Here is a 57,671-nt window from a genome sequence, read left to right on the forward strand (position 1 = left end):
TTTCTTTTGCTCTAAAATCGACTTCGCTTTCTCTTTCGCCTGTTCATCTAAGTTAGCAAACATGTCTCCACGCTTACCTTTCTCCGGCATTTTTACGCCTAACTTTGTTAATTCCTCTTTTGCTTGTTCTCGTGTTAATTTTCCAGACTTTTCTTGCTCTAAAATCGACTTCGCTTTTTCTTTCGCCTGTTCATCTAATCCCGCAAACATTTCTTTACGTTTTTCTTTTTCTGGAAGCTTTACACCTAGCTCCTGTAACTGTTTCTTTGTATCGTCCATAATCGTTTTTACTTTTTGTTTTGTAGCGGCATCTGAATCTTTTTTCGCTGTTTTTGTCGCTTGCTCAGCTGTTGGAGTATTTGTTGCCGCGAATGCCGGAACACCGACTCCTCCAATGATTCCGAATGATAAAGCACCTGCAATCGCTAAATAACCAACTGTTTTCTTCTTCATAGGAAATTTCCTCCTTCATATTTCTAAAGCATGTACACTTTCGTATACAACGCCAATAGTAATATTGGTTTCTTAAAATTTCCTTAACGATTCAAATAAAAAACACCGCTCGTAATGAGCGGTGTTTCTCTATGCTTTTTGTAATTGTAACTCTTCACGTTCCATTATTTTTCTTAATACAATTGTTTGTGTCATTGTAAATAAGTTACCTGTTATCCAGTACAACACAAGTCCTGATGGCGCCGCAAACCCCATAAATAGAATCATTGCTGGCATCATAATTTGCTGCATCTTTAGCATCTGTACTTGTTCTCCAGGTGTAATATTCGATTGGAAAACTTTCATCTGAATAAATGTCGTTAACGCTGCAATAATCGGTAATATATGATATGGATCTGCATGTCCTAGGTTCACCCATAAAAACGAAGATGTGCGAATCTCTTCCGTTCTGCTAATCGCATAATACAAAGCAGAGAAAATCGGCATTTGTATAAAAATTGGCCAGCAACCAGCAAGTGGATTCCAACCGCCTGATTTCATTAGTTCTGACATTTCTTTTTGATACTGCTTTTGTTTTTCAAGGTCTTTGCTTACATCACCGTATTTTTTCTTTAGCTTCTGCAATTCAGGTTGCATTTTCTTCATTTTCGCTTGGCTGCGATATTGCGAAACAGCTAATGGAATCATGGCTGAACGAATAACGAGCGTCATAATAATGATAGCAACCCCGAAGCTAGCTCCCGGTATATGATGAGCAACAAATTGAATCATATACGAGATTGGATATACGAAATAATGGTTCCATATTCCCGTACTATGTGAATCAATTGTGCCTGCATTACTGCAGCCAGATAAAACAAAAACAAGTACTACTGATAAACTAATGAGCGCAGCTCGGTATGATTTTAACATGTTCATTCCTCCAATGTTTCGTAATTATTTAGCGAAACATTGGTGTATACGGACCAACCTCATCATTCTCTTCACTTGATTCTTGTCTGCGTACGGAACGAATCATTCCATATTTATAAAAAATTGAAAATAGCGGTACATTTCCCGCACTATCTTCACATGTATCAACTAACACAAAAGCTCTTTGTCTACCGCTTGATGCTTGTTGACGCACAAAGCGAGAAACATTAGTAAGGAAGAAAACTTCTAATAAACAAAGTGCTGTCGTTACAAACGATATATATAGAATTGCATCCTGCAATAAAAATTCCATCGCTTCACATCCTTAATAAGGTCATTTTAGCACATCGGGCAAATATTCTCTATTTCCTTTTATTTTCAAAAAAAGTATTTTGCATATTTTCTCAAGAAAACAATAATTAAGAAACGTTGTATTCGCTTTCTTTAGCATATTCACACACATCAATGAATAGGCTTGATTTATTAGAAATTTATAAAATTTTTGCATTATAATAAAACTATTGCCAGTTTTTGAAAAAACCTTTATTCTCTTCTTGTAATCAAAAATGAATATGGAGATGAAACATACTATGGGTCAACTAGGAGACGCCGATTACGTTCCCGACACCGCCTTTTTATCCTTCCCAGCAGCTAAAACATTTCACTTAGAATTTATGATACAGTTGGTTGTTATTTTTATAGCTTCTATTTTGTATGCAATTTCTATGAATATGTTTTTTATCCCGCATAATATGATTAGCGGTGGATTCGCTGGTGTAGGGATGATTATCGGTTATTTAATGCACTACAATATCGGTGCACTTATCTTTTTACTAAACATTCCTCTTCTTATTTTAAGTCACTTTTACTTAGGAAAGAAGACAACCTTTTTAACAGCGTACTTTGTAGCTGTATCATCGTTAGCGATGAACATTATCCCGGTACACCAAGTTTCAGACGATATTTTACTTTCTTCTGTATTCGGTGGTGTTATCTGCGGAGCAGCTTCAGGAATTATATTCCGATTTGCTTCTTCAACAGGTGGTTTTGATGTTGTTGGATTGATTGTAGCGAAATACCGAGATGTTTCAATTGGAGCAATCATATTTGTATTCAACTTAATCTTACTTGTAGCAGCAGGTTTTATTTTCGGATGGGATATTACACTTTATACGTTAATTAGTCGATTTGTAGTCAGCAAAGTTATCGACGCTGTGCATACGAAACATATTAAATTAACGATAATGACTATTACAGAAAAAGGCGAGGAAATAAAAAGCGCACTACTACATCACGGCATACGCGGGGTGACAATGGTAGACGCTGTCGGCGGCTATACAAACCATAAGAAAAAAATGATTTACACTGTCGTGACTCGCTATGAGTTAGGCGAAATGAAACGTATTATCCGTCAAGTGGATAACAAAGCATTTATGAACATTACTGAAACAGTTGAAATTGTCGGCCGTTTCAAACGCATATAAAACCGGTTAATAAATTAAAGGGCATAACATATTATATATGACTAATATGTTATGCCCTTTGTTATTCAACTAACGTACCTTTTAGCATAATAAAATCACTAAGTTTATTACTACAAATCGGAGGATAGCATTCCATATACAATACTATCTGTCCATTCCTCTTTATTCCAAAAATCTTGTATGAAATGGGCTTCCTTTCTCATGCCTATTCGTTCACACAATTTTTGTGAAGCTGTATTACGTGCATCAAGATTAGCCTGTATACGATGTACATTACATTCATTAAATAATTTCAATACCAAACTACTTACTGCTTCTGTTGCCAAACCTCTCCCAGCTACTTCATTTGCAAAACTATAACCAATCTCAACAGTGTCTTTCATATTTGTGTACCATACTGATAAATCACCAACTACTTTAGTTTTGTATATAACTGCCAAACTTAATATTGTTTCTTTAGTAAGTACATTATTTGCTAGCTTCTTATTAAATCTTTTCTGCATGTCTTCATGAGTCCACTTATTATGTAATAGGAACTTACATGTATCATCACTATTATAAATAGCAAATACATCCTGTAAATCAGTACTCTTAAAAGGTCTAATTATTAATCTTTCTGTTGTGAACTCCAAGTTAGCTCTCCTCCCTTACATTCATGCTATAAAACATTTTTTATAGTATTTAAGCCTCATTCTTAGATCTCACCTTGATTACATATTTCATCATAATAAATTAAAATCCTTCTTCCACTAAACTGCACCGTTAATTGTATTTCCTTACGCTTTTTATTTTTTACACTTATTACAAAATCAGATAATTCTATTATTATGTCCCTAAATGTGTTATAATGAAAGCAGACTCACAAAAAAAGAGTATATAGACTTGGAAGTTTCTCTTATTTTACAAGCAAAAAGAAACGAGCAGTCGGGTATATTTCAGACACCATACACGTAACGGTTTAAATAACCGATCATCTTAGTTACTCTTCAATGATCTTTTTATAAAAAGATACGTACAATTAAAACTCACTTCAATATACTATACCTACCTTTTTGACTTCCAAATCATCTTATTACATAGGGAGATGAACATATGAATCAATATATACGATATACAATAGCTGTCCTGTTTGCTATTATCGGCGGAGCAATCTGCTTCTGGACAAACACTCAGCTTGGAGAGAATATCATCTTTAACGGAATCGAAACACTTGTAAGCGCTTCAATTCTAGGTGGATACATTTACTTCCTCTTCAATCCAGAAGAAAATGCTCAAAAAACAATGTTATTAACAATGATTGGAATCGTTGGTGGATGTATTTCCTACTCAATGACAAACTATACATTACCACTTCAATTAAGCTCAGCTTTCTTCCACGGTCTATGGACTTGGTTCATTGCATTCTGCCTAGCAGACGTATTCAACCTATTACAAGACACTGAAGAAGATAGCGGTCGTCAAATTGAAAGTAACTCTTAAGCTGGAAGATACTCTTCCAGCTTTTTATATTGTTTTGCATATCCCCGCATCACGATAAAAAGAAGTTACCCTCACGGCAACTTCTTTTCCACATACCCCACTTCGTATTCACTAAAATATATCAACGATTTTTCAAATATATCGATCATTTCTCCACTTATATCAACGATTTTTTCATTATATCGACGGTTCAACACAAGATATCGATTTAACGACAACCTTCGACACTCGAAACGCACCACATACCCTATCCCCCAAGCAACTTACTGCCGAACTCTACGATTAAAAAGATAATTAATAGGATCGCGAGTATCTTTAATGCTACATATGCCACTTTAAAAACAACATAAATGAGCAAGACTATCAAAATAATTGATAAAATTTCCATATCTACTTCCTCCAAGCTTTGCTCTTCTTATCTCATTTTACTCGCCCCGGGCTATTTATGGAACGGCATAAGATGACATATAAAAAAGAGGATACCTCACCCATCGTAAGATACCCTCACCTTCAACTGCTCAAACCATTCTCTTTCTAATTGTAAATATCCCATCTCACTCTTCTCGGCGCTCTCCAATTCTTTATCAGCTTTCTTCATATAAGTATGGGAAGCTTCTAGATCATTCTCTAAATATTTGATAATTCCTTGTGTACGGTAATATCCACTTAGGTCCATTTTTGTAATAGCCTTTGCATGTTCCTTTGCTTCTTGCAAAGAAAGACTATCCATCTGATAAAGGGCTTTATATAAAAGATACCAACTATGAAAACTACTAACGAAAAACTTATTTTCTTTCGTTACAGGTAGTTGAACAATTCGTTCTATATACGGTATCGCTCTTTCCATTCCCTCTTGATCTGCACGAGCAAAAAAGACAAGCATAAGTCTACTCATTATCTCTCTTATCCCTTTATTCTCTTTTATTTTCTCCTCACTCAATTCTACTAATCTTTCATCCCAATCTTTCGGTCTTTTATAACTAAATAACTCACTCGATATTTGAATCTCATATAAATGATTTCTAGCTCTTTCATCATCTTTAATTAAAATAAGAAATTGCATCCCATCACTCATAAGCGTTCCTTTTATCGGCACAATTGTAACCGCAAAGATTGCAAAATGGAAAAAGGAAAAATATAAAAGATATTGATAATAACTCACCATGTATATGTAACCGGAAGTAATACCAAACAGTAAACTCGTAATTGGTCCACCTAAAGTGAGCCACGCCCATTTTTTCGAAAGATTCGGTGTCTCTATAGAAGTTGGTACTAGTGTTGCAACGCCTCCAAAGTACGCCCATAATTTATTTTCTCGAATGCGTAATTTTCCCTTTTCTTTTTGAATAGTAATGGGTCCTACTGTCATAAATTTAAATGTTAAACCACCTATTACACCAAATACTACATGTCCTAGCTCATGAATGGCTAACACTAACAATGAAATTCCAACTATTGCCCATAGGTTCAAAATTACTTCTAATTTCCCAGTTCGGATTACTCCGTATAAAATGGACAGAATTAACGCCACTGTCATTGAGCCAGCTGGCCTTCTTAAAATATCCACCTTTTTCTCCCCTTAATAAATCATTTTCCTCTGCATTTCGTACATGAACTTCCCGAGATGCAATATCCAAATAAATGAGATTAGGCCAATTAATACAAAATCGATATTACTAGCAGCTGTATATATAACGGCAGCCCACCATACATATGCCAATATTGTATTCGTAAATTCATATGCTTTATATCCAGCCTCATGCACAATGTGCTTTAATCCTTCATCTGCATTTTTCGTCCACATTTTCATAGATTCCATATACGTTACACCTTGTTCAGGATATAGCTTATTATAACGATTTTTTGTTATGAGTCCGATAATTACTACTGTAGTTAAACAAGCAATAGAAGCTACTAAATTCCACACCGCAAATGAAACATCTGTATCCTGCAACAGTGCACGTCTACATGTAATAACTGCATATACAAACCATGCCTGCGTAACTATATCACCTACACGTAAATATATACTTATAATGCCTAATTTTCTGCCTTGTACGCTCTCTTCTTCATCGCGTGCCTCTGCTAACATACGTGTATTCTTCCAAGTATAGTACATCATTAAAATTCCAAAAATAGTACATATACCTATAAATGTATTGGATGATAATTTTCTCGGTTCATCCGAGAGTAAATTTAAAGCTATATAAGACGTTAAAAATCCTCCTATCATACTTAATGCTATTTTCCCCACAGAATCAAATTGTTTTTTTCGCTTACTCTTCATCGTCCTCTTCCCCCTCTACTAACGTAAATATTTCCTCCACCGGTACATTGAAAATTTGTGCGATTTTTAACGACAATACGATAGATGGTGCATAATCCCCACGCTCAATTAAACTAATCGTTTGCCGTGATGATCCAATCGCTTTCCCTAAATCCCCTTGTGATAAACGATGCTTTGCTCGCAATTCCCTCACTCGATTTTGAAGCTTCATGTCTTCCCTCTTTTTCATTTATTTAATTAAAATTGTAAATAATATCCTTATATTTGTCAATTATAATTGTCATTACGACTATAATAATTGACAAAATACTTATTTCTTATCCTGTATCAAATTCCTATAAAGAATGTAAAATGTGCATTAAACATAGTCTTAAAAATAAAATAAAAAAGGCAGTGCTTTTGCACTACCTTCCTAAATTCTGACATAGAATGGATTTCATATTAACTTGCGTTTTGTAGTAATACTCGTTTTAACTGCTTACGGAAACGAATACCCAACGTAACCGCTACAATCACAATAACTCCAAAAATGATTTTACCGATATGACCTTCTAGCACTCCAAAGATATCATGTAGGTTTCCACCTAACCAGTAACCACCGATTAAGAAGAATGATACCCAAAATAGAGCGCCTGAATAAATTGTAATGGCAAAACGACGGAATGGTAAATTAATAATTCCTGCAAAGTATCCTGTGAAATGACGTACACCAGGAATAAAGAAACCAATAAAAATTAGGAAGTACCCATACTTATCAAACCACATTCTCGTTAAGTCAATTTTTCTTTGTGTTAAAAATACGTATTTCCCATACTTTTGAATGAAAGGCATACCTAATTTATTTCCTAAAAAGTATTGAATCGTCATTCCTACACTTGTCCCAATAAAGGATAGAATGATTAAAATCGGTAAACTTAAATCACCCTTATGTGCTAAAAATCCCGCATATGCTAATGTTGGCTCTCCCGGAAACGGAAGTGCAATATATTCTAACAGCAAACCGACAAGTACAACATAATACCCGTATTGCTGAAATAATTCATGAATCCATTCCATGTCATCTCTCCTTTCAATCACGTACAACTTCTTACTATTATTGTATAAAAAAATTGTCGAAATAACTATCACAATAGCTTACATTTTTATTACATTTTTGTAAGGGTCACACTAATGATTTTCGTTCTTTATTAAATAGTAAAAATCATTTTTCAATTCGAAATAGCGAAAAGACGCATTAATAACATGCAGATTTTATCCATTTTTTAGCACTAAAAAAGCTCTCTTATTTTGTTCTCAATAAAAAACCATCACAAACTCATGCTAACTTCATATTAGCTTCATATACGTATTGTAAGATTATATCGGAATTTGTTGAAAAATTTAACCAATATATGACTAAGCATTAATTTGAATAAATATAAGTCGTTTTTCGAAATTGAAAAAAGGGTGAATACGAAATGGAAGCATATAAAATGCACGATTTTATTAATACAAATGTTGAATCTCATCAAAATGAAACCGTTTTTAATTTACAAATATGTGAAACAAGTGAATTTGACGTAAGTTTAACAAAATCTACAACACTATCTTTTATCGTTTCAAAAAAGAATATTAAAATTGTCACGAAAAAATGGATTAATTCAAATCAAGAAAGCATGATTGGCAAAAGCTACATCATTCCAACAAAAGCTTTTCACTATTTCTTACCAATCATTTCTGAAAATGAAGATGAGCTCAATATTCAAGTTCAAAGTTTTGGACTACGTGGTGAGCTTTTATTAAATGAAAGATTACTTATTGATAACAACAAACACAACAGCAAAATCACTACATTCTTTGAAACATTAGATGAAAATGTAAATAAAGCATTACGAGGATTACAACTTCATTGTATGTAAGACTATTACGATAGTAAAAGGAGAATAACAATGAAAAAATTATTATTAAGCGCACTATTATCATTAGGATTTTTAACTCTTCCATTCGCTAGTGCAGAGGCAGCTACAACGAAAGATCAATTAATCGTAGACACTCAGTTAAATAAAATGGATTATTATCAGGATGGAAAATTTATAAAAAGTTTTACTGTCGCTACTGGAAAAGCTGCAACACCTACACCTAAAGGCACTTTTCAAATCGTAAATAAAATTAAAAACCGCCCTTATTATACAGGCAAAATTAAAGGCGGCGATCCACGTAATCCACTTGGTGACCGTTGGCTCGGATTAAATATGGCAGGAACTTACGGAACAACTTATGCGATTCACGGAACTAACAATAATCAAGCAATCGGCAAATGGACAACACTTGGTTGTATTCGTATGTATAACAATGATATACACTGGTTATTTGAGCGCGTTCAGCAGCAAGCTACTGTCACTGTAAAATAGCCTAAAAACAAGATTTATGTGTAGCCAAGAATTTTATGTCTTGGCTTATTTTATTTATTCATTTACAGTAGCAAAACAACTGTATTTACATATATAATAGGAATAGATTTGATTAGTTAATATCTAAACATTGATAAACGTAGATATTAAAATTATACAGTTATAATGTTTTATAAATTTTATAATACATACTATAATAGAACTACTGTAATTCTGAACTATTCAGTAACACTAAACTATTCCCCTTGCTACCTTCATGATTATTTTATAGCGGGGGCTTATTATATGTATAAACAATCTGAGTCACTCGAAAAATGATGAATTCGAATATTGCAGTAAAAAGCGTTATTTAGGAGGTGTTACTATGACGCATATACTGGTGATTGAAGACAACCCAGATATACAAGAACTTATTCGTGAATTTCTAATGGCACAAAACTTTACAGTTGATGTAGTTGGTGCTGGAACAGAAGGTATTCTTCTTTTCCAAAAAAATTCATACGATCTTGTCCTCCTCGATGTAATGTTACCAGATATAGATGGCTATAGTATTTGTAAAATTATGCGAGGACAATCTGATGTACCAATCATTATGTTAACAGGCTTACATAATGAAGAAAGTGAAATTAAAGGATTTGAGTTAGGTATTGATGACTATATTACGAAACCGTTCCATTACACTGTATTTATTAAGCGTGTAGAGGCTGTATTAAGAAGGGCAGCAACGAAGGAAGCAGAAGCTGCAACTATACTACAATTCCATGAATTGATGTTAAACTCTACAGCATATGCAGCTTATGTTCATGGTAATCAAATTGAATTGACAACAAAAGAATTTGAAATTATTTATACTTTACTGCAAAATCGAGGAAAAGTATTATCAAGAAGTGATTTGTTGAATAAGGTATGGGGCTATGAACATTATGGTGATGTAAGAGTTATAGATACACATATTAAAAACTTAAGAAAAAAATTAGGAATTCCTTATATTAAAACGGTGAAAGGCATTGGCTACAAAATCGAATCGTAGCAAAGACAACATCACCAAAAATATTTTCATCAAAACCTTATTATTTTGTATTCTTTTATCACTTTGCCTTTATCAAATTATTTACTTTCTAGCTTCAAACTACGATAAAGAACGTTTTACGAAAGAAAATGGAACGCCGACTACAGAACAGGCCGATTCAGATAAGCAAAACGACGGAAGTAAAACGAAGCAAAATAAAGCTGTGTCAGAGGAGAGCATTTCTAATTTCCAATCTTCTATTATAGATTATAAATCTCTTTCTACAGCTATCAATCACCTTTTGCAGCCTAGCCAAACTGTAAAGGCAAAAGAACATACACAAAATCTTTCGGGGAAAAATAGCACTTCTAATCCGCCTACAGAAGCAGAAAAGAAAGCCGCTAATAATGATGCCTTACATACACAAAATGCAGCAAGTAAAACAAATGATACAAATGATAATCCAAAGTTAGCAGATGCGTTGCAGCAATTAGCTCCACATATTGGCGCGACAATGCTTGCATTATCACTACTTGGATCTTTAATTTATACAAAACTAATTGCCAAACCTTTTCAATATATGAGCGATGCTTTAAAAGATATTATGAATCTTGATTTCTCAGATAAAAAGCTACTTAACAAAAATGCAGATCAAACAGATTTTAATTTGCAAGTAGCTGCTTCACAAGTACCAAATATTGTGAAGAATTTACATGAAAGCAATCAAGATTTAAGAAACGAGCTCAAGAAGGAACAACAATTAGAACAATCTCGTAAAGAATTTATGTCTATGGTGTCCCATGAATTAAAAACACCAATCGCAGCCGTTATGGGACAACTAGATGGCATGATTCACGGAATTGGAGCTTATAAAGATAGAGATAAGTATTTGAAACGTTCCTACGAGATGATGCAAGACATTAACATATTAACGGAAAAAATGTCGGAATTATCCAAAATACAAAACCCTCAATTTAAACCGAATTTAGAAGTCATTTCTTTATCTAATATTATTGAGGATGTTATGAAGAAAGTAGATTACTTTGTATCTGTAAAACAATTAAATGTACAATCTAATATTAAACACGACGTACAAATTTTAGCTGATCCTAAATTTATTCAAACTGCTATTTTTAACATTATTTCAAATGCAATTCATTATACAATTGACCATCAGCACGTATATATAAAGCTTTATGAAAAACCAAATGGTTATGCATTAGAAGTATTAAATACAGGTTCACAAATTGATGAAGATAAACTTGCTCATTTATTTGAGCCTTTTTATCGCGCAAACCCTGATAAACATGGTTTAGTACAAGGTAGTGGTCTTGGATTATATATCGTGAAACAAATATTAGATAAACATCAGTTTCCTTACGGGATACAAAACACAGCTCAAGGTGTAAAATGCTCCATTGTATTCCCAAAAGCAATGTAACATTCACTATAATTACATACCCCAAACTCATACTTCATGTGTGAGTGGCGGAATTTTGTAGAGTGTCTTACTCTGTTTCGTTCGCCCGTTATCCTTATTTGGATAGCGGGCGTTTTTTATTACTTAAAAGGAGGATTTTTTATGGAAAAGTTTAAATATTCAGTGCTCGTTTTATTCGGTGCTTGCAGCTACGGCATACTTTCAACTATTTTCAAACTCGGATTCATAAATGGATTTTCAGCACATCAACTACTAGGGGGACAATATGTCTTCGGATGGATTGGACTATTTCTACTCGTTCTTTTCTTTTCACGTCATAAAGTAACAAAAAAACAATTTTTTTCATTACTAACCGTCGGAACAACAATGAGTATGACTGGGATTTTTTACGCTATTTCTGTAGAAGAACTACCCGCATCTATCGCTGTCGTCCTACTCTTTCAGTTCACTTGGATTGGTGTCATTATCGAAGCAATTGCAAATCGAACATTTCCAAGCCGCGATAAGATCATATCTATCCTTATTTTATTTGCTGGTACATTGTTTGCAGGTGGTGTATTTGAAGGCCTCGGACAAAGTTTTTCTACGAAAGGGATTATCTTTGGGCTATTAGCTGCTGTCTCTTTTTCATTCTATGTTTTTGCGAGCGGGCGCGTCGCTACGGATGTTCCGCCTTATACGAAAAGCTTTCTTATGACAACAAGTGCTACTCTTATCGTATGCCTATTCTTTCCGCCAACCTTTTTAATAGACGGTGCTTTGCAAGCTGGCCTATGGAAATATGCTTTCTTCCTCGGATTATTCGGCGTTGTTGTACCTGTCATTTGTTTTTCAATCGGTGTACCAAAGGTTGGAACAGGGCTTGGTACAATATTAGGTGCAGCTGAATTACCAACTGCTATTATTGCTTCTATTACACTTGTACATGAAGTCGTAACGTTCATGCAGTGGATTGGAATTATTTTTATATTGGTTGGAATTTTCACTCCTCAGCTGCTTACGGCTAGGAAAGAAAGGAAACACAATCGCGTGCACAGCGCTTGAAAAAATACAGAATTTATATAAAAGATATAACTGCAACTAAAATAAGTAAATTTATCTGGAGGTATAAATGACTATTTTAAGCATCGTATTTTTTGCTATTATGTGTATCTTCTTCCTAATAAGATATATGAAAGAAAAGAAATTTTACGATTTACTTCTCGTTCCCGTTTGTATATATGCAGGAGCAGTGAAAACTCCTTTCGTAGAGTACTTAAACTTTAATACTACATTTAAAATAACGTATGATATTGCAGCTATTATTCTTGTAATCCTTGCTGTACTTTTCTTTTTGAAAGATAAGAAAGAGAACCATACTGCATAACAAAAGACCTTTCATTTACTTGAAAGGTCTTTTTCTCTATCTCATTTTACCGCTCCATACAGCTTCTCTATCTCATGCTCAATTTGTTTTACATCGATTCGCTCAAATAATGGCTGTACGCTATCAATTCTACTTGGCAACGTATTTTGCGGTTCCCAATTTCGTTTCACAATCGACAATGTGTTTCGAACTCTTTCACTTGAAAATGGTAAAAATGGCTCAAGGAGATGGGCAAAATTAGCGATAAGATACACACAGTTATAAATCGTTTCTTCACATGAAACTGGATCATCTTCTCTTTGTTTCCAAGGCTGCTTTTCATCAAAATATTTATTTGCAAAACGTACTGTATCAAATATTGTTTCTAGCGCCACCTTAAATTTAGTTTGCTCAATCGCCTCTCCTACCTGTTTATATAATCCTTCTACTTTATCTTTCAGCTCTACTTCAATACTTCCTTTCGGCACGATACCACCATAATATTTTTCAATAAACTTTAATGTCCGGTTCACAAAGTTCCCGTATGCACCTAATAATTCACTATTATGACTGTAAATAAATTCCCGCCATGAAAAATCAGTATCGCGATTTTCTGGTGCGTTGACGGTTAAAAAGTAACGAATAGAATCTGGATCATAGCGTTCTAATATGTCAGGCACCCATACTGCCCAGTTTTTACTTGTAGATAATTTTCTTTTTTCAACTGTTAAATATTCATTCGAAACGATATGACGCGGGATTGCTTCCTCCCCTATTCCAAGTAATACCGCTGGCCAAATGACGGAATGAAACGGAATATTATCCTTTCCGTGTACATAATATGTTTTCGCTTCGCTATCCCAAAACTCTTGATCATCTTTCCCTGTTTCTTCAACCCAATGTTTACTCGCTGAATAATAGCCTGTCACTGCTTCAATCCATACGTAAATTTTCTTATCTTCATACCCTTCTACTGGAATTGGTACCCCAATTGGTAAATCACGTGATACGGCCCTATCTAGTAATCCTTCCTTTACATACCTCTCTGTTAGTTGAATCGCATTGTCGCGCCATGTCCCTGTTTGTTTGGCAATTTCTACAGTCCTTTTAATTTGCTGCTGAAATGTATGCAATGCAAAATAGAAATGCTCTGTTTCCTCTACAGATGGCGTACTACCACATAACTTACATTTCTTTTCTAACAAATCGAGAGGATCTAAAATAGCTGAACACGCATCGCATTGATCTCCTCTTGCTGCTTCATGGCAATGTGGACATATTCCTTCTACATAACGATCCGGTAAAAACTGCGTACACGTTTCACAATACGCTTGTTCCACTGTTTTTTTATAAATATGTCCTTCTTCTAATAAACGTAAAAAAACATTTTGAACCGTTTCATGATGGTGCTCACTATCTGTACGTGTATAGCAATCATAAGTAAAACCAAGGCTACGAAAACATCGTTCAAACTCTTCATGATACTTATCAGCAATTTCCTTCGCTGTCACACCTTCTTGTTTTGCTCTAATTGCAATCGGTGTTCCATTACAATCACTCCCTGAAACATACAGCACATTCTCACCTTTTGCCCTGTAATAACGCGCTAAAATATCTCCAGGTAACAAACTCGCAATATGGCCAAGGTGTAACGAACCATTTGCATACGGCCAAGCACCTCCAATAAAAATACTCATCTTACATTCCTCCTTTTAAATATAAAAAGCCCCGCCCTTATCTTAAAAAAGATAAGGGCGGGGCTGTATAAACAGTCGCGGTACCACCTTATTTCGCCAATTACTCACATAATTAGCCTTAACAAGTACGGAGCTATATGCTCTTATACTGTGGTTTTGATAACGAGTACCAACTCTCGTCGCCGCCTACTATTATCATTTGATAAGTTCAGGACGAAGCTCAAAGGCCATTGTTCAAATGAATATTCTTGCTTCTTCTCAGCTACCGAAGCTCTCTGGAAAGAATGTGTTCATCCTACTTTTCCTTTTCAACGCTTTTACGTATAAAAAGTATTGTACGACTTAATCACAGAAAAATCAAACTTTTATTCAGAAAGAAAAGGAAATCCCATCCCCCTGCCGAATAACTATACGTTCACAAAAGGAGTGATAACATTGAACCAAAAACAACTAAGCACTATAAATGCAAAAAGCTGGAATACAGCTGCTTATGAAGCTTGGACGAATCGCCACGGGGCACCAGCTGATTATGCGAAAAAAATCATGAAAGATCCCACGCGCGAAGTAGCACATTATTTACCTTACATACAATCTCCAAAAGGAAAATGTATTATTAATTTACTCGGCTCAAAAGGAAATAAAGCTGTCGCACTCGCTCTTTTAGGAGCTGACGTAACAGTTGTTGATATTTCAGCAAGTAATGCAAAATATGCAAATGAACTTGCGGAAGCCGCAGGCGTCTCTATTCATTACATCGTTTCTGATGTACTAGATGTAAATCTCTCCAAATCATTTGATATCGTATTACTGGAACTTGGTGTACTTCATTACTTTCTAGATTTAAAACCACTTTTTACAACAATCTCTCAACTACTAAAGCCCGGTGGAATACTTATCCTTCGCGATTACCATCCAATATACACAAAGCTATTAGGAGTAGACCATCCATCATTTCGAGCAAGTGGAAATTATTTCGATGAAGAATTAATTGAAGATGATGTTGCTTATAGCATCCTTCTTACAGAAGCACAGAAAGAATCGCTACCTAAAACAACCATCCGTCGCTGGACGTTAGGAGAAATTATTACAACACTCGCGGAAGAACATTTTAAAATTGAAAAACTAGTTGAAGAACACGGACCTCATCAAAGATGGCTCTTCCCTTCTGCTGCACCGGAAGGAATCGAAGAACGTATCCCTGGTCTATATACAATAATTGCGACAGCATGCAAAAAAGGATCCCTTCACGGATAGGATCCTTTTTGCATGCTCACGCATATAAGTTGAGGTTGGAGATTACCATAATTCTGTAGAATAGGACACAAGATATTTCAACATTTCGTCTCTGACTTACGTCGTCAAAAAGGGGTATGACCAACATAACGAAGAGTAATGTTTCAGTTGATACTGATAATCGTTATCAACTAATTAGAAGTATACATGATGTCATTTCAAATTTCAATAGCATTTCTAATATTTATTTATGAATTTTATGATATGCAAATGTATACATTTTAAGAACTTTTTCTAATACCAATCTGACTCCTTCCATTATCTGCTATAATTTTCATTGAACAGATTAATAACTTCATAATAATGTTTTTATTAATTTTGTTTTAAATATCTATAAATCATAATAAACAGTTTAAATGAGGGTAGGGGTAACGATGAAATATGTTAGTATTCGAAAAAAACTACTGTTCACACTCTTAAGCATTTCTTCTTTATTTAGCATTGCTCTTATTGTTATTCTTTCATTCGCCATGAATCAAGCAAGTGAAATCGAAACGTTAAAAAATGATGTATCAAAAAGAGCGACGATTTTAAAAGAACGTGGCGATTGGTTCCAAGCACAAGTTGCTGGTTTACAAGAATATTTACTATCACATGATCAAAAAGGATTAGATAAGTTCAACCGAGAAGGGAAAAAATTAGCTGATACTAGAGAGAAAGTAACAAGTGACAAGAAGCTCCCAGAAGGAATGAAAGAAGCTATTTTAATGGGGGGAAAATGGCGTAGCGTCATAGATAATGAGGTACTACCTCTTGCTCGTGAAGGAAAATGGGACGAAGCATCCAAAATTGCTTTAGCACAAACAGATTATGTAAATGATCTTTTAGGTCGTTTTAATAAATATACAAATGAAGAGAATGAGAAACGTGACGCATTAATTGCTGACGTTGAGTCTTCTTCATCACTTATTCAATATATTATTTTCTTCTCACTCATTACATGTACATTAACGTCTATTTTATTAGCATGGTGGTTCTCTGGTAAACTCGTTAAACCAATTCGACAAATTGATGAGAAGTTAAAAGAATTAGCTTCTCAAGATGGAGATTTAACGGCTAGATTACACGTAACAAGTAAAGATGAAATAGGTGACATTGCAAATTCTTTTAATCAAATGCTCACTAACTTACAGCTTATAATAAAACAAGTTCAACAAACATCAACAAGTGTAAAAGAAGCTTCCGAAAATGTATTTATCGAAACGACTGCTTCTATGGAAAATACCGCAAGGACCCAAGAAACTATGAATGCTCTTGAACACAATATTCGTTCACAAGTTTCTAGCATTGAAGAAAGTTCAACTGCAATGGATGACATGGCAACAAGTGTTCAGCGTATCGCTGAGTCCGCCTCTTCTGTTACTAGTTTAGCTGTTACAACTTCAGAAAAAGCAGATGATGGGAATAAAGTCATTGAGAAATCTATTACACAAATGCACACAATTAACGAAGCTGTTAACGCTACATCACAAGTAGTTGAGCGACTCATTACACATACAAATCATATCGATACTGCACTTCAATCTATTTCGAATATCGCCGAGCAAACAAATTTACTCGCTTTAAATGCTTCTATTGAAGCAGCTCGTGCTGGTGAACATGGAAAAGGATTCGCTGTTGTTGCTGATGAAGTTCGAAAACTTGCTGAACAATCTCAACTAGCCGCAACTGACATTAACCATTTACTGCATCAAATTCAAGCCGATACTAAAATAGCAAATGACATGATGACACAAGGTCAAGCAGAAGCTTCTGAAGGAATTACTGTTATTCGTACTGCCGGATTTTCATTCTCAGAAATTGTTAACCACATTAACAAAGTCTCTACGCAAATGCAAGAAATGTCTGCAACTGCTGAAGAGATGGCTGCAAGCTCTGAAGAAATGAACGCAGCTTTAAATAATATCGCTTCTATTTCAAATGAAGTTGCTGCAGAAACATTACAAACAGCACATTCAGCTGGTGATCAAGTAAACAAAATGAGTATCGTGGCTAACAAATCATCTGAAATGAAAACAATCGTACAAGAACTTGAAGTTCTCGTCTCTCATTTCAAAACAAACGCTTAAAGTGAAAATGACACGAACTCAAAGGTATAGGAAAGAAAGTTTTACAGGTTCTCCTTTTTCACTTTAAAATATCTCTTTCTATCTCTCATTCCGTCTGCTATAATTCCTAAAGGAAATAAGAAAGCTTTATTCCAACTGGAGTAAAGCTTTCTTTCAATTTTTTACATTTATTAATTCTAATACTAAGATTTCACAAAGGAGGCTTTTAATTATATGAATTTTGTAAGTATCAGAAAAAAACTTATGTTCATGATGGGAACGATTTGCGCTTTATTTGGTATCGCCTTAGCTTTTATTTTATTTTTTGCTATTGACCAATCTCGTAAAGCTGAAACATTACAAAAAGAAATTTCTCCACTGGCAACAGAATTGAAAGAACGTGGAGACGCTTATCAAGTACAGCTATCTGCTTTAAGAGGTTATTTACTACAACATGATCAAGTCGAAATAGACAAGTTTAATGAGATGAGTAAACGTCTTGAGGATTCAAAAGATAAACTTCTTTCTAATCCAAATCTTTCTTCGTCCGTAAAAAGTACAATGGAATTAGGTTCTACTTGGAGAAAGTTCGTTGAAGAAAAAGTATTCACTCTTGCAAAAGAACAAAAATGGGAAGAAGCTTTACAAGTAGCTTCTTCAGAAAACGGAACGGTCTATAAAGTAATTGGTGACTTCACAAATTACAGTAATGAACAAGCTAAATTACGTGAACAATCTATTGAACAAATTGATCAATCTTCACTAGGAATTGAATATGCAGTCTTTCTATCACTTGTTATTTGTATTATCGTTGCAATTATTCTTGCATGGTGGTTCTCTGGTAAACTTGTGAAACCAATTCAACAAATTGATACAAAACTAAAAGAATTAGCCTCTGAAGAAGGTGACTTAACGGCACGTCTACAAGTAAATAGCAACGATGAAATCGGTGCTATTGCAGCATCATTTAATAAAATGTTAGAAAACCTACAACATATCATTAATCGTGTTCAAAAAACATCAGTGGAAGTACAAACCGCTTCTGAAAATATGCTAGAAAAAACGAATACATCACGTGAGGCGACATTAAGAGTCCAAAGCTCGATGTCCAACTTAAATGCAAGTATTCAATCACAAACTTCTAGTATGGAAGAAAGTTCAACTGCAATGGACGATATGGCAGTAAGTGTTCAGCGTATTGCTGAATCTGCTTCATCTGTAGCGGAACTTGCTGTTGCCACATCTGAACATGCTAGCGATGGAAGTACCGTTATTCAAAAATCTGTTTCACAAATGACAACAATACACGAAGCTGTAAATGCTACGTCAGAAGTGGTTGAACGTCTAATCACTCATACGAAATATATTGATACTGCTGTACAATCTATTTCTAATATTGCTGAGCAAACAAACTTACTTGCTTTAAATGCTTCTATTGAGGCAGCTCGTGCTGGCGAGCAAGGAAAAGGATTTGCTGTCGTAGCTGACGAAGTTCGAAAACTTGCTGAACAATCTAAAACAGCTGCAACAGACATTAATCAATTACTACATCAAATTCAAAATGATACAGAGACTGCTAGCTCTATGATGTCTCAAGGCCGTTCTGAAGCATTTGAAGGTATCAATGTTATTCGTGAAGCTGGTACTTCTTTCACAACAATTGTGGAACAAGTAAATAAAGTATCTACTCAAATGCAAGATATATCAGCAACTGCTGAAGAAATGGCTGCAAGTGCTGAAGAAATGAATGCTTCACTTAATAACATCGCTTCTATCTCTACTGAAGTATCCAGCGAAACTGCCGCAACGGCACAATCTGCTGAACAGAAAGTTATTGTTATGAATGAAATGACAGTAACTGCTAGAAAAATGAAACAAACAGTTGAAGAGTTAGATCAGCTCGTATCTCATTTTAAAACAGAATAGATGTTCAAAAAATATCCCTCTTGCGAAGAGGGATATTTTTTTGAGCTCATTTCCTGCACATTATGCTCATTTCCGTTATAATGAGAATCGATATCATTAAAGTGTAGGAGGGGCTGCTTATGTCACAAGAAGCATTTGAAAATAAATTACTTGCCAATTTAGAAGCTGTTATTGACCCTGAACTAGGTGTTGATATCGTTAATCTTGGATTAGTGTATGATGTTACAGCAGATGAAAATAATAATGCTGTCATTACGATGACTATGACTTCTATCGGTTGTCCAATGGCTGGGCAAATCGTATCAGACGTTAAAAAAGTATTATCAACAAACGTACCTGAAGTTAATGAAATAGAAGTAAATGTCGTTTGGAATCCGCCCTGGTCGAAAGAACGTATGTCACGTATGGCGAAAATCGCATTAGGTATTCGCGACTAAATAAAGTGGAAATTTCATCATTTGCGGATAGCGGGATAAAGAAAAGACCTGACTAGGATGTCAGGTCTTTTCTCTTATTATTTTACACCTACTGCATCATAAGCTTTCGTTACAGCTTGTACAGCTTTAGAGTTTTTACCGTATAAATCTTCAGCTGACTGAAGTGCCGCTTGACGCATCATTTTGAAGTCAGAGTTTGCAGTTAAATATTTCGTAAGCGCACGGTAGTAAATTTTTTCTGTCGCTTCACGGCCCACTCCAGTTACTTTCACGCCGTAATGATCTCCGCCTTCAGAAACTAAATAAGCAGCTTTATTATTAATACTACTGTTAATATGAACGCCGCCATTATCAGCTGTTCCAGTATAACGTTTACTATAGTGATCTGGGTAACCTTCACTTGGTTTTAATGGGTTTGGAATAGATGCTGGATCTTTTAGTGAACGAAGCGCATCACCAGGTTTATCAGGTGTATAAATATCAGCACCTAAATCCCAGCTCTTCTTCTCAACCATAACACCCATAATATCAGATAACGATTCATTTAACGCCCCTGACTCATTTTTGTAAACAAGGTTTGCTGTATGTTCAGTTACAGCATGCGTTAATTCGTGACCGATAACATCAAGTCCAGCAGATAATGGAATGAATGTTTTTCCATCGCCATCACCGTACATCATTTGCACACCATTCCAAGCTGCGTTATTCCAAGCTGTACCTACGTGAACAGTTGAAATAAGCTTCGCACCTTTATCATCGAAAGAGTCACGATTAAATGTCTTTTTGTAGTAATCATATACTTTTCCTGCATTTACATGCGCATCAACTGCAGCTTTATCTTCGAAGAACTTAGATTTACTTTCAACTTCTTCTCCTGTATATCCAAGCCATTGTGAGAATAAATTAAACCAGTTCTCGTCCATATTTTCTGCATCAAATGTATGAACACCTTGTCCTCGTTTACCATCAAACAAGTTGAATTGTCCTGTTTTCGTATCTTGAGCAATTTCAAATGATTGTCTAGCACCTAATACTCCGTAACCAAATCCAGTAATGTTATCTACAGCGTTATATTTCTCAATAACATTTCCATTCGTTGCATCAACAAAATAATGCCAATATCCTGGAGCTGGTTTTGAAATCGATGCCTTAACTAAGTATGCAAGGTAGTAATTACCGTCCTTTTCATATACAAATAAATCTTTTTTCACACCGTCATAACTCTTTACTTTACCAATTTCTTTCTCAATATCTGCCTTTGCAATCGTTTCTGCTTGTTCCGCAGTAATGCTTGCAGCTGCAGGAATATTTTTATCATCTAAATTCGGAATAACCTGTCCGAAGAATGCTTTTACATTATTCTCTTTATCAAGTGTAACAGTTTGATCAGAACCGTACACAGGAATGTTATTATGTTTCTCAACTAGCTTCACATGTGTCGTATCAGATTCAGCGTCTTTTTCTTCCCCAACGATATTAAAATGCTTTTCAATATTTCCTGCTAATTTAAACATATCTTTCTTACTCTCTAAGTATTGAAAGACTGTCTCTTTTTTATCTAGTCCTTCCGGTGCTTTCCATTCTTCACCTATGTATGCAGGTGTTTTAAATTCTTGATGATATTGAATTTTTTGTTCTTCCGCTTTCGTTGTCGTTGCCCCAAACGCTCCAAATCCCCCGGCGATAACAGTTAACGCTAATGCTGATGAAATGACTTGCTTTTTCACTATAACATTCCCCATTCCCATAAAGATTTTTGACACTTTTATACAATTCTTATTTTCCCAGCCGATACCTCTACTAAAATTTTGAGAAACATTTTTCAGACAATTCCAATCAAAAAAAGAGGACATCTATCGGATGTCCTCTTTTCTATAAACCTTTTATTGTTTTTTCAATTCAATTGCTAAATAATGAGATTGCTCTTTTGCTTCAATATGAATATCTTCTTCTACCGCTTCTGCTGCATCACGCATAACAAGATTTTCACCATTGATTACACTGCTTCCTTCAATTTGTACAAGGTACAATTGACGGCCTTCTTTCACTGGAAAATGAATTTCTTTTCCAGCCTCTAATGATAAGGAATATAAATTCGCATCTTGGTGAATTTGAATTGGTGCATTTCCTTCTACTGAAGATACCATATGGAACCATTCATTTTCACGCTTGCTCCAATCAAATTTAAACTCACCATAGTTTGGTTTATGATCTGCACGGTCTGGTAAAATCCAAATTTGTAATAAACGCAGCGTTTCATCGCCTAAATTATGCTCGCTATGAAATACACCCGTGCCAGCACTCATATATTGAACATGTCCACGCTCAATCGTTCCGCGATTTCCCATGCTGTCTTCATGTGTTAAAGCACCATCTACAACGTAAGAAATAATCTCCATATCACGATGTGGATGCATATCAAAACCAGTTTGCGCCGCTACTAGATCATCATTAATAACACGTAACGCTCCGAAGTTCATGTTATTTGGATTATAGTAATTGGCAAAAGAAAAATGAAAATGTGTATTTAACCAACCATGATTTGCTCTGCCCATATTTTTATGATCAACTTTTCTAAACATATCCTTCACCTCATACTATCTCGAATTCGAGATTTATTTTAAAATTTTTTCTTACTGTAACTTTTTTAGTAGTGTTAATAATTGCTTTTGTTCCTCTATATTTAAATTATGAAACTTCTCTGCTTGGAACGTTTCTTGAGGTGGGACGATTTCCTCATATAAAGCTCTTCCCTTTTCTGTTAAAGAAATATATTTCGTAGTACCCTCTTGTTCACGCAAAATCCACTCAAGCTGCTCCATTTTATTTAAAAGCTGCGTTACATTTCCTTTCGTAACAAATAACTTATTTCCAAGTTCTTGCTGCGTTAAACGATTATGTCCTCCAACTTGAGCTAACACATCAAACTGGGCGGCAGATATATTCCATTTTTTCAAATGCTGATTCGTCTCACGAATACTCTTATTATAAAAGCGTGACAAACGAAACCATAATAGTAGCCCTAGTCTATCTTCTGTTTTCATTTCATCACCTCGCTCGTTTCATATCATTAGTTTAGAACTAAACTTAATAAAAGTCAAATACTTATTTTTAATAAGCATAAAAAGCACAGCGCTATTTCTCCACTATGCTTTACATTAACTTTCTACTCTTATATTCATCCAATTTCCTCTCCGCGAACTTCCTCGCATCTTTTTCAATCCACCGCTCTTCGTACCGTTCACTTCCCACATACAATATATCTCTCTTATGCTGCATCGCATGGCGAAATTCATGCAGTAGCGTTTTGAGAACTTGCTCATACTCTTCCCACATACAAACGAAAATTAATTGCTTTTCTTTATGATAAAAACCACCTACTGGGAATAGGAACTCTTCTTCCTCTTCCCCTAATGATAGAAGTACATCATTTGCATCGCACGTATCACAAAAAATAACGGGCGTTTTACATACTTCAATAAGAGAACACAAATCCTCTCTCAGCTTTTTGACATCCCAAGGAAGCTCCGAATCCAACACATACCAATTCTCTACCTGTTGATATACATTTTGAAACTGGAGTTCCATTTTTCTTTATTCCCCTTTCCAAACTCCCTTTTCCTATATGTATGCCACAATATGGCAAATATTAAACGTATTCTTTCATCCTTGAAAAAATGCCAATAAAGAAGGGATCTATGTCGACATAAATCCCTTTTTTCATAAATATCTTGTACTTTGATTTTAAAAAATTCAGCTCTTCTTCATATCCCACTTAAAGATTTTATTTAAGAATTTATATACATTCTTCGACTCCTTTGTCAGAAGTGGGCCTAAAATGGATAGTATAAGCACGTATAGTGCTGAGAATGGTTTCAGTACTGACATTAAACCACCAGCGATACCGATATTAGCCATAATGATGGAGAACTCTCCTCTTGAAACGATTGTTAATCCGATATTTGTTGATGCTTTATGAGATAATCCAGCTTGTCTTCCTGCAATCATTCCTGCTACAAAGTTACCGATTATCGTAAGAAGGACAGCACCTAACGTTAACCATATCGCTCCGCCTAATGAGAACGGATCAATACTTAACCCGAAGCTGAAGAAGAAAATAGCTCCGAAAAAGTCTCTAAATGGAACAACAAGATGTTCAATTCGGTCACTATGCTCTGTCTCAGAGAAAACTAATCCTAGAAGAAGTGCTCCAATTGCTTCTGCAACGTGAATTGTTTCTGAAAAACCAGCAATGAAGAATAATGAAGCAAATACTACAATAATAAAGATTTCATCTGAGCTAATATTGAGCAATTTATTTAATAACGGCGTAGCCTTTCTAGCTACTATAAAGAATAGAAGCATATATCCTAAAGCAATTCCAATTGAAGTAAGGGCACCTAAGAAGGAAGCGTGATCCCCAAGTACTAAACCAGAAACAACTGATAAATATACAGCAAGGAATATATCTTCAAACATAATAATTCCTAAAATTAATTCGGTTTCATTATTACCAGTTCTTCTTAAGTCCACTAACACTTTAGCAACGATAGCGCTAGAAGAAATCGTAATAATACCCGCAATAATTAAGATTTCTAGTAATGGGAATCCCATTATAAATCCGTATAACAAACCAAGTGAAAAGTTAATTAAAATATAAATCGTTCCGCCAATCGCAATAGATCGTCCAGATTTAATTAGTTTTTTCATTGAAAATTCTAATCCTAGATAGAATAGAAGGAATAGAACCCCAATTCGTCCAAGGAAGGAAATTACACTTGCACTTTCAATAAATTTGAGATCGATAACACCTATTGTCGGTGCATGCGGTCCTACTAACATTCCAAGAACGATTAGAAAAGGAATTACTGAGAATTTAAATTCCCCAGCAATTACTGCTGCAATTGCCACTAAAACTAAAGCTGTACCAACTTCAAAAATTAACGTATCCATCTAATCAGTCCCCCCTATTTGAAAGTAATTCATTAATGATTTTTTTAATTTCTTCTCTCTCACCTGACACTACAAGCATATCTCCTTCTTCAATTACTGTTTCTGGTCCTGGATTAAATAGCTTCTTCATGTTCTTCTTCATAACCGCGATTATCGTTACGCTATATGTTTTTCTTATTTCAAGATCGCCAATTGTTTTTCCGATTGATGGAGCTGTATTCTCCACTTTGAACCACTCAATCGCTAAACCTTCAAAAACCATCTCAACATTTTCTAACGCCCTAGGCTTATATACCATTCCACCTAATATTGCAGCGATTTGTCTCGCCTCTGAGTCACGTAGTGAAATACTTGAGATGCTTTCTTCATGATCTGAATCAAAATGATACATTTCTCTACGACCATCATCATGAATGACAATTACCATCTTTTCGTTACCTTTCGTAACGATTTGAAACTTATAACCAATACCTGGAAGTTCACTTTCTCTAATATTCATTTTTAGCTCCTCCATAACTTATTTATTTTAATTTTCTGTTTTTCTGCCTTTTATTCATCCAATCAACTTTATAAATTCTAACCACTCAGGATATTTGTGATTTGGAAATCTTTTATTGTAATAATAAGTGGACCCTAAAAAGATACTTAAAGATGTAATGATAAAAAATATATTACTTCTCATTTTCAAACTCTGAAGGCTTACTTTCCATAAAGAATCTTCTTTCAAATTAGCCCCACCTTCTCGCTTTAAATTTAGTTTTTTAAAATGTAAATAATTCTAAAAATATTATGATGTAACATAATCATAACACAAAAACATTTTAAGTAACATAACTTTTTAGAAAAATTGATTCTCGTATATTTTTTGCATATAATTTTCTTATTACGAAAAAAAGGAAGTGTATTATATGGTTGATATCTTTAGCAGATTCCTTGAGGTAACGAATAATATTTTATGGTCATATATTCTTATTGCAATGCTAATCGGCTTCGGTCTTTACTTCTCTTTTAAATTAAAATTTGTCCAAATTACTCATTTCAGTGAGATGGTCAGCTTAATTAGTAAAGGGTTTAATCGAAAAGAAAAAAAGAAAGATAGCATCTCACCATTCCAAGCATTTTGCTTAAGTGCAGCAGCACGTATCGGTATCGGAAACTTAGCTGGTGTAGCATTAGCAATTTCAATGGGTGGACCTGGCGCAATATTTTGGATGTGGTTTATCGCAATTATCGGAGCAGCTACTAGTTTTGTAGAATGTACACTTGCGCAAATTTATAAAGTAAAAGATGGAAGTAGGTTCCGTGGTGGACCAGCATATTACATGGAAAAAGGGTTAAACAAACGCTGGATGGGCGTCTGGTTCTCACTTCTTATTACAGTTGCGTACGGATTAATTTTCAATTCAGTGCAAGCGAATACAGTAACAATAGCGTTTGAAAATGCTTTTGGACTAGAGCGAACTCTTGTAGGAGCTCTATTAGCTTTATTAGTTGCAGTTATTATTTTCGGTGGTATCAAAAGCATTTCACGTATTACAGAAATGATTGTTCCTCCAATGGCAATTATTTATATTGGTGTGGCAATTTTCGTCGTAATTAACAACTTCAGTATGTTACCAAGCATTTTTATAGAAATATTTAATGGTGCATTCGGTTTAGACCAAGCCATCGCTGGTGGTATTGGAGCAGCAATCAAGTTCGGAATTCAGCGCGGTTTATTCGCTACAGAAGCAGGAATGGGTAGTTCTCCTAATGCAGCCGCAACATCTGATGTATCTCACCCTGTAAAACAAGGGCTTGTTCAAGCGTTAGGCGTTTTCGTAGATACATTCTTAGTATGTACATCAACAGCATTTATCGTATTATGTTCTGGACTTTACAAAGGATCAAATTTAGAAGGTATCGAATTAACACAAAACGCATTAAGTTCACAAATTGGACCGTGGGCAAGCACTTTCTTAGCGATTATTATTTTCCTATTCGCTTTCAGTTCACTTCTAGGAAACTACTATTATGGTGAAACAAATATCGCATTCATTAAAGAAAGTAAAACATGGTTAATGATTTATCGTGTTGCAGTTGTCGGAATGGTATTCTTCGGATCAATCGCTGCTCTTAAAACAGTTTGGAGTTTAGCTGATTTATTCATGGGACTAATGGTATTCACAAACTTAATTGCCATCTCATTCCTTAGCAAATTTGCTTATGCTGCATTAGTAGACTATTTGAAGCAAAAGAAACAAGGAAAAGATCCTGTCTTCGTTGCAAACTCTATCCCTGGCTTAAAGAATACAGAGTGCTGGGATGGGCAAGATGTAGAAGAAAAACAAAAGGCTGTTTAACAAACAAAGGCCCTATTACTTCACCGTAATAGGGCCTTTTATTTACAACAGTTCATAATTTGTTCAAATTAATTCCAGCAAAAGGGTTGATTTATAGAGATTACTAGATTATAATAATTATAAGTTAGTAATTGATATCACATAACAACTCAAAAGGAGATTGATCATAATGAACAAACAAGTAATCGAAGTATTAAACAAACAAGTAGCAGACTGGAGCGTTTTATTCACAAAACTTCACAACTTCCATTGGTACGTAAAAGGACCTCAATTCTTCACATTACACGAGAAATTCGAAGAACTTTACACAGAATCAGCTACTCACATCGATGAAATTGCAGAACGTATTTTAGCAATTGGCGGCAAACCAGTAGCAACAATGAAAGAATACTTAGAACTATCTTCTATTCAAGAAGCAGCATACGGAGAAACTGCAGAAGGGATGGTCGAAGCAATCATGAAAGACTACGAAATGATGCTAGTCGAACTGAAAAAAGGCATGGAAATCGCTCAAGACTCTGACGATGAAATGACATCTGACCTACTACTAGGCATCTACACAGAACTAGAAAAACACGCTTGGATGCTACGTGCGTTCTTGAATCAATAATATGTAAAAGCGGAGGCGGCTTGCTCAGAATCGCAGGGCACTTCAAGCTCTCGACCTTGAAGCGCTTTTTGCTTCGAGCGAGAGAGCAAAATGACCGGAGATTCTAGCCGCTGGAGCTGGATATTACTTTAAAGCGGAAGCGGCTCGTTCAGAACAGGAAGGTGTTGGAACTCCTGATTACGAGGCGCTTTTTGCCTCGAATGAAGGAGTGAAACAACCGACTGTTCTAGCCGCTGGAGCTGGATATCACCTAAAAGCGGAAGCGGCTTGCTCAGAATGTGAGGGGGATGGAGCTTTTGACGTAGAGGCGCTCTTTGCCTCGCAGGAAAAAGCGAAGCCACCGAACATTCTAGCTACCGGAGCTGGATATCATTTAAAGCGGAAGCGGCTCGTTCAGAGTCGCTTTTTTCTATAGATTAATCGCGCATGCTGGTACATGAAATTTATATCAGCGATTTTTCCAACATATCGGCGATTCTCCCCAATATATCAGCGATTTTTCAATTATATCGACTTATCGACAAATCACGACAATATTAACACACCCCTCTCCCCTACTTTTATCAATATATTACAATCTCATCTATGTTAAAATATAGGAAACACCCTTTTGCTTTTCCAAATTCATCATTTACTACTTAAATGACGGGAGTGGTTCAGTTGAAAGACTACTTAATTAGAGCATTTTTTGCGTTAATAACAGTTGGGATTCTCTTACTTATAGCTAATATTTTCAATATACGTGTCGAGGTTAAGGACTATGCTTTCCTCGTTGTCGTAGCAATTGGTGGCGGCTGGGGTGGCTGGTACCTGTATAAAAAACAAAGCAATCAAAATAATAAAGGCATTCCAAAGTAATACGGAATGCCTCTTTTTATTGCCTTCTGTAATAAATAATGAAATTCAGACCACTAATACAACCAATCGCAATAAACATACAAAACGATTGTGGATCTCCACCTAGATTATACTCATCAACGATGAATCCGGACATAAACAACGTTATCGCGGAAACACCGATACACAATACCGAGATAAACCAAAGCGAAAATTCATTAATCAACTCTTTCTTCTGTCTCAAAACAATTAGCATAACAAGAATAGACGCTGCTAAAATACTTTTAAAAACCGGTCTTAAATACACAAACTCCTCCATCTCTTTCTCCTTTTCCAAAAACATTACATCTAAACATTAACATATTTAACCAAATTAAAAACACATGCCGTCTTAAATTAAAACGACATGTGTTTCCGTATTTGCTATGATAGTTGCTTCCACTTCGTTCCCAAAACAGGACGCTCATAATTTTGGATTGCATGAATTAGTTTATCTGCTGTCTCTGCTGAAACGATCAATTCTTTATTTGATGGATTCATAAATCCTTCTTCCGCTGCACGTTCAACCATTTGCAAAATTGGTCCGTAAAAACCTTTTATGTTTAATAAACCAACCGGCTTATTATGTATACCAATTTGTGACCAACATACAACTTCAAATAGTTCTTCAAACGTTCCGTATCCGCCTGGAAGCGCAATAAAAGCATCTGCAAGCTCTGCCATTTTCGCTTTACGTTCATGCATCGTCTCTACTTCAATTAATTCTGTTAATCCTGTATGCACAATTTCTCCTCGGAATAGACCGCGTGGCATAACACCTGTTACACGTCCACCTAAACGAAGAACTTCGTTTGCTACTTCTCCCATTAATCCGACACATGAACCACCGTATACGAGCTCATAGTCGTTCTCAACAAACATTTTACCTAACTGAATTGCCTGCTCTTTAAATTCTGGTCTCTCCCCTAAATTAGAACCTGCAAACACACAAATCTTTCTCATCCCTACACCCCGAAACTATATATTGTTATGATACAATGAACATTGTACAACATATTGAGGAGATGAGGAAGAAATGGATATCGTTGCATTTCAAAGATGGGTTGAGGAATTTTACGAAAAACGAAGCTGGTCACAGTATAATGCCTTTATTCGCTTAAATTTCTTAACCGAGGAAGTTGGGGAAGTTTCACGAGTCGTTCGTGCTATTGAAATTGGCCGCGATCGCCCTGATGAAGATGCGAAAACAGAAGAAGAGCTAAAACAAGAACTAAAAGAAGAACTTGGCGATGTACTATCTAACCTTATTATTCTTTCGCAAAAATATGATTTAGACTTACAAGACATTATGGACGCACACGTCACAAAGCTTTCGAAAAGGTTCGAAGTATCTAAATGAGAATATTATCAATTATGGTATAATATTCTTGTCACAATACTAAGGGGGATTTTATGTTATCAAAAAAATTGCACGACGCATTAAATGAACAAATGAACTTTGAATTTTACTCTGCCCATGCTTATATGGCAATGGCTGCTTACTGTACATCTGAGAGCTATGATGGATTCGCTAACTTTTTCCTTGTACAAGCTGAAGAAGAACGTTTCCACGCAATGAAGCTTTACAACTATATTAATGACCGCGGAGAGCGCGCTATTATTACTGGATTTGATAATCCAAATAACGAATACGAATCTGTATTAAACGCTTTTGAAGTCGCACTTGAGCACGAGCGTGAAGTAACGAAACGTATTTATAACTTATCTGATATCGCTTGGGACGAGCGTGAACATGCAACAATTACATTCTTAAAATGGTTCGTTGACGAACAAGTTGAAGAAGAAGCTTCATTCGATAGCATCATTCAAAAATTAAAACGTATTACAAGCGATTCAAACGCACTGTTTATGCTAGATGCTGAATTAGAGAAACGTACATTTACGCCTCCAGCTGAATAATATTTCAATCACCTTAATACATGTATTAAGGTGATTTTTTTGTTTGCTCTCTATCTTAAAATCACCTTAAATTTCCTCATATTTGACATAGTGCCAGCTATAAAATGGTATTATTTTCAATATAAAAACGAATATACGAGGAGAGGAAAAATGAATCAACGTGTAGAAGCTGTTGATGCAATTCGTGGTTTCGCTTTGTTTGGCATTTTACTAGTCAATATGACATTAATTCAATTCGGGTTCTTCACCAGTGAAAAACCAACTTATCTATTCGGCGATCTTGATAAAGGCGCTAATTGGTTTATTCAATTCTTCGGTACACATAACTTTATATCCCTATTTTCTTTTCTATTTGGGCTTAGCATTATTTTGTTACAAAAAAGTATTATCGCAAAAGGAAAAAAATTCTTCCCCACATACATAAGACGTATTATCATTCTTTTACTACTAGGCTACATTCACGGCACTTTTGTTTGGGAGGGCGATATTTTATTTGCATACGGAATAATCGGGATTTTCTTAATGATGTTCATCAATCGAAAACCGAAAACTTTGCTCATTTGGGCGATTATTCTACTCGCACTTATTACACTTATGTCTTATCAAACTGATCCATCTACAAATATAGATGATTTTGCACCTTATACTGAAAAAGAACATAAAGTCCATCAAACTGGAAGCTATATGGATCACGTCAACTTTAGATTGACTGAAAATCCTTTTGATTACATGGGAATTGACGGTGCATTCGGATTATTTTTCATATCAGTTTTCGCAATAATTTTTATGTGTCCACTGTTCCTATTCGGAATGTATGTAGGGAAAAAAGGCTGGCTATTTGAGGTCAATAAACATATACATGCTGTCAAAAAAATATGGTTTGCCACCGGTCTCTTCTCTTTTACAATTAAAATCTTAGCTATGTTTGTAAAGCACCCGCTTTTAATTATGTTACAAGATGGCCTTACACCAGTAACTATGACCTTCTTTTACGGAAGCACAATCATTTTATTATTCCATTACAAAAAAGCAACCCGTCTACTAACATACATGGCGAACATAGGGAAAATGTCCGTTAGTAATTACTTAGCACAATCTATTATCGTAACAACCATTTTTTACGCATATGGATTTGGCTTATACGGGAAAATTGGCTATTTCTTCGGTATTCTTTTAACCATCGGAATTTATACGATTCAATTATTCGTTAGCACCTATTGGCTCCAAAAATACCGGATGGGGCCAGTGGAATATGTGTGGAGACTGGGAACTTATTTAGAGAAACCACGTTTTAAAAGAGACTTGGATAAAGCAAGTTAAACAAAAAAAGCAATGAGCCTACGCTCATTGCTTTTCTTAATTTATTAAAGCATAACCCCAACGATAATCGCTGATAATATACTTACTAACGTTGCACCGTATACAAGTTTTAAACCGAATGATGATACAACGTTTGCTTGTTTGCCATCGATACTCTTCGTTGCACCTGCGATAATTCCGATAGATGAGAAGTTCGCAAATGATACAAGGAAGATAGATAAAATACCTACTGTACGAGCTGATAAATCACCAGCTACTTTACCAAGGTCAAGCATTGCAACGAATTCGTTCGTTACTAATTTTGTTGCCATAATTTGTCCTGCTTGTAGCATCTCTGATGTTGGAATACCCATTACGAATGCTAATGGTGAGAAGATATATCCTAAAATGCTTTGGAATGTGATTCCGAAAATTGAATCGAATACACCGTTAATTGCTGTAATTAATGCTACGAAACCGATTAACATCGCCGCTACTGTTACAGCGATTGAGAAACCAAGCATAATATATTCGCCTAACATTTCAAAGAATGTTTGTTTCTTGTCTTCTTGTAATTCTAAAATATCGTCTTCTTCTTTTACTTCATATGGATTAATGATATGAACGATAATGAATCCACTGAATAAGTTTAATACAAGTGCTGTTACTACATATTTTGGATCAATCATTTTCATATAAGAACCGACGATTGACATCGATACTGTAGACATTGAAGATGCACAAAGTGTGTATAAACGATTTTTCGGTAATTTGCTTAGTTGATCTTTTACTGTAATGAATACTTCCCCTTGACCAACGATTGCAGCTGCTACCGCATTATATGATTCTAGTTTTCCTAAACCGTTAACTTTACTTAATAGGAAACCGACTGCACGAATGATAATCGGTAAAACTTTAATATGTTGCAGAATCCCGATTAATACTGCTAAGAAAATAATCGGTAATAATACTGTTAAGAAGAATGGTGCTTGTCCATCATTTGCTAGACCACCAAATACGAAATTAACCCCAGCTTCCGCAAATTTTAAAATAGCGCCAAATCCATCTGCGATCCCTTTTACTAATACGAATCCGACCTTTGTATTTAGTAAGAAATACGCAAGTACCAATTGAATGACAAGCATAAGTGCAATTGGTTTATATTTAATTTTCTTACGATCTGAACTGATAAGGAAACCTAGTACAAACACTACAAGTAAACCGACTAGAAACATTACGAACTTCATATGTGAATCCTCCACTTCTCCCACGAGTTATTAGTCGTATAACGTATAACGAATGACGTCTGACCATTGTTGTTAAAAAAATTTTAAACCCCTAAAACTATTCAACTGTCATCTAAAATCAGTAAGCGTTTACATAAATTGCAATTTATAAAAGGTAGCTTCTTCTCTCCTACCATAATTGAAAGTCTGAAATTGATACCACCTACAAATCAAATTGTAAGCGTTATCTAGACGAAATGCAATATAAATTTTAAAAGATTTTTATATGTTAATATATTCCTAATTAATTGGTTTTTTCATGCAAATTTACCATAAAAATAGCCCTAGCTATGAGCTAGGACCATCCTTTTTCACCCCGATTGGTGAGGGCTAATAATGATCGTGGGATAAAGCCACCCCACTGATTAAAGTTTCACTTTATAACATAACACCAACGATAATCGCTGATAGAATACTTACTAATGTCGCACCGTACACAAGGCGTAGACCGAATGATGATACAACATTTGATTGATTTTCATCGATACCTTTCGTTGCACCTGCGATAATTCCGATAGATGAGAAGTTCGCAAATGATACAAGGAATACAGAAAGGATACCAACTGTACGAGCCGATAAATCACCAGCTACTTTTCCAAGATCAAGCATCGCAACAAACTCGTTTGATACTAATTTTGTTGCCATAATTTGTCCCGCTGTTACCATCTCAGCTTGAGGGATACCCATTACGAATGCTAATGGTGAGAAAATATATCCTAAAATAGCTTGGAATGTAATACCGAACATTGAATCAAACAAGCTATTAATTGCTGTAATTAATGCTACGAAACCAAGTAACATAGCTGCTACTGTAATCGCAATCGTGAAACCAAGCATAATGTACTCGCTTAGCATTTCAAAGAATGATTGTTTTTTCTTATTTTCTAATTTTAGTGTATCTTCTTCTTCTGTAATATCGTACGGGTTAATAATATGAATGATAATGAAACCACTAAATAAATTTAATACAAGTGCTGTTACTACATATTTCGGTTCGATCATTTTCATATAAGAACCAACGATTGACATCGACACTGTCGACATAGAAGATGCACATAATGTATATAAACGATGTTTTGGGATTTTACTTAATTGATCTTTTACTGTAATAAATACTTCTGCTTGTCCAACAATGGCAGCTGCTACTGCATTATATGATTCTAGTTTTCCTAGACCATTTACTTTACTTAACAACGTACCAATAGCACGAATGAATATCGGTAAAATTTTAAAGTGTTGCAGAATTCCGATTAAAACCGCAAAGAATACGATTGGTAATAGCGCTGTTAAGAAGAATGAAACCTCTCCTTTATTAACAAGACCACCAAATACGAAAACGATTCCAGCTTCCGCATATCCAAGAAGTGCGCCAAATCCATCTGAAATTCCTTTTACTAAAATATAACCAACTTGCGTATTTAATAAGAAATAAGATAATGCTAACTGAATAATAAGCATAATTGCGATTGGTTTATACTTAATCTTCTTTCGATCGGCACTTATAAGAAAACCGAGTACAAATACAACGAGTAATCCTACAAGGAACATAACAAACTTCATTAATAAAATCCTCCATTTAACTCTTCATTAACGTTGAACGTCTGACCACTCAAAACAAGAAATAATCCGAACTTTCCATTTCTCCTCCGAAAACTTAAATCGGATCGAAAAGACCATAAAACCTCTTATTTCAAAGGCATTTTCCATTCTAACATAAATTCTAATTCATATCTGCACTTTTCTAAAAAAAATTACATTTTATTATAAAACCTTCGTTAATGTTCGTCTTTTACCATCCGCTAATGTCCGGATAAAACAAAAAATGGGCATCAAGTTTCACTTGATGCCCATCTCATTATACTGCTTTTTCTTTATCAGCTACTGCTGACTTATCCCAGCACTCTGTATTTTTCAAACCTGGAATAGAATCCGCATAGAATACCGGATCTTTTCCTTGTTTCTTTTGCTTTACGTAATCTGATAATGCCGCAAAAGCATACTTAGAAAGGAATACAATCGCCACTAAGTTAATAACAGCCATAATACCCATGAATAAATCTGCTACATCCCAAACGATTTGAATTGTCGCTACAGATCCTAACATAACCATACCAAGTACAGCAATGCGGTACGCTGTTAATAGCACTTTACTTCCATTTAAGAATTCAATATTTGTTTCACCATAGTAGTAGTTACCTACTAATGAACTAAATGCAAACAAGAAGATTGCAACTGCTACAAATATAGAAGCCCATGGACCGATATGTTGACTTAACGCCTGCTGCGTTAATTGAATTCCATTTAAATCAGCTGCATTATGCACATCTGATAAAAGAATAATAAATGCTGTACAACTACAAATTAATAATGTATCTGTAAATACCCCTAAAGTTTGAATGAAACCTTGTTTAACTGGATGGGTTACGTTTGCAGTCGCAGCTGCGTTCGGCGCACTACCCATACCTGCTTCATTTGAGAATAACCCACGTTTTACCCCTAGTAAAATCGCGGCTCCTAGTCCCCCACCTACTACTTCTTTAATTCCGAAAGCATGTAAGAAAATCTCTTTAAATACATACGGAATTGCCGTAATGTTTGTCACAACAACGAATAATGCCACTGCTACATAAATAATTGCCATTACTGGAACAATCATTTCAACCGCGCGTGCAATTCGTTTTACTCCACCGAAAATAATAACTGCAAGTAAACCAGCCATAACAAGACCGACTAATCTACTATCTGTTTTGAATGCCCCATCAAAAGCTGCTGCTACAGTATTAGACTGTACAGCATTAAAAATCAATCCGAAACTTACTGTTATTAGAACAGAGAACACAACACCTAACCAGCGTTTATTTAAACCCTTTTCCATATAATACGCTGGGCCCCCACGGAATGCATTCCCATCTTTCACTTTATAAATTTGCGCTAATGTGCTCTCTACAAATGCAGAAGCACCCCCAATTACCGCGATTAACCACATCCAAAATACTGCTCCTGGACCACCCGCTGAAATTGCGATAGCTACACCAGCTAAGTTACCAGTACCTACACGAGAAGCTGTACTCATACAAAATGCTTGGAATGATGATACTCCACTCTTCTCTTTTTGTGCTTTCCTCGTTTTCGAGCTTGCTCCATCCCCAAGTAATCGAATCATTTCACCGAAGTAACGAACTTGGACAAATTTCACACGAAATGAAAAATAGAGCCCTAACCCAATTAACATCGCAATAATGACATATGACCAAAGGATATTATTTACATCCCCAATTACCCTAGCTAAAAAATCCATATTTGCATTGCCCCCTCTTCCTAACAATAAGAAAATTATATTCTAAAAACTTTTAGTAATCAAGAACTTTATGTTAGGTTTTATGACATGAGTACGTTAATTACCTTAACATACGTGTTTTTTTCATAAAAATATAGCTATTACATGCATTTATCCAATACTCAATCTCTTATCCTCTTCGACCGGCCATACTTTTAAAACAGTACGTTCCCCACAAATAACGAGAGGAACAAACAAAAAGTTATATTAATAATTACCCCTCACCCTTTTCATCATTTACTACAACAAAAAAGGCGAGCATCAAATTTACCTCGATGCTCGCCTTTTCAATTACACTGCTTTTTCTTTATCTGTTACCACTGGCTTATCCCAGCACTCTGTATTCGTTAAACCAGGAATAGAATCTGCACTGAAGACTGGATCTTTCCCTTGTTTCTTTTGCCTTACATAGTCTGTTAATGCCGCGTACGCAAATCGGCCAAGAAGTGTAATCGCAATTAAGTTCGTTATTACCATTAGACCCATAAATAAGTCTGCCATATTCCATACAACTTGAAGCGTTGCTACGGAACCGAATAATACCATTCCAACTACCGCAATACGGTAAATTGTTAACCACGTTTTGCTTTGCTTAATAAATTCAATATTCGTTTCACCATAGTAGTAGTTTCCTAGAAGCGAACTGAAAGCAAATAAGAAAATAATAATCGCTAAGAAGCTACTTGCCCACGGGCCAATTTGTGAACTTAATGCATTTTGTGTTAATTCAATACCTTCTAAGTTCGTTGCTTTATATGCACCAGAACATAGTACGATAAATGCTGTTGATGTACATACTAAGAATGTATCTACTAAAACACCAATTGTTTGAATAAAACCTTGTTTAGCTGGATGCGTTACATCAGCCGTCGCTGCCGCGTTTGGTGCACTACCCATACCTGCTTCATTCGCAAATAATCCGCGCTGAATACCATATTTCATCGCAGCACCGATACCACCGCCTACAGCTGAATCTAAACCGAATGCACCTTTAAAGATTTCTGTAAACACATCTGGTAGTAAATAGAAGTTTTTAATAACAACAAAAATCGCTACCGCAATATAAAGAATTGCCATTGGTGGAACAATCATTTCCGACATACGCGCGATACTTTTTACACCACCAAAAATAATAACCGCAACTAATACTGCTAATACAATCCCAACAACGTAACGCTCAATACCAAATGCATTTTTAAACGCTAATGTAACTGTATTTGCTTGTACTGAGTTGAAAATTAAACCGTAACTAATTGTAATCAGAATAGAGAACCAAATCCCCATCCAACGTTTATTTAAACCTTTTTCCATATAATAAGCAGGACCACCACGGAATCCACTGCCATCTTTTATTTTATAAATTTGTGCAAGCGTACTTTCGACGAAACTTGAAGAAGCCCCGATAATCGCAATCACCCACATCCAAAATACTGCTCCAGGTCCTCCCATAGAAATAGCTAACGCTACACCAGCTAAGTTACCGATACCAATACGAGCTGCAGAACTCATACAAAATGCTTGGAAAGAAGATACACTGCCTTTTTTACGCGTCTTTCCAGTTAACCCATCACTCATTAAACGAATCATTTCCCCTAAATGAGTAATTTGTACGAATTTCAATTTAATAGAAAAATAAAGACCTAAACCAATTAACATTGCAATAAGAATATATGACCAAAGAATTGTATTCGTTGACGAAACGAATTGTTCCAAAATATTCATACAATTAACCCCTCCTTTTCTCCATAAAACGAATTATATTTAAAAAACATTCAAAAATCAACATTTTTCGACAATTTGCAATTTCCAAATATTAGACAGGATCGCAGTAATAATACCTTTATGACTACCCTCCCTCTAACTGTGCATACTAAGACAAAAAATAAATTCACAAACAACCCTATTGACAAAAACACCAACCTGTAACTATAATGATTACATCAGGTTGTAACAAACCTAATTACAACGTATTCATTTACTTTCAGATATACACTTTAACAAAACACTTTGGAGGAATTTATTATGAAAATCGGAATCATCGGAGCAACTGGTAAAGCAGGAAGTCGTATTTTAAAAGAAGCATTAGATCGCGGACATGAAGTAACTGCAATCGTAAGAAACGCTGCAAAAATTACAGAAGAAAACGTAAAAGTTTTAGAGAAAGATGTATTCTCTCTTACATCTAACGACTTGCAAGCATTCGATGTCGTTGTAAATGCATTCGGTGCTCCAGCAGGCGAAGAACACCTTCACGTAGATGCAGGAAACGTACTAATTGAAGCTATGAAAGGTGCCCCTAACACAAAATTACTTGTAGTTGGCGGCGCTGGAAGCTTATTTGTAGACGAAGAAAAAACAACACGTGTATTTGATACACCAGGTTTCCCGAGCGAATACCTTGCAACAGCTCAAAACCAAGGTAAAAACTTAGAAATCTTAAAGCAAACAAATGATATCACTTGGACATTCATCAGCCCTTCTGCACTATTCGCATTAGGAAAACGCACTGGTTCTTACAAAGCTGGCAAAGACAACCTTCTTGTTAACGCAAAAGGTGATAGCTACGTAAGTTACGAAGACTTCGCAGTTGCAGCACTTGATGAAATCGAAAATCCAAAACATGTAAACGAACGCTTCACAGTTGTTTCTGAAGCTGAATAATAGAAAAAGCTCGTAAAACATAATGTTTTACGAGCTTTTTTTATTATTGCACTTGCTCTAAACCATTTGGAGTAATCTTAAAGGAAATTTCTTTAAACTTTTTCTTATCTCCTTTTCCAACTAACTCACTATTTTTATACCAATTCAAACGATCTGATTCCGCATGATACACTTTCACTACGTCACCATACTCGAACGCCATGCCATTTACTTGTTCTGCAAAATTCTGCGAAGTTTCTTGTCCTTCTGCGGTTACATGCTTTTTCTCAGTTCCATTTTGATCATATAGGGTAATTCCCATATATAATTCATTTTTAAAGTAACTATGAATTTGTTCATTTGTATGCGTTACATGTAGCTTCTTATCTTCATGATTAAACGTTACAATAGAACGAATATCATCACCCAGCCCTTGGTATACAAGACTATCTCCATACGTTACTGTTAGAGGAATTTCTGTCACTTGCTTATTTCCAAACATATCTTTCGTTTCTATTTTTACTTTTTGTTCACCGATTTTTGTTGTATTTGGCTTTTCTACAAACCCGATTACTTCTCCGTCTTTCACTTGGACGAACTCTTTTGCATGTAATTTTTCAACGTCTGTTCCGATTACTACTTTTTGTGGCACTGCTTTTACTTCTTGCAACATATCCATTCTCTCAAAGCCTTTTTCTGTTACTTTGAAGAATAGTTCTTTTGCCCCTTTTTTCTCACCTTGACCAGTAAGTGTATTATTTTGATACCATTTCAAACGAATCGGTTCTGCGTGGAATACTTTCACTACATCTCCATACTCGAACTGCATACCATTCACTTGCTTCGCAAAGCTCTCTGATGTTTCTTGTCCCTCTGCTGTTACATGTTTTTTCTCTTTTCCTTCTCCATCGTATAACGTAATCCCCATGTATAGCTCTTTATTAAAATACTCATGAATTTCGCTATCCATATCAGTTGCATGGAATCTCTTCTCTTCGTGCTTTAAAGTTACAATTGAAGCAATATCATTTCCATATCCTGCATATGCAATGCTATCTCCATAAACCACTTCTAATGGTACTTCTGTTACTTGCTTATTTCCAAAACGATCTTTCGTTTCTACTTTGGCTGTTTGTTTTCCGATTTTCGTTGTAGTTGGCTTTTCTACAAAGCCAATTACTTCTCCGTCTTTCACTTCAACAAAGTTTTTCGCTTCTAGCTTTTCTGCTTCTGTTCCGACTACTACTGTTTGTGGCTTTGCTGTTACTTCTTGCAATGATTTTAATCTCTCAAATCCATTTTCAGTAATTTTGAAGAATAATTCTTTTATTTCTTTATTTTTTCCTTCTCCCACATATAAACCTTTTTGATACCAATGTAAACGTGAAGACTCTGCATGGTATACTTTCACCACATCTCCATATTCAAATGCTAACCCATTTAATTCCTTGGCAAGAACTTCTGTATTTTCCAAGCCTTTTACCGCTACATTTTTCTTCTCTCTTCCTTCTTTATCGTACAGTGTGAACTCAAAATACTTTTCATCTTTAAAGTAATCATGAATTAAATTTTTTGTATCTGTTGCACTAAATTTTTTTGTACCATGATGTAGAGTTACGGTTGACTTCAAATCTCCCTCCCTAGTATAGTTCAATCCATATACAAGTAGGCTATCCCCATATCCAACATTCACTACAACTGGAATAAAATTTTTATTCCCTTTTCTATCTACAATTTCTACTTTTACAGTTTTTTCTCCAACTTCAGGCTTATCTTGCATAATCACACCTGTTGTCTTTACACCTTCTCCTAAATTCTGTACAAGTTCCTTTGCTTTTTTCTCATCATGTGTAGTACCGATTACTACATTTTGTATTTTTTCATTATTTGGCTCGCCATATGGAACTTCATATAACTCAGTTTGTTTTTCACGAATTGGATTGCTATCTGTAGATAACCATATTTCTTTTTCTAATTTTGGTAAATTTAATTTTTCAATCTTTTCTCTCGTAGCATCATTTGCAAATAATCCCCATTTATCAAAGAAAGGAATTAAATTTTGTCCTGCCACTTTTGACGTCATATAAATAAACATCTGCTTTTTCTCTTCATCAGATTTAGGCAGTTCTGTGTCATGTAACAAACGATACATTTGATGTAAATTCGGATAGAATTGATCCCCATAAGCTAAATGTAACTGCCAAAACATAACTAATTTCTCAAATACATCCATCTTTTCTTGTGCATCCGGTTTACCTAAATAAGCAAATGCAGCTTCATAGCGCCCCTCTTGCTCTAACCTTGTTTTATGCCCGAATGTAGTTTGAACTGCCAAAGAATAAATATTAACGGTTACTTCTCCAAGTCCATCCCATAACCAAGTGTCTTGTTGATGTTGATGTCCAACTTCATGCCAAGGCCCCCATCCATCATTAGTTAACTCTTCTAGATTTAGTACTGACTCTAAATTGCCTTTACTATAAGCTGTTCGATAATAAGTCGCATACATATAATCGTCTGTATACCAGTCTTCAACAAAATGAATGGAATGTTTACCTTGATTCGCAACACCCGCACCATCTTTTGATAAACCTGATATCTTATGTTCTATATTAATTATTTCATCGTGCTTCTTTAATAACTCAGCTGGATCTTCTTGCTTCAAATGTTCCGCCACAGTTTCAGGATGCATAGTTAATAAACTATTTTCTCCCTTCATTTCTATTGCATATGAATCAGGATTCTCTGCCAACATACGCTTCCAATCTTTTGTCGTATGCTTTCCTAAAATAAATAAAGGATTTGATGTACCACCTTTTTTCACTTTAGCCACTACTTCTCCTGTGTTGTGATAATTATAAAAGTATAATAGCCCCCCATTTGGAGAAGAAATTTTATTCTCACCAGAATTTAAGTTGAATTGTTTAGGTTCTTCTTTTTCATAAGAATATGTACCAATATAAGCTTTAATCTGTTGAGTCCCTTCTACTTGAATAACTACTTCTTCACCTGGCTTTACATAAATGCCAGTTGGTTCATAAGGAGAAAAACTCATTCGACGCTGATGCAACTCACGCATCCCTTCTACATCACCTTTTGGCAGCAATTGATACACTCGCTCTTCTTGCTGTTTCTCCTTATCTTCAATCGTCATCTCTGCATACACCTTAGGTAATTCAAGTCCATATGGCGTCAATAACGTAGCTAAACAAACACTAGCTACTAATACCCTACTCGTCTTTTTCTTCGACATAATCTGTGTCCCCTGTTCCTTTATTTAGATAAACTATCCTATATATTCATCTAATAAGTAATCCTATTATTTCTATAAAAACATTTAATGAATGGACTAACACCTCGCGCATCTGTATATATTACTACCGCATTTCTCTCCATACATTCGCTTTCTTACATTGTAAAACTTTTATGTAATATGCCCTCCTCACTTCTCTCTATTTGTGATGAGTTCTCTTGCTACATAAAAAAGAGAATAGTAAAAGATATTTGTCAGTATTGTCATCTATACATCTAAAAATAAAAATAGCAATAAAAACTTACATTTTCTTCATATATGACCATCTATAGGTAGTTTTTCCAACTGAATTTTACACGCTTTTACCTTCATTTAATAGCCTCCCCCCCAAGAATAATATTACAATTTTGTGAATTTAATCTATTAATCGTAACGTCAGGATTTTATTATATTTAAATATAATTTAACCTTTAAAAACACTATTTCTATCCATTTTATTTTTTTCAATATAACTTTTATCCTCACATACAAAAAGCATTGGCATACGCCAATGCTTTTTCATTATCTCTTTTGATTCGGTTTATGCGGTTCATTTGGAGTATATGGCTTATTTGGTTTATTTGGAGCCTCAGCCTTTTTCCAACTTACCGCTAACTCTGGACTTGTTTTTTCTTCACTACGCTCAAGTAATACTACTGCATTTTGAATAGTCGGTGTACCTTTATGCGCAATCCCTTGTAATTTCGTTAAATTTCCTGATACTTTAAAGCTAAATCCACCAGCTGGTGTTTGTTTCGGAATTAAAATGCGGAACTTGTCTCCTACATTAAATTCTGTTTTTGTTTCGCCTTTTTCATTTGCAAATTTCACGCCCGCTGGTGCACCTGTTGCTTGCACTTTATACGTTCCGCTTTTTGCATTTGTTTCTACTGTATATAAACCTGTTTCAAAGAAATCATTTTTTAATACTGCTTCTTGTTCTTCTGTAGGAGTTACACTCATCGTAATTTCTTGTAACTCTTCACTAGCGCTTGCTTTTGCAACGATGTCTTTCGTTACTTTCTCTACATTTTTATTGCGGAAATCTAAATCATTAATATCGATTTGTTTTAACGCATTCCACACTGCAAGCTGCGTTGCGTAATGTGCTTCTCTCCAATCAGAAACACCTAATTCTTGTGGACTCTTTTGTGGATATCCATTCAATAGTACACGGTATACGTTAATATCCACTTTCCCCATTTCCGGTAAATCTTGACCGCTTGGAGATTTCAAATCTACATTTAAGCAAAAAGCAATTTTGCCATCTGCCGTTTTAATAAGCTCTGTTCGAATTGGTTTCTTCTTTGACTTACTATAACTCCAATTCATTTCATACTTTGTATGGTCCATAACTTCTGCAAATGCTTTTTGAAGCGGGAATAACACAAATAAAACACTTAAAAACATAGCTAAAATCTTGAACGATTGCTTTATATTCATGTTTACAGCCCCTTATCACAAACTTAATACTAAGTAGTATTTATTTAGAAACTATTTTTATGCACAAAAAAAGAGTGCTTTTACGCACTCTTCTTTCTTACTTTAATCTTAGAAATCGAAGTTATCAGGATCCGGACCAACGCGGTGATTTTGATTTAACGCATCGATTTTTTCCATATCTTCTTTCGTTAATTCGAAATTAAATATATCGGCATTTGCAATAATGCGGTGTTCTTTCGTTGATTTTGGAATAGTGATTACTCCATTTTGAAGATCCCAACGTAAAATAACTTGCGCTGTTGTTTTACCGTGTTTCTCAGCAATTTCTTGTAATGTTTCGTTATCTAATAATTGACCTTGCATAAGTGGTGACCATGCTTCCATTTGAATACCTTGTTCTTTACAGAAAGCTTGTAATTCTTTTTGTGTTAAACGAGGGTGGTATTCTACTTGGTTAATCATTGGTTTAATTTCTGCATCTTTCATTACATCTTGTAAGTGACGGATTTGGAAGTTACTCACACCAATTGCACGTACGCGATCTTCTTTATAAAGTGTTTCTAGCGCTCTCCACGTATCTTTATATTTTCCTTCTACAGGCCAGTGAACAAGATATAGGTCTAAATAATCTAGCTCTAATTTCTTTAAGCTCTCTTCGTATGCAGCAATTGTTTCTTCGTATCCTTGATCTGCGTTCCATACTTTTGAAGTGATAAATAATTCTTCTCTTGAAATACCAGTCGCTTCAATACCTGCACGGATTCCTTCACCTACAGCTTTTTCATTTCCGTAAATTGCAGCTGTATCAATGCTGCGGTATCCTGCTTTAATCGCCGATTTCACTGCTTCTACAAGTTCTGGTCCATCCTCTACTTTAAATACACCTAAACCGAACCAAGGCATTTCTACACCATTATTTAATACTGTTTTACTTTGTAAGTTTTTCATTTTATTTTCTCTCCTTTTATTTTACTTGATCTCTTTTTTCTAATGTCATACTCCACGCAGTTAAAACAACAGCACCTACTACCATAATTCCACCTATCCAAGCCGTATGAATTAATCCTAACGAGTTCGTTACAATACCGCCCAAGTAAGCACCAAGAGCAATTCCTGCGTTAAATGCTGCAATGTTAATCGCCGATGCTACATCAACAGCGCTAGGTACAAACCTCTCAGCTAATATAACAACATACACTTGTAGCCCTGGAACATTCATAAATGCGAATAGTCCCATGAAAATAATTGTGATTAATCCAGCTACTTTAAATGGCGCTGTAAATGTTAAAACAAATAATATAATCGCTTGAATAAGAAACATGTAAAATAGCGCTCGAATCGGATTATGATTTGATAATTTTCCGCCGACCATATTCCCTATCGCAATGGCGATTCCGTATACTAACAAAATAATTGTAACGGTACTTGCTTTAAATCCTGTTACTTCTTGTAATAACGGAGATAAATACGTAAATGTTACGAACGTTCCCCCGTATCCTAATGCAGTAATAATAAATACAAGTAACAGTCTTCCATTCGTAATCAGCTTAAATTGATCGCGAAATGATACAGACGTACCTTTTTTTAAATTAGAAGGAATTAGCATACTATTGGCGATTAAAGCAACGATTCCAATGGCCACAATAACAATAAACGAGGCCCTCCAGCCAAATTGTTGACCGATAAATGTTCCAATTGGTACACCTGTAATAGTCGCAACAGTTAAACCAGTAAACATAAATGCTATTGCACTTGCACGTTTATTCTCAGGTACAAGCGCAGCCGCAATTGTAGATCCAATTGACATAAAAACACCATGCGCAAATGCAGATACAACCCTCGCAATAAGTAACACAGTAAAACTTGTTGCTACCGCCGCAATTCCATTACCAATAATGAAAATAATCATAATCCACATTAATAACGTCTTTCGCGACATACTAGCTGTTAATGACGTTAATACTGGAGCACCAAACGCTACTCCTAATGCATATAAAGAAACAGTTAACCCCGCTGTTGTAACAGAAACATGTAAATCCTCTGAGATAGATGGTAATAAGCCGACACTAATAAATTCAGTTGTACCAATTCCAAACGCACTAATTGCTAGTGCTAATAAAGCAAACATACTTCTCCGATTCGTCTGAACTTCCGAAGAAGATACTGTATATGAATTCAATTGAACTCCTCCTTAATGCGAGAAATCCAATCATAATAGTATGATAAAAAGGCCTTTTTATCTTCTACAAAAATAACTTTACTGTTGATATACGCTATTATGAATGGCTTTACTCTTTTTTTGAAGAACGCACTTAAAAGTACGATAGGTACCTAAAAGTAACATAGGCACTTTTTAGTACCGTACTACTCATTTCCCTCTTACGTATGCTATTATGGAACATATTCAACATGATAAAAAGTACGTACTTTAAAGTGCTATAGGCACTTTTTAGTAACATTTAATTATTTAGCTTCTTTTGTTGGAGAACTTAAATCTACATTCATCAAAGGAGATTTTTATATGAAGAAATATAATATTCCCGTTGAAGCGACTTTAGAGGTTATCGGTGGAAAATGGAAGGTTGTTATCCTTTGTCATCTAACGAAAGGCACAAAAAGAACGAGTGAACTAAAACGTTTAATGCCTGGGATTACACAAAAAATGTTAACTCAGCAATTACGTGAATTAGAAGACGATGGGGTTATTCAAAGAAAGGTATACAATCAAGTACCACCAAAAGTAGAATATTCACTTACAGAATACGGTTGGTCTTTAGAGTCCATTCTTGATTCTCTTTGTACTTGGGGCGAATGCCATCTTGAAAAAAGCGGTAACACATCGATGCTAATTGTAGAAGGTGAATAATAGGAAAAAGGAAAAAACGAACATGAATTTGTTCATTTTTTCCTTTTTTTCTTTATATGTATATACATTTCTAACTGGAACAAAATATTTTATACGCTTTCATACCTTGTCAGCACTACGTTATACACTCAATATCAAATAATTAGGAATCATTTTTATGTTAACATAGGTGTATATAGTATATAATATAGGATATATATTATATACACTTTCCGGTAACGGAGCTTTTCCATTATGCGGACAAGCCATGTATCGGACAGTTCATAAATAATAAGTAAGACGTTATGGTTTTAGATTTATGTTTGCAGCTTACTTGCTGTCATAAATTTAAAGGCATTTTATTGTGTTTTGTGAAACTTTGTATAAAGTTTCGTAAACGTTTACTATCTTACTTATAAAAAATAAGAGTATTGCTATCGTAAAGGAGAATTGGAGATGCCAGAAACTATGACTCAAACAAAGCCAGAACAAGAAACTGTACAAATTTCTGCTAGCCAAGGACAACTTGATGTACTTGATCAGTTGTTAAAACCTGAGGTACAAGAATCATTAACAACACTAGTAGAACAGCTTCCAAAATTAACTGAGCTTGTTAACATTTTAACTAAGTCTTATGACTTCGCTCAAACTGTTGCTACTGATGAAGTATTAAAAAGCGACACTGTTGGTGCAATTACAGAGCTTGTAGAACCTGTAAAAGATACAGTGAAAAGCATGGCTGCAACTGCAATCGAAGCGAAAGATCGTGCTGAAGAAAGCAACGAAGTTATCGGCCTATTCGGTCTTTTAAAATTATTAAAAGATCCACAAGCACAAAAAATGTTCCGCTTTGTGAACGCATATCTTCAAATTAGTGCAGAACGTAACAATAAATAATTTAACTTATAACAACAATTAGTAAAGACGGGGGATATCATACTATGTCAAAACAAATTGTCATCTTAGGCGCTGGTTATGGCGGTCTTCTTGCCGCTTTAAACGTACGTAAATATTACAGCAAATCAGAAGCACAAGTTACAGTGATTAACCAATACCCAACACACCAAATCATCACTGAACTACACCGCCTTGCAGCTGGTAACGTGTCTGAGCAAGCAGTTGCAATGCCACTTACAAAGCTTTTCAAAGGGAAAGACATCGATCTTAAAATCGCAACAGTTGAGTCATTCTCAGTTGATAGCAAAGAAATCAAACTAGCTGGTGGCACTACTTTATCTTACGATGCACTTGTAGTTGCTTTAGGAAGTAAAACTGCTTACTTCGGTATTCCAGGACTAGAAGAAAACAGCATGGTATTAAAATCTGCTGCTGATGCAAACAAAATCTACAAACACGTTGAAGACCGTATTCGTGAATACGCGAAAACGAAAAACGAAGCTGATGCTACAATCGTAATCGGTGGTGGCGGATTAACTGGCGTTGAGCTAGTTGGTGAGCTTGCTGACATTATGCCTAAACTTGCAAAAAGCCACGGCGTAAATCCAAAAGAAGTGAAACTTCTTCTTGTTGAAGCAGGTCCCAAAATCCTTCCAGTATTACCAGACCACTTAATCGAACGTGCAACTACTAGCCTAGAAGCACGCGGTGTTACATTCTTAACTGGTCTTCCTGTAACAAACGTTGCTGGCAATGAAATCGACTTAAAAGATGGTCAAAAACTTGTTGCTAACACATTCGTTTGGACAGGCGGCGTACAAGGTAATCCATTAATCGGTGAATCAGGTCTTGAAGTTAACCGTGGACGTGCAACAGTTGATGCATACCTACAATCTACTTCTCACAAAGACGTATTCGTTGCTGGAGACAGCGCAGTTGTCTTCGCTCCAGACGGACGTCCATACCCACCAACTGCACAAATCGCTTGGCAAATGGGTGAGTTAATTGGATACAACTTATACGCAGCACTAGAAGGCAAAGCATTAGAAGAGTTCGCACCTGTAAACTCTGGAACACTTGCTAGTCTAGGACGTAAAGATGCGGTTGCTACAATTGGAGCAAGCAATACTCCACTTAAAGGCTTACCAGCATCATTAATGAAAGAAGCAAGTAACGTTCGTTACTTATCACACATTAAAGGTCTATTCAGCTTAGCTTACTAATCTGAATATAAGTCCGAATCATGCCCTGCATGGTTCGGGCTATTTTTTATCCGTAATTTTCTCTAACTTATTTATTCGTCAAAAAAATTATATACCCTTTAAATTTATCTAAATATACTGACTTTTTACAATAAAAGCTGTCCCGTTCGGAACAGCTCTTATTGTCGCTTTTTGTCGGTAAATCGATATATTGGGAAAATCGCTGATATATTCGGATTTGCGCTGATATATTTCGAAAATCGCCGATATAATTTGAGTTACGGTCGATATATTCAAAAAATCGCCGATATATTTTCCAGCCTTACTTATTATCCTAATTTCACAAGACTGTAGTTCTTCTTCCCTTTACGAATAATAATAAATCTTCCATCAAATGAATTTTCTACAGTAACATCTGTACCCACATCTGTTACTTTCTCACCATTCATAGAAATCGCACCATTATTAATGTCCTCGCGTGCTTGTCGTCTAGATGGTTCAATCCCTAAATCGACTAGCCACTCTACGATGTTTTTCGTCTCTTTTGAAGACTGGAATGTTGGCATTTCTTTAAAGCCTTGTTCAATTTCATCAGCTGTTAACGATTTAATATCTCCGCTAAATAACGCTGCTGTAATTTTCTCAGCTTGCAGGAACGCCTCTTCTCCATGAACAAATTTCGTCATTTCTTCCGCTAACACTTTTTGCGCTTCACGTTTATGAGGTTCCGCTTCTACCTTCGTTGCTAATTCATCAATACGCTCTTTCGTTAAGAACGTAAAGTATTTCAAGTATTTAATTACGTCACGGTCATCTGTATTCACCCAGAACTGGTAAAATTCAAACGGTGTCGTTTTTTCAGGATCAAGCCAAACCGCACCACCCGCTGATTTACCAAACTTCGTGCCGTCCGATTTTAATAATAACGGAATCGTTAATCCGAATACTTTCGCCTCATGACCCTCTAACTTACGAATTAAATCTAAACCACTCGTAATATTTCCCCATTGGTCACTACCACCAATTTGCAGCTGAACATCCTCTTTCGTGTATAAATGGTGGAAATCCATCGCTTGCAAAATTTGGTACGTGAATTCTGTGAAAGAAATACCTGTATCTAAGCGGCTTGCTACAATATCCTTCGCTAACATGCTATTGATACTAAAGTTTTTCCCGTAATCACGTAAAAACTCAATAATATTTATTTCATGTGTCCAATCATAGTTATTTACCATCTTCACTTCGCTATTTCCGCCAAAATCAAATAGCTTTTTCATTTGTGCTGTTAACGCATCTACATTATGTTGAACCACTTCTAACGTTTGAAGCTGACGCTCTGATTGTCGTCCACTCGGATCACCAATTGTTCCTGTTGCCCCGCCAATTAAAATAACAGGATGATGGCCAGCTAATTGGAATCTCTTCATCATCATAAACGGAATCAAATGTCCGATATGCATACTATCACCAGTTGGATCAACTCCGCAGTATAGTGAAATCTTTTTCTCTTCTACTAGCTTACGTAAGCCTTCTTCGTCAGTCTGCTGATTAACGGCGCCGCGCCATTCTAATTCATCAATAATATTCATCTTTTGTCATCCCCTTTATTTTTTAAAAACAAAAAAGCCCCTATGTCTACGATAGACATAGGGACGATTATTCACCGTGTTACCACCCAGTTTGCATAAATAGCATAGCTACTCATACCACTCTTAGCAATAATATCGATTGCTAGTCCGCTTAGCATTACCTAAGATACTCCAGAGTGTAATTCGCAAGTTTGTTTGTGCTAGGTTCCAGCAACCCCTAGCTCTCTCGTTAACAGTGACAAACTGCTACTGGGCTCTTTCAACGTATGTTATTTGTTAAATTATTAGCCATTATATTGAATTGAAAACAAATTGTCAACAATACCCAAATGTTATTTTAAAATAATTCATATCTTCATACGTATTTCGTTATTCTTTATCTTCTCCAATAATCCTTACTTCTCGCTCCAACTTCACGCCAAATTTCTCTTCAACTGTCTTTTGTACGAAGTGAATTAAATCGATGTAATCTTGTGCTGTTCCGTTATCAACATTCACCATAAATCCAGCGTGTTTTAAAGAAACTTCTACTCCACCAATTCGCTTACCTTGTAGTCCTGAGTCTTGAATCAACTTACCAGCAAAGTTATTTGGTGGACGCTTAAATACGCTACCACATGAAGGGTATTCTAGAGGCTGTTTTGACTCACGTTTAAACGTTAAATCATCCATTTTGGCTTTAATTTCTTCATGTACACCTTCTTCAAGTTCAAATCTCGCTTCAAGAATAATGTAATGGTTGTTCGCAAATACACTCTTACGATATCCAAATTCAAATGCTTCTTTCGTCAAAGTACGTAGCTCTCCATCACCTGTCATTACGACAGCTTCTGTTAATACAAACGAAATTTCACCGCCGTATGCACCAGCATTCATATATAATGCTCCGCCAACTGAACCTGGAATACCACAAGCAAACTCAAGACCCGTTAAGTTATGGTCTAAGGCAATACGTGATACGTCAATAATTGCTGCACCACACTGTGCTACAATCGTTGTACCTGTTACAGTAACACCTGTAATATGAATTAAACTTACTGTAATCCCGCGAATTCCACCATCTTTAATAATGACATTCGATCCATTTCCTAAAAACGTAACTGGAATATTATATTCGTTCGCATATTTAATAACTTCTTGAATTTCATCATAATTTGTAGGCGCAACGAAAACATCTGCTTTTCCGCCAACTTTAATATGCGTATGATTCTTTAACATTTCATCTTGTTTAACATGTCCTTCAGGCAATACCGTACTTAAATATTTATAAACCTCTTGCATATTCATTTTACGATTCCTCTATTTCTATATTCATTTTATCCCGTTATACGGCCCATAATATCCCCACGTACATGAAAGAACCTAAAGTGGTGGATACAGTGTACCCAAAATCAATTCGAGACACCTATAAACCTCTTAATTTATAAGAGGTGCCACTCATATTAAAATATATATTGCATAATAAAGCAACCCAAATGGACTACTAAACTTGACATGTCATCAGAAAGACAACAATTTGTAAAATATGTGACTTTTTCAAAACACTATCCCTCAGTATCTTACTATACCACACAAAAAGAAAGTGGTATTTTTTTGTACTTTTTACTTTATTTACATCAATAAAAAAGAGCACATCCCACAGAATGTGCTCTTTCTATACTCTTTATATTACTTTTCGTTCTCTTCTTTTTCTTTATCAAACCATAACAGCTCATCGTTATCAACTTCACCATTATAATTGATTAAAATTTCTTCTCCTGCTTTTATATCTTTATAAGCATAGAAGTTAAATGTATGATTCTCAAAAACGATGTCATACGTTGCATTCGGTGTATATGAATGATTAAATAACATACCATATCCTAAAAGGATTGCCGTATGATTGATTCCATACTCAAATGCGTAGTCAGCAAGTAACGTTTTCTCAATATGTTCATGCTGTTCATTCGGATAAGAGATAACTGGTGCGGCGTGTATCAACTCACCCTTTTTAATATCACGAGTTGCAAATACACCTCTATTAAATTCTCCATCACTAAGTTCAGAAGTCTTAACTTCGATCATATGCGTCACCTATATAATTCTTTCTTTGAAGTATTTTATTCCGCTATTTGCGGATAGCTTGATTGGTGAGGGCTAATAATCAGTATGTACTAGTCTCACTTTATCTCCTTAAGCTTGGCAGAAAACGCGCAGAAAAGCAATTAAATTCCTATCAAGTATTCGTTTCAATGAAAAAAGAGCACATCACTCGTGCTCTTTCTAAGCAATATTACTTTTCTAAAATATCTTCTAATAACTTCACTTGCTCGCTAACAGTTTGTAACGTCTTCACTGACGTATCATTTCGATGTTTTTCTTCTTCCACACTCGCTAGCACTTCTTCTGTAGCTGTAGAAGTTTGCTGAATTACGTTAGAAGCATGCGTAACATCCTTTACGATATTCGTCGTTTTAACTTGGAAACTTTCTTGTTGAACAACAACCTCTCGCATTACTTCATTAATCGCATCAATAAACTTCCCTAAATCAGTTACATTTGTTAAAACGCTTGCTAACATCTCGTTACATTCTTCTTGTACTCTTTCTGACTTCTCTACTTGCACTTCTACCTTACTTGCTTGATTACTAAACTCCTTCAAAATCCCTTGAATTCTTCCCGCAGAACGATTTGATTCTTCAGCAAGCTTTAACACTTCACTCGCTACAATAGCAAAACCTTTTCCATGCTCGCCTGCCCTCGCAGCTTCAATATTTGCATTTAAAGCTAGCAAACTCGTCTGACTTGAAATATTCGTTATTACATCTACAATTTCATTAATTTGTTTCGATTGCATCATTAAATCTCTAAATATAATTCCAGACTGTGAAACAACATCATTTAAACTTCTCATGTTAGTTTCAAAATTTCTTAGAGTATGTACACTACCTTTTGAAATTTCTAAGCTTTCATCCACATGAGCCGATGCAGTTCTTACTTGAGAGATGATTTTTTCAATATTTCCCTCCATATCATTCAATACTTCTACCGAACGATACATCATCTCTGATTGTGATTGCGTACCAACTGCCACCTCTTCAAAGGCAAAATTAATTTCACTCATCGATTCCATCGACGTGTTCATATTTTGTCTTAAATGATTGAAATTACTATCTAGTTTCACAACTGTTTCTTCAATAAGTCTTTGCGTCTCTTCTAACTCCTGAGCTTTTCTCATTACTTCTTGCTTCTCATCACTTAAACGAAGGAGCAGATTAGAACCGATTTTCGTGACGCCCCACATAGCGATTGTTACAATCGCTAACAAACTTGCGAAATTAGCAGCTTCAGACGAGGCTGTATAAGCAAAAAATTGCTCCGGCCAATAGCTACAAAGGATAAATGTGATCACAACAGCTATCCCGCCAAGAATTAAAATGAGGCGCTCACTTAAGTAAATAAGTGAAACAGCTAATGTAAAATAGACCATTTGAAATACAGCCGGGCTTCCATTAAAAGCTTGTACCATAATGTAAGACATTGTAAGCAACATAAATGTCATGATATATTTATACACTGATTCCATACTTTTTATAAAAGTAAAAAGCGTTCCAAATGCAACGACAGAAATACCACAAATCCAAAATGCTATTGCTCTCTCTGTAAAAATATATCCATAATACCCAATCGCGATTATCCCAAGGAAGAAACTACAAATCGTTATAAACAGTAATAAATGATTTTTCTGTGATTCTTTCTCAAGGTTAGAAAAACAAGTCCTCTTTAACCACTCCATATGAAGCCCCACCTTCTACTTATACATATCAATTACTTCAGTTTAAATACCGCACTTACTGGGTTATGATCGCTATTTTCAAACTTTAAATCTTTCCCTTGTACATTTACAATCTCTACATTCGGTGAAACGATAAAGCCATCAATAATAGTGACGAAATTTTCACCTTCTACATATTTCTTTACATCATCTCTTACAGTCATAACAGACGGATCTACAGCCCACTTAAAGCCACCGTCTGTAAAGTCCTTCGGTAACTCTACTAACCACTCAGGACGCTCTTTCACGAACTTCGGATCACTTAATTGAGCGTTCGAAACCAATTGATTCCAATCTCCACCCATTATTACGTAATCACCATTTTCATAATGCTTGTTCATATATTCTTTTAAATACTCTACTTGCTGTTTTCTAATTTTCCCGCCTTCATCATAAGCAGACAAATGTAAATTTACGAGTCTAACATGTTTTCCATTATTAACAGGAATTTTATATTCCACAATTGCTCGATCTAAATCAAACAAACGCTTTGGCCAAGGCTCCATTCCAGGCAGCTGGAACCTCTTCGCTTCTTGAACAGTGTATTTAGAAAACGTACTTAATCCAGCCTCCGCATATCCCATTGGATTTGTTATTGGCACTGGAACCCATTTCGTATCGTAGTTCTTGCCAAATGACGAAACATAATCAGGTAATCCTTTTTTCAAAAATTCATGTCCATTTACATCAAATGAACGAAGTGACTTTATATCAACTTCTTGTAATAGCGCAAAATCACTATTCTCATTTTGTAAAAACGAAAGCATATTCTTTAAATTAGTTTCCGTTTGCTCTTTACTACTTGAACCAGATCCCTTTCCACCATCCATAAAGAAATCTTGGTCCTTATCTAACCCAGCATATCCAATATTAAATGTTGTAACTTTAAATTCATTTCCAGTCGCTAATACGCGCTCCTTATTATTCTCCACCTTCAAGCTTATAACATCAGCAGGCTGTTCTTTAGTAAGTGTCATATACGCTAGAAACCCTCCTACAATGCCCGCTACTACTAAAACACATGTAAATACAATTTTTAAAAATTTCTTCAAATAAATGACTCCTTTTCACGCGAATTTATTTTCTTTATTTTCAGTCAAATGAAACAAAACGACACACATAAGAAACATTTTATCACAATTAAAACCTTATATCATTATATTTAGTTGATAAGTAATATATCCCATTTTAATTACTTAAAAAACCTTCAGACATCAAAAAAAGAAAAGTTACACCCACCTCCTCACTGGAAATTAAACGGTATATTTAGTACACTATATGTAATAATCATAGGCGATGGAGTTCGCCATAAACGCTGCTTAGCTAATGACTCCTACCAGTATACATACTGGTAGGAGTCTATTTTTTTGAGCAAGCTATTTAAAGAGGTGAGAAAATTGATTTATATTATCGTCGGCATTGCCGGTATATTAGGAGCTCTTTCTCGTTATTATTTAGGCCTTAATATCACCACATTTTGGCATCATTCATTTCCATTAGCAACATTACTCATTAACTTAATTGGTTGCTTCTTCTTAGCGTGGCTAACTACTTATATCGCTCGGCTAAACATCTTACCTTCAGAGATTATCACAGGCATCGGAACTGGATTCATCGGTTCCTTTACGACTTTTTCAACATTTAGTGTAGAAACTGTGCAATTGATCAATCATTCTGAGTGGAGCATAGGCTTCTTATATGTATCATGTAGCATACTTGGTGGCCTCATTATGTCTGGCCTTGGCCATACAATTGGAGATTTCTTAATTAAGAAATCTCTTACGGAAGGTGATTACTCATGATAGAAGCCTTATTAGTCGCAACAGGAGGATTTTTCGGTGCGATTACACGATTTGCAATTAGCAATTGGTTTAAGAAAAGAAATAAAACACAATTTCCAATTGCTACATTCCTTATTAATATAACAGGGGCATTTTTACTTGGATATATAATTGGCAACGGATTCACTACAGGCTGGCAACTATTATTAGGTACTGGATTTATGGGCGCATTCACTACATTTTCTACGTTTAAATTAGAATCTGTTCAGCTTCTCAATCGTAAAAAACTATACATCTTTCTTTTATATTTAAGTGCTACTTACATAATTGGTATCGCCTTTGCCTTCCTTGGAATGAAGTTAGGCGGAATATAAAAAAGCGACTCTATTGAGTCGCTTTTTTTCATAAGAAATATGTCCCGCCATATGGAATGGAAAATAAACCAGCTGGATGTACATCGTAATGTATAATTTGCATCGGAAGTTGTGAATAGGGCATATACTGACTTTGCATCATTTGTGCAAAATATGCTTGTTGCTGCATTTGAATAGCTTGATTCACAGCATGAATTGTCCCTTGTGCCCCAGCCAGCGTAATAGCAGCTCCTACTTGTCTACCATTATAAAAATAATGATTCATCATGATTCATCTCACTTATTCTTTTTCTTCCATATGGTATGTTTCTATTTCATAGTGAGTGTTTTGTCCCTATCTATTGCCCTTTTTCAGCTTTGAAGTAATAAATCCAAATAATAATACACCAATACCACTAAGGAACAATACATAACTTATCGGTACTAGGAAAAAGAAAGGTTCTTCAAGGAATCCATTCGCTCCCACTTTACTGTTTGAAGCATGTATCGTTAAAGAAATAATCGCTAAAATCATGAAAGAAATAGCTACTACGTATTTGTTTTTCATTTCACATTCTCCTCTACTTATGTAATTCCCCTTAGATTCTTACCATCATATTATCTAAAAAAGAATTAACAGTCAATAATTATTTATTGTTTAACAATAAATAATTATTGACTAAACAAACAAAAAAAAAGGTTTGCAAAGCATCTTAAATCACTTCGCAAACCTTCTAAATTATAAATATTTACACTTCAAACCTCTTGCTTAATACAATATACATTGCGCAAAATAGCACGAATATCCCAGCATAAATTAACAAAATCTCTACACTAAACATATCCGACAACTGACCAAATATTATCATTCCTAAAGGAAGCGCGCATGAATTCGCAATTTGTACAAGGCTAAACATCCGTCCGTGCATTGATGGTTCTACTTTCTCTTGCAATAACACAGTAACTGGTGTATTGAAGCACGGCATTGTTA

At 35.4% G+C, this 57,671-nt stretch carries 57 protein-coding genes, 1 pseudogene, 1 riboswitch and 2 other annotated features (2 of these 61 only partly in view); of the genes and pseudogenes, 24 read left to right on the forward strand and 34 right to left on the reverse strand.

Features of this window, described 5'->3' with window-relative positions; genetic code table 11:
- From MKY21_RS25220 to MKY21_RS25230, 3 genes are all read right to left on the reverse strand, one after another.
- A protein-coding gene (locus MKY21_RS25220; protein WP_341077597.1) for a hypothetical protein crosses the window boundary here: on the reverse strand, nucleotides 1–453 show its 5' portion. The gene continues 363 nt to the left of window position 1, outside the view; 453 of the gene's 816 nt are visible here — the first part of the coding sequence; the start codon lies at nucleotides 451–453; its stop codon lies beyond the left edge, outside the window.
- A 129-nt stretch (nucleotides 454–582) separates the two neighbouring features.
- Nucleotides 583–1,365 (reverse strand): membrane protein insertase YidC, encoded by a 783-nt coding sequence (locus MKY21_RS25225; RefSeq protein ID WP_000920519.1) that lies wholly within the window; start codon nucleotides 1,363–1,365, stop codon nucleotides 583–585.
- A 28-nt stretch (nucleotides 1,366–1,393) separates the two neighbouring features.
- On the reverse strand, nucleotides 1,394–1,678 hold the full coding sequence (locus tag MKY21_RS25230) for a hypothetical protein (RefSeq protein WP_044794999.1): 285 nt from the start codon (nucleotides 1,676–1,678) through the stop codon (nucleotides 1,394–1,396).
- A 277-nt stretch (nucleotides 1,679–1,955) separates the two neighbouring features.
- Between MKY21_RS25230 and MKY21_RS25235 the strand changes: the two genes are divergently transcribed.
- A complete protein-coding gene (locus tag MKY21_RS25235) occupies nucleotides 1,956–2,849 on the forward strand; it encodes a YitT family protein (protein ID WP_000530044.1) in 894 nt (297 codons plus the stop codon).
- A 110-nt stretch (nucleotides 2,850–2,959) separates the two neighbouring features.
- Here MKY21_RS25235 and MKY21_RS25240 read toward each other — a convergent pair whose 3' ends face one another.
- Nucleotides 2,960–3,481 (reverse strand): GNAT family N-acetyltransferase, encoded by a 522-nt coding sequence (locus tag MKY21_RS25240; protein ID WP_016118849.1) that lies wholly within the window; start codon nucleotides 3,479–3,481, stop codon nucleotides 2,960–2,962.
- A gap of 460 nt (nucleotides 3,482–3,941) precedes the next feature.
- Between MKY21_RS25240 and MKY21_RS25245 the strand changes: the two genes are divergently transcribed.
- Nucleotides 3,942–4,328: a DUF3938 domain-containing protein gene (locus MKY21_RS25245; RefSeq protein ID WP_001077763.1), complete on the forward strand. Its 387-nt coding sequence runs from the start codon at nucleotides 3,942–3,944 to the stop codon at nucleotides 4,326–4,328.
- Between the two features lie 247 nt (nucleotides 4,329–4,575).
- Here MKY21_RS25245 and MKY21_RS25250 read toward each other — a convergent pair whose 3' ends face one another.
- The 5 genes from MKY21_RS25250 to MKY21_RS25270 form a co-directional block, all read right to left on the reverse strand.
- The gene (locus tag MKY21_RS25250) at nucleotides 4,576–4,716 is read right to left on the reverse strand and encodes a DUF3985 family protein (protein WP_000404758.1); all 141 of its coding nucleotides are present in this window, start codon (nucleotides 4,714–4,716) and stop codon (nucleotides 4,576–4,578) included.
- Between the two features lie 96 nt (nucleotides 4,717–4,812).
- The gene (locus MKY21_RS25255) at nucleotides 4,813–5,865 is read right to left on the reverse strand and encodes a cytochrome c oxidase subunit II (protein ID WP_044795035.1); all 1,053 of its coding nucleotides are present in this window, start codon (nucleotides 5,863–5,865) and stop codon (nucleotides 4,813–4,815) included.
- 42 nt (nucleotides 5,866–5,907) lie between these two features.
- On the reverse strand, nucleotides 5,908–6,615 hold the full coding sequence (locus MKY21_RS25260; RefSeq protein ID WP_000837710.1) for a DUF3169 family protein: 708 nt from the start codon (nucleotides 6,613–6,615) through the stop codon (nucleotides 5,908–5,910).
- On the reverse strand, nucleotides 6,605–6,826 hold the full coding sequence (locus tag MKY21_RS25265) for a helix-turn-helix transcriptional regulator (protein WP_000776168.1): 222 nt from the start codon (nucleotides 6,824–6,826) through the stop codon (nucleotides 6,605–6,607). Before MKY21_RS25265 ends, MKY21_RS25260 begins: the two co-directional genes overlap by 11 nt.
- A 230-nt stretch (nucleotides 6,827–7,056) precedes the next feature.
- Nucleotides 7,057–7,671 (reverse strand): DedA family protein, encoded by a 615-nt coding sequence (locus tag MKY21_RS25270; protein ID WP_000454754.1) that lies wholly within the window; start codon nucleotides 7,669–7,671, stop codon nucleotides 7,057–7,059.
- Nucleotides 7,672–8,072: 401 nt separating this feature from the next.
- Between MKY21_RS25270 and MKY21_RS25275 the strand changes: the two genes are divergently transcribed.
- From MKY21_RS25275 to MKY21_RS25300, 6 genes are all read left to right on the forward strand, one after another.
- Nucleotides 8,073–8,513, forward strand: coding sequence for a DUF3978 family protein (locus MKY21_RS25275; protein ID WP_000388768.1), 441 nt, complete (start codon nucleotides 8,073–8,075; stop codon nucleotides 8,511–8,513).
- 30 nt (nucleotides 8,514–8,543) lie between these two features.
- On the forward strand, nucleotides 8,544–9,005 hold the full coding sequence (locus MKY21_RS25280) for a L,D-transpeptidase (RefSeq protein ID WP_000735058.1): 462 nt from the start codon (nucleotides 8,544–8,546) through the stop codon (nucleotides 9,003–9,005).
- Between the two features lie 364 nt (nucleotides 9,006–9,369).
- Nucleotides 9,370–10,035, forward strand: coding sequence for a response regulator transcription factor (locus tag MKY21_RS25285; protein WP_000148833.1), 666 nt, complete (start codon nucleotides 9,370–9,372; stop codon nucleotides 10,033–10,035).
- Nucleotides 10,013–11,455 carry an ATP-binding protein gene (locus MKY21_RS25290; protein ID WP_044795000.1) on the forward strand — a complete coding sequence of 481 codons (1,443 nt, stop codon included), beginning with the start codon at nucleotides 10,013–10,015 and terminating at the stop codon, nucleotides 11,453–11,455. The genes MKY21_RS25285 and MKY21_RS25290 overlap by 23 nt, the downstream gene beginning before the upstream one ends.
- A 141-nt stretch (nucleotides 11,456–11,596) precedes the next feature.
- The gene (locus MKY21_RS25295) at nucleotides 11,597–12,499 is read left to right on the forward strand and encodes an EamA family transporter (RefSeq protein WP_098782493.1); all 903 of its coding nucleotides are present in this window, start codon (nucleotides 11,597–11,599) and stop codon (nucleotides 12,497–12,499) included.
- Between the two features lie 67 nt (nucleotides 12,500–12,566).
- A complete protein-coding gene (locus MKY21_RS25300) occupies nucleotides 12,567–12,821 on the forward strand; it encodes a hypothetical protein (RefSeq protein ID WP_000154132.1) in 255 nt (84 codons plus the stop codon).
- Nucleotides 12,822–12,862: 41 nt separating this feature from the next.
- On the opposite strand, the gene metG is transcribed toward MKY21_RS25300, so the two are convergent.
- The gene (gene metG / locus MKY21_RS25305; RefSeq protein ID WP_016118852.1) at nucleotides 12,863–14,497 is read right to left on the reverse strand and encodes a methionine--tRNA ligase; all 1,635 of its coding nucleotides are present in this window, start codon (nucleotides 14,495–14,497) and stop codon (nucleotides 12,863–12,865) included.
- A gap of 50 nt (nucleotides 14,498–14,547) precedes the next feature.
- Nucleotides 14,548–14,818 (reverse strand) — a binding site (T-box leader).
- A 114-nt stretch (nucleotides 14,819–14,932) separates the two neighbouring features.
- Here metG and MKY21_RS25310 point away from each other — a divergent pair.
- The 4 genes from MKY21_RS25310 to MKY21_RS25325 all read left to right on the forward strand — a co-directional run bounded on the left by MKY21_RS25310 (nucleotide 14,933) and on the right by MKY21_RS25325 (nucleotide 20,201).
- The gene (locus MKY21_RS25310) at nucleotides 14,933–15,751 is read left to right on the forward strand and encodes a class I SAM-dependent methyltransferase (RefSeq protein WP_001072229.1); all 819 of its coding nucleotides are present in this window, start codon (nucleotides 14,933–14,935) and stop codon (nucleotides 15,749–15,751) included.
- A gap of 413 nt (nucleotides 15,752–16,164) precedes the next feature.
- Entirely contained in the window at nucleotides 16,165–17,859 is a 1,695-nt protein-coding gene (locus tag MKY21_RS25315) for a methyl-accepting chemotaxis protein (RefSeq protein ID WP_016118854.1), read from the forward strand.
- Between the two features lie 213 nt (nucleotides 17,860–18,072).
- Nucleotides 18,073–19,764 (forward strand): methyl-accepting chemotaxis protein, encoded by a 1,692-nt coding sequence (locus MKY21_RS25320; protein ID WP_001012190.1) that lies wholly within the window; start codon nucleotides 18,073–18,075, stop codon nucleotides 19,762–19,764.
- A gap of 119 nt (nucleotides 19,765–19,883) precedes the next feature.
- On the forward strand, nucleotides 19,884–20,201 hold the full coding sequence (locus MKY21_RS25325) for a metal-sulfur cluster assembly factor (protein WP_000076422.1): 318 nt from the start codon (nucleotides 19,884–19,886) through the stop codon (nucleotides 20,199–20,201).
- A 77-nt stretch (nucleotides 20,202–20,278) separates the two neighbouring features.
- Here the strand turns inward: MKY21_RS25325 and MKY21_RS25330 are convergent, their stop codons facing one another.
- The 6 genes from MKY21_RS25330 to MKY21_RS25355 all read right to left on the reverse strand — a co-directional run bounded on the left by MKY21_RS25330 (nucleotide 20,279) and on the right by MKY21_RS25355 (nucleotide 25,653).
- Entirely contained in the window at nucleotides 20,279–21,928 is a 1,650-nt protein-coding gene (locus MKY21_RS25330) for a M4 family metallopeptidase (protein WP_043308787.1), read from the reverse strand.
- A 156-nt stretch (nucleotides 21,929–22,084) separates the two neighbouring features.
- Nucleotides 22,085–22,783: a pirin family protein gene (locus tag MKY21_RS25335; protein ID WP_000488928.1), complete on the reverse strand. Its 699-nt coding sequence runs from the start codon at nucleotides 22,781–22,783 to the stop codon at nucleotides 22,085–22,087.
- Nucleotides 22,784–22,834: 51 nt separating this feature from the next.
- Entirely contained in the window at nucleotides 22,835–23,245 is a 411-nt protein-coding gene (locus tag MKY21_RS25340; RefSeq protein ID WP_000845467.1) for a MarR family winged helix-turn-helix transcriptional regulator, read from the reverse strand.
- Between the two features lie 109 nt (nucleotides 23,246–23,354).
- Nucleotides 23,355–23,789, reverse strand: a complete 435-nt coding sequence (locus tag MKY21_RS25345) for a DUF3920 family protein (RefSeq protein ID WP_000422797.1) — start codon at nucleotides 23,787–23,789, stop codon at nucleotides 23,355–23,357.
- Nucleotides 23,790–23,954: 165 nt separating this feature from the next.
- Nucleotides 23,955–25,154 carry a cation:proton antiporter gene (locus MKY21_RS25350; RefSeq protein WP_341077609.1) on the reverse strand — a complete coding sequence of 400 codons (1,200 nt, stop codon included), beginning with the start codon at nucleotides 25,152–25,154 and terminating at the stop codon, nucleotides 23,955–23,957.
- A gap of 4 nt (nucleotides 25,155–25,158) precedes the next feature.
- Nucleotides 25,159–25,653 carry a cation:proton antiporter regulatory subunit gene (locus tag MKY21_RS25355; RefSeq protein ID WP_001026078.1) on the reverse strand — a complete coding sequence of 165 codons (495 nt, stop codon included), beginning with the start codon at nucleotides 25,651–25,653 and terminating at the stop codon, nucleotides 25,159–25,161.
- A gap of 409 nt (nucleotides 25,654–26,062) precedes the next feature.
- On the opposite strand from MKY21_RS25355, the gene MKY21_RS25360 reads away from it, so the two are divergent.
- The 3 genes from MKY21_RS25360 to MKY21_RS25370 all read left to right on the forward strand — a co-directional run bounded on the left by MKY21_RS25360 (nucleotide 26,063) and on the right by MKY21_RS25370 (nucleotide 28,964).
- Complete coding sequence (locus tag MKY21_RS25360; protein ID WP_000227596.1) at nucleotides 26,063–27,496, forward strand: alanine/glycine:cation symporter family protein; 1,434 nt, start codon at nucleotides 26,063–26,065, stop codon at nucleotides 27,494–27,496.
- A gap of 169 nt (nucleotides 27,497–27,665) precedes the next feature.
- Complete coding sequence (locus tag MKY21_RS25365; protein ID WP_001041895.1) at nucleotides 27,666–28,106, forward strand: Dps family protein; 441 nt, start codon at nucleotides 27,666–27,668, stop codon at nucleotides 28,104–28,106.
- A gap of 660 nt (nucleotides 28,107–28,766) precedes the next feature.
- Nucleotides 28,767–28,964, forward strand: a complete 198-nt coding sequence (locus MKY21_RS25370; RefSeq protein ID WP_000656313.1) for a hypothetical protein — start codon at nucleotides 28,767–28,769, stop codon at nucleotides 28,962–28,964.
- Nucleotides 28,965–28,980: 16 nt separating this feature from the next.
- On the opposite strand, the gene MKY21_RS25375 is transcribed toward MKY21_RS25370, so the two are convergent.
- Together MKY21_RS25375 and MKY21_RS25380 are read right to left on the reverse strand one after the other, a co-directional pair.
- Entirely contained in the window at nucleotides 28,981–29,262 is a 282-nt protein-coding gene (locus MKY21_RS25375) for a hypothetical protein (RefSeq protein ID WP_000390910.1), read from the reverse strand.
- 104 nt (nucleotides 29,263–29,366) lie between these two features.
- Nucleotides 29,367–29,945, reverse strand: coding sequence for an LOG family protein (locus MKY21_RS25380; RefSeq protein ID WP_001225751.1), 579 nt, complete (start codon nucleotides 29,943–29,945; stop codon nucleotides 29,367–29,369).
- Nucleotides 29,946–30,018: 73 nt separating this feature from the next.
- Here MKY21_RS25380 and MKY21_RS25385 point away from each other — a divergent pair, with 73 nt between their 5' ends.
- The 3 genes from MKY21_RS25385 to MKY21_RS25395 all read left to right on the forward strand — a co-directional run bounded on the left by MKY21_RS25385 (nucleotide 30,019) and on the right by MKY21_RS25395 (nucleotide 32,222).
- Nucleotides 30,019–30,342, forward strand: a complete 324-nt coding sequence (locus MKY21_RS25385; RefSeq protein ID WP_000355749.1) for a MazG nucleotide pyrophosphohydrolase domain-containing protein — start codon at nucleotides 30,019–30,021, stop codon at nucleotides 30,340–30,342.
- A gap of 53 nt (nucleotides 30,343–30,395) precedes the next feature.
- A complete protein-coding gene (locus MKY21_RS25390) occupies nucleotides 30,396–30,902 on the forward strand; it encodes a ferritin (protein ID WP_000949406.1) in 507 nt (168 codons plus the stop codon).
- Nucleotides 30,903–31,052: 150 nt separating this feature from the next.
- The gene (locus tag MKY21_RS25395; RefSeq protein ID WP_061664385.1) at nucleotides 31,053–32,222 is read left to right on the forward strand and encodes a DUF418 domain-containing protein; all 1,170 of its coding nucleotides are present in this window, start codon (nucleotides 31,053–31,055) and stop codon (nucleotides 32,220–32,222) included.
- A gap of 44 nt (nucleotides 32,223–32,266) precedes the next feature.
- Here MKY21_RS25395 and MKY21_RS25400 read toward each other — a convergent pair whose 3' ends face one another.
- The 4 genes from MKY21_RS25400 to MKY21_RS25415 all read right to left on the reverse strand — a co-directional run bounded on the left by MKY21_RS25400 (nucleotide 32,267) and on the right by MKY21_RS25415 (nucleotide 38,546).
- Nucleotides 32,267–33,448 carry a NupC/NupG family nucleoside CNT transporter gene (locus tag MKY21_RS25400; protein ID WP_000673874.1) on the reverse strand — a complete coding sequence of 394 codons (1,182 nt, stop codon included), beginning with the start codon at nucleotides 33,446–33,448 and terminating at the stop codon, nucleotides 32,267–32,269.
- Nucleotides 33,449–33,865: 417 nt separating this feature from the next.
- Nucleotides 33,866–35,047 carry a NupC/NupG family nucleoside CNT transporter gene (locus MKY21_RS25405; RefSeq protein ID WP_000673839.1) on the reverse strand — a complete coding sequence of 394 codons (1,182 nt, stop codon included), beginning with the start codon at nucleotides 35,045–35,047 and terminating at the stop codon, nucleotides 33,866–33,868.
- A 295-nt stretch (nucleotides 35,048–35,342) separates the two neighbouring features.
- Entirely contained in the window at nucleotides 35,343–36,785 is a 1,443-nt protein-coding gene (locus MKY21_RS25410) for an alanine/glycine:cation symporter family protein (RefSeq protein ID WP_000346415.1), read from the reverse strand.
- Between the two features lie 330 nt (nucleotides 36,786–37,115).
- Nucleotides 37,116–38,546: an alanine/glycine:cation symporter family protein gene (locus MKY21_RS25415; protein WP_001022939.1), complete on the reverse strand. Its 1,431-nt coding sequence runs from the start codon at nucleotides 38,544–38,546 to the stop codon at nucleotides 37,116–37,118.
- Between the two features lie 300 nt (nucleotides 38,547–38,846).
- Here MKY21_RS25415 and MKY21_RS25420 point away from each other — a divergent pair, with 300 nt between their 5' ends.
- Complete coding sequence (locus tag MKY21_RS25420; RefSeq protein ID WP_086392864.1) at nucleotides 38,847–39,485, forward strand: NAD(P)-dependent oxidoreductase; 639 nt, start codon at nucleotides 38,847–38,849, stop codon at nucleotides 39,483–39,485.
- A gap of 43 nt (nucleotides 39,486–39,528) precedes the next feature.
- Here MKY21_RS25420 and MKY21_RS25425 read toward each other — a convergent pair whose 3' ends face one another.
- From MKY21_RS25425 to MKY21_RS25440, 4 genes are all read right to left on the reverse strand, one after another.
- Nucleotides 39,529–42,717 (reverse strand): putative mucin/carbohydrate-binding domain-containing protein, encoded by a 3,189-nt coding sequence (locus MKY21_RS25425; RefSeq protein WP_341077616.1) that lies wholly within the window; start codon nucleotides 42,715–42,717, stop codon nucleotides 39,529–39,531.
- 561 nt (nucleotides 42,718–43,278) lie between these two features.
- Nucleotides 43,279–44,199, reverse strand: a complete 921-nt coding sequence (locus tag MKY21_RS25430; RefSeq protein ID WP_001022513.1) for a thioester domain-containing protein — start codon at nucleotides 44,197–44,199, stop codon at nucleotides 43,279–43,281.
- A 108-nt stretch (nucleotides 44,200–44,307) separates the two neighbouring features.
- Complete coding sequence (locus MKY21_RS25435) at nucleotides 44,308–45,147, reverse strand: aldo/keto reductase (protein ID WP_016118862.1); 840 nt, start codon at nucleotides 45,145–45,147, stop codon at nucleotides 44,308–44,310.
- A gap of 16 nt (nucleotides 45,148–45,163) precedes the next feature.
- On the reverse strand, nucleotides 45,164–46,327 hold the full coding sequence (locus MKY21_RS25440) for an MFS transporter (protein WP_341077959.1): 1,164 nt from the start codon (nucleotides 46,325–46,327) through the stop codon (nucleotides 45,164–45,166).
- A 393-nt stretch (nucleotides 46,328–46,720) separates the two neighbouring features.
- Here MKY21_RS25440 and MKY21_RS25445 point away from each other — a divergent pair, with 393 nt between their 5' ends.
- From MKY21_RS25445 to MKY21_RS25455, 3 genes are all read left to right on the forward strand, one after another.
- The gene (locus MKY21_RS25445; protein WP_000760475.1) at nucleotides 46,721–47,065 is read left to right on the forward strand and encodes a winged helix-turn-helix transcriptional regulator; all 345 of its coding nucleotides are present in this window, start codon (nucleotides 46,721–46,723) and stop codon (nucleotides 47,063–47,065) included.
- A 435-nt stretch (nucleotides 47,066–47,500) separates the two neighbouring features.
- On the forward strand, nucleotides 47,501–47,941 hold the full coding sequence (locus MKY21_RS25450) for a DUF1641 domain-containing protein (protein WP_001115311.1): 441 nt from the start codon (nucleotides 47,501–47,503) through the stop codon (nucleotides 47,939–47,941).
- 44 nt (nucleotides 47,942–47,985) lie between these two features.
- Complete coding sequence (locus tag MKY21_RS25455) at nucleotides 47,986–49,164, forward strand: NAD(P)/FAD-dependent oxidoreductase (RefSeq protein ID WP_000043203.1); 1,179 nt, start codon at nucleotides 47,986–47,988, stop codon at nucleotides 49,162–49,164.
- A gap of 308 nt (nucleotides 49,165–49,472) precedes the next feature.
- Here MKY21_RS25455 and tyrS read toward each other — a convergent pair whose 3' ends face one another.
- The 5 genes from tyrS to MKY21_RS25480 form a co-directional block, all read right to left on the reverse strand.
- Nucleotides 49,473–50,732: a tyrosine--tRNA ligase gene (gene tyrS, locus MKY21_RS25460; RefSeq protein ID WP_016118864.1), complete on the reverse strand. Its 1,260-nt coding sequence runs from the start codon at nucleotides 50,730–50,732 to the stop codon at nucleotides 49,473–49,475.
- A gap of 56 nt (nucleotides 50,733–50,788) precedes the next feature.
- Nucleotides 50,789–51,004: a binding site (T-box leader), on the reverse strand.
- A 97-nt stretch (nucleotides 51,005–51,101) separates the two neighbouring features.
- The gene (gene murB, locus MKY21_RS25465) at nucleotides 51,102–52,019 is read right to left on the reverse strand and encodes a UDP-N-acetylmuramate dehydrogenase (RefSeq protein ID WP_001057102.1); all 918 of its coding nucleotides are present in this window, start codon (nucleotides 52,017–52,019) and stop codon (nucleotides 51,102–51,104) included.
- Nucleotides 52,020–52,400: 381 nt separating this feature from the next.
- Nucleotides 52,401–52,796 (reverse strand): SET domain-containing protein, encoded by a 396-nt coding sequence (locus MKY21_RS25470; protein ID WP_000573649.1) that lies wholly within the window; start codon nucleotides 52,794–52,796, stop codon nucleotides 52,401–52,403.
- A gap of 208 nt (nucleotides 52,797–53,004) precedes the next feature.
- Complete coding sequence (locus MKY21_RS25475; protein WP_341077622.1) at nucleotides 53,005–54,507, reverse strand: DUF4077 domain-containing protein; 1,503 nt, start codon at nucleotides 54,505–54,507, stop codon at nucleotides 53,005–53,007.
- Between the two features lie 32 nt (nucleotides 54,508–54,539).
- Nucleotides 54,540–55,598 (reverse strand): endonuclease/exonuclease/phosphatase family protein, encoded by a 1,059-nt coding sequence (locus MKY21_RS25480; protein ID WP_000714052.1) that lies wholly within the window; start codon nucleotides 55,596–55,598, stop codon nucleotides 54,540–54,542.
- A 231-nt stretch (nucleotides 55,599–55,829) separates the two neighbouring features.
- A riboswitch (Fluoride riboswitch) is annotated at nucleotides 55,830–55,889 on the forward strand.
- A 54-nt stretch (nucleotides 55,890–55,943) separates the two neighbouring features.
- Here MKY21_RS25480 and crcB (MKY21_RS25485) point away from each other — a divergent pair.
- Together crcB (MKY21_RS25485) and crcB (MKY21_RS25490) are read left to right on the forward strand one after the other, a co-directional pair.
- Nucleotides 55,944–56,348 (forward strand): fluoride efflux transporter CrcB, encoded by a 405-nt coding sequence (gene crcB / locus MKY21_RS25485; RefSeq protein ID WP_000639314.1) that lies wholly within the window; start codon nucleotides 55,944–55,946, stop codon nucleotides 56,346–56,348.
- A complete protein-coding gene (crcB, locus tag MKY21_RS25490) occupies nucleotides 56,345–56,701 on the forward strand; it encodes a fluoride efflux transporter CrcB (protein WP_000568575.1) in 357 nt (118 codons plus the stop codon). The genes crcB (MKY21_RS25485) and crcB (MKY21_RS25490) overlap by 4 nt, the downstream gene beginning before the upstream one ends.
- Before the next feature lie 28 nt (nucleotides 56,702–56,729).
- Here the strand turns inward: crcB (MKY21_RS25490) and MKY21_RS25495 are convergent, their stop codons facing one another.
- From MKY21_RS25495 to MKY21_RS25505, 3 genes and pseudogenes are all read right to left on the reverse strand, one after another.
- Complete coding sequence (locus MKY21_RS25495; RefSeq protein ID WP_000980955.1) at nucleotides 56,730–56,969, reverse strand: DUF3947 family protein; 240 nt, start codon at nucleotides 56,967–56,969, stop codon at nucleotides 56,730–56,732.
- A 66-nt stretch (nucleotides 56,970–57,035) separates the two neighbouring features.
- A complete protein-coding gene (locus MKY21_RS25500; RefSeq protein WP_193533296.1) occupies nucleotides 57,036–57,269 on the reverse strand; it encodes a DUF3955 domain-containing protein in 234 nt (77 codons plus the stop codon).
- Nucleotides 57,270–57,429: 160 nt separating this feature from the next.
- Nucleotides 57,430–57,671 (reverse strand): annotated as a pseudogene (locus MKY21_RS25505) (MFS transporter); it runs 459 nt beyond the window's last position.

It is taken from the genome of Bacillus sp. FSL R9-9497 (assembly GCF_038005805.1).
GTDB lineage: Bacteria > Bacillota > Bacilli > Bacillales > Bacillaceae_G > Bacillus_A > Bacillus_A cereus.

Coding starts and splice junctions, on each gene's coding strand:
- MKY21_RS25225 (WP_000920519.1), bottom strand. CDS start 1,365: ATGTTAAAATCATACCGAGCTGCGCTCATTAGTTTATCAGTAGTACTT.
- MKY21_RS25230 (WP_044794999.1), bottom strand. CDS start 1,678: ATGGAATTTTTATTGCAGGATGCAATTCTATATATATCGTTTGTAACG.
- MKY21_RS25235 (WP_000530044.1), top strand. CDS start 1,956: ATGGGTCAACTAGGAGACGCCGATTACGTTCCCGACACCGCCTTTTTA.
- MKY21_RS25245 (WP_001077763.1), top strand. CDS start 3,942: ATGAATCAATATATACGATATACAATAGCTGTCCTGTTTGCTATTATC.
- MKY21_RS25250 (WP_000404758.1), bottom strand. CDS start 4,716: ATGGAAATTTTATCAATTATTTTGATAGTCTTGCTCATTTATGTTGTT.
- MKY21_RS25255 (WP_044795035.1), bottom strand. CDS start 5,865: ATGACAGTGGCGTTAATTCTGTCCATTTTATACGGAGTAATCCGAACT.
- MKY21_RS25260 (WP_000837710.1), bottom strand. CDS start 6,615: ATGAAGAGTAAGCGAAAAAAACAATTTGATTCTGTGGGGAAAATAGCA.
- MKY21_RS25265 (WP_000776168.1), bottom strand. CDS start 6,826: ATGAAGCTTCAAAATCGAGTGAGGGAATTGCGAGCAAAGCATCGTTTA.
- MKY21_RS25270 (WP_000454754.1), bottom strand. CDS start 7,671: ATGGAATGGATTCATGAATTATTTCAGCAATACGGGTATTATGTTGTA.
- MKY21_RS25275 (WP_000388768.1), top strand. CDS start 8,073: ATGGAAGCATATAAAATGCACGATTTTATTAATACAAATGTTGAATCT.
- MKY21_RS25280 (WP_000735058.1), top strand. CDS start 8,544: ATGAAAAAATTATTATTAAGCGCACTATTATCATTAGGATTTTTAACT.
- MKY21_RS25285 (WP_000148833.1), top strand. CDS start 9,370: ATGACGCATATACTGGTGATTGAAGACAACCCAGATATACAAGAACTT.
- MKY21_RS25295 (WP_098782493.1), top strand. CDS start 11,597: ATGGAAAAGTTTAAATATTCAGTGCTCGTTTTATTCGGTGCTTGCAGC.
- MKY21_RS25300 (WP_000154132.1), top strand. CDS start 12,567: ATGACTATTTTAAGCATCGTATTTTTTGCTATTATGTGTATCTTCTTC.
- metG (WP_016118852.1), bottom strand. CDS start 14,497: ATGAGTATTTTTATTGGAGGTGCTTGGCCGTATGCAAATGGTTCGTTA.
- MKY21_RS25315 (WP_016118854.1), top strand. CDS start 16,165: ATGAAATATGTTAGTATTCGAAAAAAACTACTGTTCACACTCTTAAGC.
- MKY21_RS25320 (WP_001012190.1), top strand. CDS start 18,073: ATGAATTTTGTAAGTATCAGAAAAAAACTTATGTTCATGATGGGAACG.
- MKY21_RS25325 (WP_000076422.1), top strand. CDS start 19,884: ATGTCACAAGAAGCATTTGAAAATAAATTACTTGCCAATTTAGAAGCT.
- MKY21_RS25335 (WP_000488928.1), bottom strand. CDS start 22,783: ATGTTTAGAAAAGTTGATCATAAAAATATGGGCAGAGCAAATCATGGT.
- MKY21_RS25340 (WP_000845467.1), bottom strand. CDS start 23,245: ATGAAAACAGAAGATAGACTAGGGCTACTATTATGGTTTCGTTTGTCA.
- MKY21_RS25345 (WP_000422797.1), bottom strand. CDS start 23,789: ATGGAACTCCAGTTTCAAAATGTATATCAACAGGTAGAGAATTGGTAT.
- MKY21_RS25350 (WP_341077609.1), bottom strand. CDS start 25,154: ATGGATACGTTAATTTTTGAAGTTGGTACAGCTTTAGTTTTAGTGGCA.
- MKY21_RS25355 (WP_001026078.1), bottom strand. CDS start 25,653: ATGAATATTAGAGAAAGTGAACTTCCAGGTATTGGTTATAAGTTTCAA.
- MKY21_RS25360 (WP_000227596.1), top strand. CDS start 26,063: ATGGTTGATATCTTTAGCAGATTCCTTGAGGTAACGAATAATATTTTA.
- MKY21_RS25365 (WP_001041895.1), top strand. CDS start 27,666: ATGAACAAACAAGTAATCGAAGTATTAAACAAACAAGTAGCAGACTGG.
- MKY21_RS25375 (WP_000390910.1), bottom strand. CDS start 29,262: ATGGAGGAGTTTGTGTATTTAAGACCGGTTTTTAAAAGTATTTTAGCA.
- MKY21_RS25380 (WP_001225751.1), bottom strand. CDS start 29,945: ATGAGAAAGATTTGTGTGTTTGCAGGTTCTAATTTAGGGGAGAGACCA.
- MKY21_RS25385 (WP_000355749.1), top strand. CDS start 30,019: ATGGATATCGTTGCATTTCAAAGATGGGTTGAGGAATTTTACGAAAAA.
- MKY21_RS25390 (WP_000949406.1), top strand. CDS start 30,396: ATGTTATCAAAAAAATTGCACGACGCATTAAATGAACAAATGAACTTT.
- MKY21_RS25395 (WP_061664385.1), top strand. CDS start 31,053: ATGAATCAACGTGTAGAAGCTGTTGATGCAATTCGTGGTTTCGCTTTG.
- MKY21_RS25400 (WP_000673874.1), bottom strand. CDS start 33,448: ATGAAGTTCGTAATGTTTCTAGTCGGTTTACTTGTAGTGTTTGTACTA.
- MKY21_RS25405 (WP_000673839.1), bottom strand. CDS start 35,047: ATGAAGTTTGTTATGTTCCTTGTAGGATTACTCGTTGTATTTGTACTC.
- MKY21_RS25410 (WP_000346415.1), bottom strand. CDS start 36,785: ATGGATTTTTTAGCTAGGGTAATTGGGGATGTAAATAATATCCTTTGG.
- MKY21_RS25415 (WP_001022939.1), bottom strand. CDS start 38,546: ATGAATATTTTGGAACAATTCGTTTCGTCAACGAATACAATTCTTTGG.
- MKY21_RS25420 (WP_086392864.1), top strand. CDS start 38,847: ATGAAAATCGGAATCATCGGAGCAACTGGTAAAGCAGGAAGTCGTATT.
- MKY21_RS25425 (WP_341077616.1), bottom strand. CDS start 42,717: ATGTCGAAGAAAAAGACGAGTAGGGTATTAGTAGCTAGTGTTTGTTTA.
- MKY21_RS25430 (WP_001022513.1), bottom strand. CDS start 44,199: ATGAATATAAAGCAATCGTTCAAGATTTTAGCTATGTTTTTAAGTGTT.
- MKY21_RS25435 (WP_016118862.1), bottom strand. CDS start 45,147: ATGAAAAACTTACAAAGTAAAACAGTATTAAATAATGGTGTAGAAATG.
- MKY21_RS25440 (WP_341077959.1), bottom strand. CDS start 46,327: ATGTTTGCTTTATTAGCACTAGCAATTAGTGCGTTTGGAATTGGTACA.
- MKY21_RS25445 (WP_000760475.1), top strand. CDS start 46,721: ATGAAGAAATATAATATTCCCGTTGAAGCGACTTTAGAGGTTATCGGT.
- MKY21_RS25450 (WP_001115311.1), top strand. CDS start 47,501: ATGCCAGAAACTATGACTCAAACAAAGCCAGAACAAGAAACTGTACAA.
- MKY21_RS25455 (WP_000043203.1), top strand. CDS start 47,986: ATGTCAAAACAAATTGTCATCTTAGGCGCTGGTTATGGCGGTCTTCTT.
- tyrS (WP_016118864.1), bottom strand. CDS start 50,732: ATGAATATTATTGATGAATTAGAATGGCGCGGCGCCGTTAATCAGCAG.
- murB (WP_001057102.1), bottom strand. CDS start 52,019: ATGAATATGCAAGAGGTTTATAAATATTTAAGTACGGTATTGCCTGAA.
- MKY21_RS25470 (WP_000573649.1), bottom strand. CDS start 52,796: ATGATCGAAGTTAAGACTTCTGAACTTAGTGATGGAGAATTTAATAGA.
- MKY21_RS25475 (WP_341077622.1), bottom strand. CDS start 54,507: ATGGAGTGGTTAAAGAGGACTTGTTTTTCTAACCTTGAGAAAGAATCA.
- crcB (WP_000568575.1), top strand. CDS start 56,345: ATGATAGAAGCCTTATTAGTCGCAACAGGAGGATTTTTCGGTGCGATT.
- MKY21_RS25495 (WP_000980955.1), bottom strand. CDS start 56,969: ATGATGAATCATTATTTTTATAATGGTAGACAAGTAGGAGCTGCTATT.